The sequence below is a fragment of the Nocardia alni genome, from assembly GCF_019038435.1.
GTDB lineage: Bacteria > Actinomycetota > Actinomycetes > Mycobacteriales > Mycobacteriaceae > Nocardia > Nocardia alni.
On record NZ_JAGPOX010000062.1, the window covers coordinates 1 to 54,344 of the forward strand.

General features: G+C 67.1%; 41 protein-coding genes and 3 pseudogenes. 31 read left to right on the forward strand and 13 right to left on the reverse strand.

The features are described 5' to 3' along the window. Positions 1-970, forward strand: a 970-nt coding sequence (locus JZ791_RS22920) for an FAD-dependent monooxygenase (RefSeq protein WP_216897255.1), incomplete at its 5' end; no start/stop codon positions are given. Positions 971-978: 8 nt separating this feature from the next. Here JZ791_RS22920 and JZ791_RS22925 read toward each other — a convergent pair. From JZ791_RS22925 to JZ791_RS22935, 3 genes are all read right to left on the reverse strand, one after another. Further along, the gene (locus JZ791_RS22925; protein ID WP_216897256.1) at positions 979-1,263 is read right to left on the reverse strand and encodes a hypothetical protein; all 285 of its coding nucleotides are present in this window, start codon (positions 1,261-1,263) and stop codon (positions 979-981) included. Positions 1,264-1,350: 87 nt separating this feature from the next. Continuing rightward, positions 1,351-2,490, reverse strand: coding sequence for a 3-ketosteroid-9-alpha-monooxygenase, oxygenase component (locus tag JZ791_RS22930; RefSeq protein WP_216897257.1), 1,140 nt, complete (start codon positions 2,488-2,490; stop codon positions 1,351-1,353). Between the two features lie 197 nt (positions 2,491-2,687). Continuing rightward, positions 2,688-3,926 (reverse strand): MFS transporter, encoded by a 1,239-nt coding sequence (locus JZ791_RS22935; RefSeq protein WP_216897258.1) that lies wholly within the window; start codon positions 3,924-3,926, stop codon positions 2,688-2,690. A gap of 243 nt (positions 3,927-4,169) precedes the next feature. Between JZ791_RS22935 and JZ791_RS22940 the strand changes: the two genes are divergently transcribed. Then, a complete protein-coding gene (locus JZ791_RS22940) occupies positions 4,170-5,177 on the forward strand; it encodes a LysR family transcriptional regulator (protein WP_216897259.1) in 1,008 nt (335 codons plus the stop codon). Positions 5,178-5,669: 492 nt separating this feature from the next. On the opposite strand, the gene JZ791_RS22945 is transcribed toward JZ791_RS22940, so the two are convergent. Further along, positions 5,670-6,332, reverse strand: coding sequence for a TetR/AcrR family transcriptional regulator (locus tag JZ791_RS22945; RefSeq protein WP_216897260.1), 663 nt, complete (start codon positions 6,330-6,332; stop codon positions 5,670-5,672). Between the two features lie 103 nt (positions 6,333-6,435). On the opposite strand from JZ791_RS22945, the gene JZ791_RS22950 reads away from it, so the two are divergent. Further along, a complete protein-coding gene (locus tag JZ791_RS22950; protein WP_308163046.1) occupies positions 6,436-8,016 on the forward strand; it encodes an MFS transporter in 1,581 nt (526 codons plus the stop codon). A gap of 230 nt (positions 8,017-8,246) precedes the next feature. On the opposite strand, the gene JZ791_RS22955 is transcribed toward JZ791_RS22950, so the two are convergent. From JZ791_RS22955 to JZ791_RS22970, 4 genes are all read right to left on the reverse strand, one after another. Then, on the reverse strand, positions 8,247-8,969 hold the full coding sequence (locus tag JZ791_RS22955; RefSeq protein WP_216897261.1) for a maleylpyruvate isomerase family mycothiol-dependent enzyme: 723 nt from the start codon (positions 8,967-8,969) through the stop codon (positions 8,247-8,249). Further along, the gene (locus tag JZ791_RS22960; RefSeq protein WP_216897262.1) at positions 8,966-9,793 is read right to left on the reverse strand and encodes a fumarylacetoacetate hydrolase family protein; all 828 of its coding nucleotides are present in this window, start codon (positions 9,791-9,793) and stop codon (positions 8,966-8,968) included. Before JZ791_RS22960 ends, JZ791_RS22955 begins: the two co-directional genes overlap by 4 nt. Positions 9,794-9,797: 4 nt before the next feature. Then, entirely contained in the window at positions 9,798-10,859 is a 1,062-nt protein-coding gene (locus JZ791_RS22965) for a cupin domain-containing protein (protein WP_216897263.1), read from the reverse strand. A 119-nt stretch (positions 10,860-10,978) separates the two neighbouring features. Beyond that, positions 10,979-11,791, reverse strand: a complete 813-nt coding sequence (locus JZ791_RS22970) for an IclR family transcriptional regulator (RefSeq protein WP_216897264.1) — start codon at positions 11,789-11,791, stop codon at positions 10,979-10,981. A 48-nt stretch (positions 11,792-11,839) separates the two neighbouring features. Here JZ791_RS22970 and JZ791_RS22975 point away from each other — a divergent pair, with 48 nt between their 5' ends. Next, a complete protein-coding gene (locus JZ791_RS22975) occupies positions 11,840-13,030 on the forward strand; it encodes an FAD-dependent oxidoreductase (RefSeq protein ID WP_216897265.1) in 1,191 nt (396 codons plus the stop codon). 611 nt (positions 13,031-13,641) lie between these two features. Here JZ791_RS22975 and JZ791_RS22980 read toward each other — a convergent pair. Further along, positions 13,642-13,956, reverse strand: a pseudogene (locus JZ791_RS22980) (CocE/NonD family hydrolase); the annotation flags it as partial. Between the two features lie 345 nt (positions 13,957-14,301). Here JZ791_RS22980 and JZ791_RS22985 point away from each other — a divergent pair. The 13 genes from JZ791_RS22985 (at position 14,302) to JZ791_RS23045 (ending at position 28,005) form a co-directional block, all read left to right on the forward strand. Beyond that, positions 14,302-14,895: an SRPBCC family protein gene (locus JZ791_RS22985; protein ID WP_216897267.1), complete on the forward strand. Its 594-nt coding sequence runs from the start codon at positions 14,302-14,304 to the stop codon at positions 14,893-14,895. Then, entirely contained in the window at positions 14,873-15,733 is an 861-nt protein-coding gene (locus JZ791_RS22990) for an HpcH/HpaI aldolase family protein (RefSeq protein ID WP_216897268.1), read from the forward strand. Before JZ791_RS22985 ends, JZ791_RS22990 begins: the two co-directional genes overlap by 23 nt. Before the next feature lie 32 nt (positions 15,734-15,765). Next, positions 15,766-16,815, forward strand: a complete 1,050-nt coding sequence (locus tag JZ791_RS22995; RefSeq protein ID WP_216897269.1) for an amidohydrolase family protein — start codon at positions 15,766-15,768, stop codon at positions 16,813-16,815. A 28-nt stretch (positions 16,816-16,843) separates the two neighbouring features. Next, positions 16,844-18,493, forward strand: coding sequence for a thiamine pyrophosphate-binding protein (locus tag JZ791_RS46570; RefSeq protein ID WP_216897270.1), 1,650 nt, complete (start codon positions 16,844-16,846; stop codon positions 18,491-18,493). A gap of 43 nt (positions 18,494-18,536) precedes the next feature. Then, the gene (locus JZ791_RS23005; protein WP_216897271.1) at positions 18,537-19,418 is read left to right on the forward strand and encodes a hypothetical protein; all 882 of its coding nucleotides are present in this window, start codon (positions 18,537-18,539) and stop codon (positions 19,416-19,418) included. Positions 19,419-19,462: 44 nt separating this feature from the next. Beyond that, positions 19,463-20,446, forward strand: a complete 984-nt coding sequence (locus JZ791_RS23010) for a substrate-binding domain-containing protein (RefSeq protein ID WP_216897272.1) — start codon at positions 19,463-19,465, stop codon at positions 20,444-20,446. A gap of 35 nt (positions 20,447-20,481) precedes the next feature. Beyond that, entirely contained in the window at positions 20,482-21,336 is an 855-nt protein-coding gene (locus tag JZ791_RS23015; RefSeq protein WP_216897273.1) for an amidohydrolase family protein, read from the forward strand. Between the two features lie 18 nt (positions 21,337-21,354). Further along, entirely contained in the window at positions 21,355-22,068 is a 714-nt protein-coding gene (locus JZ791_RS23020; RefSeq protein ID WP_308163047.1) for a GntR family transcriptional regulator, read from the forward strand. Positions 22,069-22,165: 97 nt separating this feature from the next. Beyond that, positions 22,166-23,071 (forward strand): substrate-binding domain-containing protein, encoded by a 906-nt coding sequence (locus tag JZ791_RS23025; RefSeq protein ID WP_216897274.1) that lies wholly within the window; start codon positions 22,166-22,168, stop codon positions 23,069-23,071. Positions 23,072-23,101: 30 nt separating this feature from the next. Further along, positions 23,102-23,959, forward strand: coding sequence for an amidohydrolase family protein (locus tag JZ791_RS23030; RefSeq protein ID WP_216897275.1), 858 nt, complete (start codon positions 23,102-23,104; stop codon positions 23,957-23,959). Between the two features lie 5 nt (positions 23,960-23,964). Next, positions 23,965-25,023 (forward strand): ABC transporter substrate-binding protein, encoded by a 1,059-nt coding sequence (locus tag JZ791_RS23035; RefSeq protein ID WP_254206163.1) that lies wholly within the window; start codon positions 23,965-23,967, stop codon positions 25,021-25,023. A 69-nt stretch (positions 25,024-25,092) separates the two neighbouring features. Beyond that, complete coding sequence (locus JZ791_RS23040) at positions 25,093-26,847, forward strand: ABC transporter permease (RefSeq protein ID WP_216897276.1); 1,755 nt, start codon at positions 25,093-25,095, stop codon at positions 26,845-26,847. Between the two features lie 12 nt (positions 26,848-26,859). Further along, the gene (locus tag JZ791_RS23045; protein ID WP_308163048.1) at positions 26,860-28,005 is read left to right on the forward strand and encodes an ABC transporter ATP-binding protein; all 1,146 of its coding nucleotides are present in this window, start codon (positions 26,860-26,862) and stop codon (positions 28,003-28,005) included. A gap of 10 nt (positions 28,006-28,015) precedes the next feature. Here the strand turns inward: JZ791_RS23045 and JZ791_RS23050 are convergent, their stop codons facing one another. Next, on the reverse strand, positions 28,016-28,717 hold the full coding sequence (locus JZ791_RS23050; RefSeq protein ID WP_308163049.1) for a GntR family transcriptional regulator: 702 nt from the start codon (positions 28,715-28,717) through the stop codon (positions 28,016-28,018). Between the two features lie 586 nt (positions 28,718-29,303). Between JZ791_RS23050 and car the strand changes: the two genes are divergently transcribed. The 6 genes from car (at position 29,304) to JZ791_RS23080 (ending at position 40,656) form a co-directional block, all read left to right on the forward strand. After that, positions 29,304-32,777 carry a carboxylic acid reductase gene (gene car / locus JZ791_RS23055; protein WP_216897278.1) on the forward strand — a complete coding sequence of 1,158 codons (3,474 nt, stop codon included), beginning with the start codon at positions 29,304-29,306 and terminating at the stop codon, positions 32,775-32,777. A gap of 131 nt (positions 32,778-32,908) precedes the next feature. Further along, positions 32,909-34,624 carry a DUF3556 domain-containing protein gene (locus tag JZ791_RS23060; RefSeq protein ID WP_216897279.1) on the forward strand — a complete coding sequence of 572 codons (1,716 nt, stop codon included), beginning with the start codon at positions 32,909-32,911 and terminating at the stop codon, positions 34,622-34,624. 151 nt (positions 34,625-34,775) lie between these two features. Then, positions 34,776-35,981 carry a M20 metallopeptidase family protein gene (locus tag JZ791_RS23065; RefSeq protein ID WP_216897280.1) on the forward strand — a complete coding sequence of 402 codons (1,206 nt, stop codon included), beginning with the start codon at positions 34,776-34,778 and terminating at the stop codon, positions 35,979-35,981. A gap of 246 nt (positions 35,982-36,227) precedes the next feature. Further along, complete coding sequence (locus JZ791_RS23070; protein ID WP_254206164.1) at positions 36,228-36,416, forward strand: hypothetical protein; 189 nt, start codon at positions 36,228-36,230, stop codon at positions 36,414-36,416. Continuing rightward, positions 36,413-37,870, forward strand: coding sequence for a sodium:solute symporter family protein (locus JZ791_RS23075; RefSeq protein ID WP_216897282.1), 1,458 nt, complete (start codon positions 36,413-36,415; stop codon positions 37,868-37,870). The genes JZ791_RS23070 and JZ791_RS23075 overlap by 4 nt, the downstream gene beginning before the upstream one ends. Positions 37,871-38,157: 287 nt before the next feature. Then, positions 38,158-40,656, forward strand: coding sequence for a SulP family inorganic anion transporter (locus tag JZ791_RS23080; RefSeq protein ID WP_216897283.1), 2,499 nt, complete (start codon positions 38,158-38,160; stop codon positions 40,654-40,656). 119 nt (positions 40,657-40,775) lie between these two features. Here JZ791_RS23080 and JZ791_RS47220 read toward each other — a convergent pair. Next, a pseudogene (locus tag JZ791_RS47220) lies at positions 40,776-40,835 on the reverse strand (Hsp70 family protein); the annotation flags it as partial. An 80-nt stretch (positions 40,836-40,915) separates the two neighbouring features. On the opposite strand from JZ791_RS47220, the gene JZ791_RS23090 reads away from it, so the two are divergent. The 8 genes and pseudogenes from JZ791_RS23090 to JZ791_RS23125 all read left to right on the forward strand — a co-directional run bounded on the left by JZ791_RS23090 (position 40,916) and on the right by JZ791_RS23125 (position 51,738). Further along, positions 40,916-42,097: a CopD family protein gene (locus JZ791_RS23090; RefSeq protein ID WP_216897285.1), complete on the forward strand. Its 1,182-nt coding sequence runs from the start codon at positions 40,916-40,918 to the stop codon at positions 42,095-42,097. Between the two features lie 324 nt (positions 42,098-42,421). Further along, positions 42,422-43,060: a (2Fe-2S)-binding protein gene (locus JZ791_RS23095; RefSeq protein WP_216897286.1), complete on the forward strand. Its 639-nt coding sequence runs from the start codon at positions 42,422-42,424 to the stop codon at positions 43,058-43,060. Positions 43,061-43,262: 202 nt separating this feature from the next. Continuing rightward, entirely contained in the window at positions 43,263-45,320 is a 2,058-nt protein-coding gene (thrS, locus tag JZ791_RS23100; protein WP_216897287.1) for a threonine--tRNA ligase, read from the forward strand. After that, the gene (locus tag JZ791_RS23105) at positions 45,317-45,898 is read left to right on the forward strand and encodes an ATP adenylyltransferase (RefSeq protein WP_216897288.1); all 582 of its coding nucleotides are present in this window, start codon (positions 45,317-45,319) and stop codon (positions 45,896-45,898) included. Before thrS ends, JZ791_RS23105 begins: the two co-directional genes overlap by 4 nt. A 1-nt stretch (position 45,899) precedes the next feature. Beyond that, positions 45,900-46,595: a phosphatidylinositol phosphate synthase gene (gene pgsA, locus JZ791_RS23110; protein WP_216897289.1), complete on the forward strand. Its 696-nt coding sequence runs from the start codon at positions 45,900-45,902 to the stop codon at positions 46,593-46,595. An 892-nt stretch (positions 46,596-47,487) separates the two neighbouring features. After that, positions 47,488-48,426, forward strand: a pseudogene (locus tag JZ791_RS23115) (phosphatidylinositol mannoside acyltransferase); the annotation flags it as partial. Positions 48,427-49,570: 1,144 nt separating this feature from the next. Next, on the forward strand, positions 49,571-50,695 hold the full coding sequence (locus tag JZ791_RS23120) for a glycosyltransferase family 4 protein (RefSeq protein WP_216897290.1): 1,125 nt from the start codon (positions 49,571-49,573) through the stop codon (positions 50,693-50,695). Continuing rightward, the gene (locus JZ791_RS23125) at positions 50,695-51,738 is read left to right on the forward strand and encodes an NUDIX hydrolase (protein WP_216897297.1); all 1,044 of its coding nucleotides are present in this window, start codon (positions 50,695-50,697) and stop codon (positions 51,736-51,738) included. Before JZ791_RS23120 ends, JZ791_RS23125 begins: the two co-directional genes overlap by 1 nt. A gap of 256 nt (positions 51,739-51,994) precedes the next feature. Here the strand turns inward: JZ791_RS23125 and JZ791_RS23130 are convergent, their stop codons facing one another. Together JZ791_RS23130 and JZ791_RS46840 are read right to left on the reverse strand one after the other, a co-directional pair. Beyond that, complete coding sequence (locus JZ791_RS23130; RefSeq protein ID WP_216897291.1) at positions 51,995-52,825, reverse strand: DUF559 domain-containing protein; 831 nt, start codon at positions 52,823-52,825, stop codon at positions 51,995-51,997. 450 nt (positions 52,826-53,275) lie between these two features. Beyond that, entirely contained in the window at positions 53,276-53,752 is a 477-nt protein-coding gene (locus tag JZ791_RS46840; protein ID WP_254206166.1) for an MspA family porin, read from the reverse strand. Positions 53,753-54,344: the final 592 nt, after the last annotated feature.

Here is a 54,344-nt window from a genome sequence, read left to right on the forward strand (position 1 = left end):
GTGGGAGAACGCGCTTCGCGTATTCGACCGGATCGGCGCCGGGGCGCGGGTGCGGGGGATCGGGCACGAGATCGACACGTGGTTCTTCGATGCGGCGGGCCGTCCGGTGCGGGCGGCGGGATACGGGGACTACGAACACCGATTCCTGCTCGTGCCGCGACCGGAACTCAACACCATCCTCGCGAATACCATTGGGCAGCAGAATATTCGACTCGGATCGCGGGTGATCGGATATGAGGAGTCCGACAGCGGGGTGAGTGTGCGGCTGGAGTCGGGCCGCGCGATCGAGGCCGATCTGCTGATCGGTGCGGACGGGGTGTACTCGAAGGTGCGGGCACAACTGCTGCCCGGCAGCGATGCCGCTGTGCACGCCGGGCATTACGCCTGGCGGGCGGTGGTTCCCGCCGGTGACGAACGCACCGAGGGCACGGTGCTGACCATCGGCCGAGACCGCACGCGCGGCGGATACTCTCGGCTGTCGGGGGATCGGACGATGTGGATGATCAACCAGTTCGATGCGGGCGAGCTCACCGGGACTCCTCGCGAGCGGGCCTGGCAGCGGGCGCACAAACTGGCCGAGGCGGGCTGGCACGACGAGCTGCTGACGATGATCGAGGCCACCCCGCAGGAGGCCATCCTGGAGAACGCGATCATGATCGTCCCGGCCCTGCCGCGCTGGACGAGCGAGCGCGTGGCACTGATCGGCGATGCGGCGCACGGACTTTCACCGCACATCGCGGCCGGTGGCACGCTCGGCATCGAGGACGTCGGCGTGCTGTGCGACAACCTCGAGCGGACGGGCGAGCTGTCCGGGGCGCTGACCGGCTACCAGCGCCCGCGCATGGAGCGCTTCGATGAGGTGCGCGAGCTGTCCCGGAAGGTCGAGAATGCCGCCGACGCAGACGAATTCGCCGAGCAGTACGCCGCATTCAGCCACTGGATGCTGACCACCGCGCCGGGGCGCGACTGAACCAGCCCTCAGCTGTCGGGCATGCGGCCGCTGGGTGATCTCACGAAGACGGGGCCCGGGCCGGATTCGGCCGGAAGTTCATCGGCCAGTTGGTCGAATCGGGCGCGGACGTCGTCGTCGAGAACCATTGTCAGTGCGCCGCAGTCGCGGCAGGCGCGGCCGAATTCGACCTTGAAATCCGAGCGGTTGCGGCGACCGCTCCGGAGAGAGAAACGCAGCCACAGATCGCCCTCACTGAACAGCAGCCTGCCCCGCGGCCCGAGCCGCTCGGAGCCGCACATCCCGCATCGCATGCGGTGATCGTACTGCGGCTCGGGCCGCGGGGAATGCCGAAACGGGCGCGGGGCAACGGTATCCGCCCCCCGGCCCGGTCGTATCGGTCAGGAGACCGGCTGTGCCTGCCGGGCGGCGATATTCGCCTGCACCTGCTTGTTCCAGGCTTCCAGCGGACGGGTGGTGTCGATCTCGAATTCGAAGCGGTCCACCATCTCCGGCCGCACGTCGGCCGCGTCCACATAGAACTGCTGATACCAGCGGCGCAGCTGATATACCGGTCCGTCCTCCTCGCATAGCAGCGGATTGTCGATGCGCGCCTTGCGTTTCCAGATCGCGACATCCTGTTCGAAGCCGACCTTGACCCAGTCGCCGAGCGCGATCGCGGTGGCCATCGCGACATCGCCGGGCAGCTTCTCGGATTTCTGCACCATGATCCCGTACATCAGCACGAAGGAATTCGCGTCGATCGGGTAGTGGCAGTTGATCAGTATCGTCTTGTAGTCACTGCCGTCCTCGTAGTGGTACGTCAGATCGTCGATCATGAACGAGGGGCCGTAGTACGAGGCGATCGAGGTGCTGCCGGTCATCTTCGCACTGCCCTCGGGCTCGGGCATGTCCGCGCGCGAGCCGCCGTCGAAGTACTGGGTGGCGACGTGGCCCTCGAAGACGTTCTTGAAGTAGGTCGGCAGCGACCCGTGGATGTAGAAGAAGTGCGCCATATCCACGACGTTGTCGATGATTTCGCGGCAGTTGGTGTCGACCACGGTGGTGTACCAGTGCCAGTCGGTCCACTGCTCGGTGCCCGCGCCCTCGATGCGGGGGACGGTGATGTCCTGCGGCGGCTGCTTGCCCTCGGGATCGTTCCAGATGAACAGCATCCCGTCCTGTTCGAGGGTGGTCCACGCCCGGGTGCGGGCCAGCGGCGGCACGCGGCGGCCGTACGGGATCTGCTTGCACCGTCCGTCGCCGCCCCAGCGCCAGTCGTGGAACGGGCACGCGATCTCGTTGCCCTTGAGCTCGCCGTCGGACAGGTCTCCGCCCATGTGGCGGCAGAACGCGTCCAGGACGTTGAGCGAGCCGTCGGCGCCGCGGAACACCACGAGCTTGGTGCCGAACGCCTGGATCGAATGCGGTTCGCCGTCGGAGTAGTCCCGGACCAACCCGAGGCAGTGCCATCCGCGCGCGAACCTGGTTGGCGCCGCTTCGGCCTCGATCTGGCGAACCTCGTCGTGCACGGCTGTCATATCCACCCTCCTCGGAGCGAGCATGCGGAAGTACGCTTATCGCGGCCCGTGAGCTGGGCCTGATCCGCATCAAATCGGTTATAACACCGGGAAATACGGGTCCGAGTGGGCAAGCTCACTCAGCGGACAGGCCGCGTCGGTGACCGAAACTTCGAGCACCGCAGCGCTGAGCAGACGCTCGGTTCGCTTGGGCGCGCTCAGTCCCGGCTGGGCTCGAGATCGGGTGCGGGAGTGGCGCTCAACTGACGGGGCAGCAGCAGGGACGTGCCGAGGACGGCGACCCCGGCCACCGCAAGTACGGCGCGGGGACCGATGAAGTCGGCGAGTACGCCGCACAGCAGAGTCAGGGTGGCGATGCCGAGGCTGGTGGACACCGACCACGACGACAGCATCCGCGCCACGCGTTCGGTGGGTGTCTGCTCCAGCCGGAACGTGGACAGTACCGGCCCGTAGATGCCGCAGCAGGTGACCAGGCCGAACTGGGCGACCAGGACGATCGCCAGGCCCGCCACGCCCGGCCGCACGAACGCCAGTCCCAGGATCCAGAACGTGCGCACCACGCCCGAGACCAGCAGCACCCGGTCGCGCCCGAACCGTTCGACCAGCCGCGGGGCCGAGCGCGCTCCGATCAGCCCGCCGACGCAGGGCAGACCGAAGGCCAGGCCGTACTGCCACGGCCGGAATCCCAGATGCCCGAGCATGAGGATGGCGATCAGCGGTTCACCGGCCATGATCAGACCGTTGACCAGGATCGAGTTGGACAGCAGCCGCCGTAGCGCCGGATGCGCCAGGATGTGCCGCCAGCCGTCGAGCAGATCCGTCGCGCGCAGTCCCGGTCGCGCGCTCGCCGGACGGGTTTCGGGCGTGCGGATCGCGAACAGGTTCAGCGCCGACAGCAGATAGCTCATCCCATCGGCGGTCACCGTCGTGACCGGGCCGAGGATGCCGATCGCCGCACCGCCCAGCGGCGGGCCGACCACCACCGAGGTCCACATGGTCGCCTCGAACTTGCCGTTCGCGATGAGCAGATCCTCTTGCCGCACAATCGTTTTCAGAAATGCCCCGCTGGCCGCGTTGAACGCGATCTTGGCCGCGGCGGTCAGAATAGCCACCACCAACAGTTGGGCAAATGTCAGTAAACCCAGCGCATAGGCGATCGGAATGGTCAGCAGCGCGCCGAACCGCACGATATCCATCGACATCATCACCGGACGTTTGCGACGGCCGTCGATCCACGGCCCCAGCGGCACCGCCAGCACCGCACCCACCGCCGCACCCGCCGAGGACAACGCCGCCACCGCGGTCGGCCCAGCGTGCAGAATAATGACCGCTATCAGCGGAAATGCCCCCAGCCCGAAACCTGATCCGTACGCGCTCACCATGTAGGCCCGCCAGAGCCAATCGAATTCCCGGCCCAATGATCGCCGCGACGCCATACCCGTGCATCCCCTCGCCCGTCCTCGCACACCGGGGTGGTGTGCGGTGCGATCCAATCCGACCCCGGGCGGTGAAGCAAACAGCCGACCGATGCGGATTCACAACTCACAGTTGTGTTCCAGGTGGTCGTGCGCCCGGATGGTCGGGTGTACGTCGAGGGATACGGCCGGCATGGTTGTGCGCGGGGGATGTCGGACCCACTCGTTAGGCTTCGCATCGTCACGGGATCGAGCGGAGGTGAAGTGTCGGATCTGGACCTGGCGGCCGTGCGGGCGTTCATGGCCGCGGTGGAAGAGGGGCAGTTCGGTCATGCCGCGGATGTGCTGGGCATCACCCAGCAGGGGGTGTCCAAGCGAATCGCGAAGCTGGAGAGTCAACTCGGGGTGCGCCTGTTCGACCGTGTGCCCACGGGTATCGCGGTGACAGCAGCGGGGATGCGAGTGCTTCCGCGCGCTCGCTCACTGCTGTCGGCGGCCGACGACATGGTGGCCGCCGCGCGCCCGGAACCGCGACCGCTGCGTGTGGCGATCATGGGCGAACGGCATGCCACCTGGCAATCCATGCGCTACTATCTCGACCGGCACCCGGAGGCCGATATCGACATCGTGCCGACCACGGCGTTCCGCAGTTGTCGCGACGCCATAATAGACGCGCGCGCCGATGCCGCCTTCGCGCGACCGACCGGCGGTCCGCGCGCCCTGTCGTCGGAGATCGCCCGTACCCCAGCCTATGTGGAACCGCTGCACCTGCTGGTCGGTAAGGACCATCCCCTGGCCGCTCGGCAGGCGGTCACGCCGGAGCAGATCGTGCCGTATCCCATGTGGGTGCCGGGCGCGTCGGTGCCATCGGAGTGGGCCGATTTCTACCGGGAGTGGAGCGAGTTCAGTGGCATCACGGTCCTCACCGGCCGTACCCCCGGCGGCCTGCCCGAACGTGAGGACGACCGCATCACCCACCGCCGCCCCTACGGGCTCGAGGCCGCGTTCGACCGTGTCGTCGCGTCCGACACCCTGGTCACATGCTGCGGAGACGGCATCCGCGCGCCCTGGCACCCGCACATTCGCAGGCTTCCGATAGTCGACCCGACGCCGGCCTATCCGCACGCCCTGCTGTGGGCGACCGCGAACATCCACCCGGCCCTGCCCCACCTGATCGCCTATACGCAGGAGAACTACAACAGCGATATCGCCCGGGACTGCTGGCTCCCGGACGCGGACCGCTCGATGTTCGTCGCGATGCCAGGGACTTGACCTCACCGTCCGCTGGAGCGAATTTCTGTCGCTTCGTAGACCGAGAAGGCGATCGGAGCGAGTAATCAGGAGGGACAGCTCGATTGGAACGGGAAGCACGGTGTGGTGAGGGGAGGTGGGGACGGCTTCGCTGTGAGGATCGGGTATGCGGGTGGGGAGGTGGGCGGGGCGTCGTGTTGGTGCAGGACCAGGCCGACGACCACCACGAGGAAGATCACGGCTACGAAACCCGCTGCCATCAGCAGTGGGCCGAATCCCAGCCCGGGGAGCGGAATGTTCGTCGCGTAGAGGCGTGGAGCTTTCGGGCGGCGAAAGGAAGCGTATGGCGCTGTGCCGTAGGGGCGCATGACGCGCTGTGGCAGGGTTGCTCGGCGGCCGAGCCGCGAGCCGCTCCCGCTGGGAGCGCGTCTCCCGTACGACCAGACGGGCGAGGTGCCGCGTCCGGGATATCCCCTCACTCCAGGCATGGGCACAAGTGTGACATCGGGTGGGTCAGGGGTCGACGGTCTCGGCTTGAATGGGTTGTGAACTGTCCGTCGCCGCGTGGGTGGCCAGGAAGTCGTCCACGATCTTTTCGCAGTCGGTCCGGGTGAGAGTGCGTGATCCGATCAGCCGCAGGATCATGACGGGGCCGAGCAACTGCGCGCCGGCGAATATCCGGTCCGGGACGTGGAGTTGGGCACTGGCCTCGGGGCTGTCGAAGAATTGGTCGAAGGGCTCGCGATAGCGCTCGACGGCACGGGCGCGCAGCGACTGTACGGCCGGCGGGACGACATCGGAATACGCGTCCGGCGGGGCCGTGGGGTTCAGGCCCAGCCACGCGAATATCGCCCACTGCATCGGCGCCTGCTCGATGACCGCGGCCTGCCGAATCACCAACGCGATCAGCCGCTCTCGCAGCGATCCGGTCTGCGGCGCCGGCTCGACGGGCGGAATCATCCGCTCGAACGCCGCGGAGAGCAACTCCGTACTACTGCCGAAATTGCGGTAGAGGGTCGTGCGCGCGACACCCGAACGCCGCGTCACCGCCTCGACGGTGACCGCTTCGACCCCGCCGGTGGCCAGCAGTTCGGTGACGGCGTCCAGCAACCGGTCGCGCGAGCGCGCACGCCGTGGGTCGAGCGTTTCCGGATCCGTGGGTCGCGGGTGAGCCATACCACTCATCTTGCCGACCCGGACTTCTCGCGGATAATTCCGCCTCCGTTACGCTACCGGGAGTAGCGTAACGATACCAACGGTAGCGAAAGTAGGAGATACGGTGGTCGACATCGGAATCCGAACCACATCCGCGTCGCTGCCCGCCACCCGGCAGCGCTGGACGCTGGTGGTCTCGTGTCTGGCGGTGGCGCTGGTGGTCGCATCGATGGCGGCCCTGTATACGGCACTGCCGCAGCTCGCCACGTCCATCGGCGCCACGCAGCAGCAACTGACCTGGGTGGTCAACGGCTATACGCTCGCGCTGGCCGCGCTGGTGCTGGCCGGGGGCGCGCTCGGCGACCGTTACGGGCGGCGCAAGGCGTTGATCGTGGGCCTGGTCATCTTCTGCCTGGGGACCGCGGTTCCGCTGATCGTGCACGATCCGGCCTGGCTGATCGCGGGGCGGGTGGTGTCCGGAATCGGTGCGGCGCTGGTGATGCCCTCGACGTTGTCGCTGTTGACGCCGGTCTTTCCGGTCGAGCGCTGGGGTTTCGCGGTCGGTATCTGGGCGGGGGTCGCCGGTTCCGGGGCCGTGGTCGGGCTGCTCGGGTCCGGCCTGATACTGCGAGTGTGGTCGTGGTCGGCGATCTTCGCCGGTATGACGGCTGCCGGCGTCGTCCTGGTAGTTGTGGCGCTGCTGGTGCCGGAGTCACGCGAATCCGATCGTCCGCGTGTGGACATCCCGGGCGCGATCGGTTCGGCGCTGACCGTGAGTCTGCTGGTCGTCGGTGTCACCGAGGCGCCCCAGCGCGGCTGGTCGTCACCGCTGACACTGATCCTGGTGCTCGGCGCGTTGCTCGCCGGAGCGGGTTTCATCCTCATCGAGTCGCGCAGCGCCCATCCACTGCTGCCCATCCGGCTCTTCGCGAGCCGGGAGTTCTCGTGCGGCGCGGTCTCGGTCGGGCTCCAGTTCCTGGTCAACTTCGGAGTATTCCTGTTGCTGGTGCAGTATCTGCAGCTCATTCTCGGTTATTCGCCGCTGCGTTCCTCGGTGGCCATGGCGCCGATGGCGATACCGCTGGTACTCCTGTCGGTGGTCTCCTCGGCGCTGACGCAGCGACTGGGGCTGCGCGTGATGACGGTGACGGGCCTGGCGGCCGTATCGTGTGGGCTGTTCCTGCTGACCAGAATCGGTGTGCACACCAGCTACCTCGGTGTGTTGGGGCCGCTCATGGTCGCCAGCATCGGTCTCGGCCTGTGCATGGCCCCGGCCACCTCGGCCATCATCTCCAGCACTCCCGCCGAAAAGCACGGCGTCGCATCGGCGGTCAACGACGCCGCCCGGGAGGTCGGTGCGGCGATCGGCATCGCCATCGCCGGAAGCCTGCTGGCCGCCGGATACCGCGATCGCGTCCAGCCCGTCCTGTCGCGGTTGCCCGAACCGGCTCGTCAACCGGTGCACGACTCGCTGGCCGCGGCCTTGGCAGTGACCGATCGCGCCGGTCCGGCCGCACGCCCGGTCGCCGAATTCGCCCGCGTCGCTTTCGTTCACGGCATTCACGAGGCTGCGCTGATTCTCGGAGTGATCATGGCCTGTAGCGCGGTGCTGGCCCTGGCCGCCCCGGGTCCGAGGCGCCCGAACCGTCTCCTCGCGCGAATCGGTCGGCGAGGTCGCTCCCGGGTTACCGAGACGGTCGACTAGACCTGCGATGTTACTCCCGTCATTCGGGCACGCTTTCGGCCGGAATCCACATATATCGGCGCAGTTGGATCCGGCCAAAAGCCTGCGTCCCGCTGCGCGAGCCTGTTGACGGCTGGAAATGTCTCACCCGCACCACCCGTCCAGGTGGCACCTATTTCCGGATCAGCATGCCAGGATGACGAAAGATGGCGAGGGCGTTGCGGTACCGGGGCACATCGGCAGGGCGGCTTTCAAAGCCACAGCGGTGGGCTGGTCTGCGGGCCGTCGATGTGAATGTCGCCTGCCCCGCGACCGGCCGCCCAGCGTACGACGGTCGCCAGCGGGCCGGAAACGGTTGTGGTGACAGCAGTTTCGGGCTGAACCGGGATCGCCGCACGCCCATCGGCGGCCAGCAGTACGCCCGCGCCGTCACCGCGTCGATGCCACACGTCGGTGATATCGGTGAGCAGCGAATCCAGCACGGTGTCGGGAAAGTCCTCGAAGCGAGCGCCGTCGGCGAGATCCACCGCATGGATCCACACCTCGCGCGAACGCATCCACAGGACTTCGTCGGCCCGCACGAGCCTGCCCTGGGCGGTGCGCACCTGCGCACTCCATACGGATTCCGTTGCAGCGCTCAATCGCTCGTCGAATATGCGCGCTGTACGCCGGAACTCATGGCGTAGCGTCTCGGGCTCCAGCGTCGCACCCTCGGCGATTTCGGTCGCCCGCCCCTCGGCGGAAGAGTACATCGGCGTCTCGACACCGGTTTCGGCCCAGTCCAGCAGTCGGCCCAGCGCGGTGGCGTTGTAGCCGAGATGGGCGATGAGATGTGCGCGGGTCCAGTCCGGTAGCGCGCTGGGCTCGCGAAAGTCGTCGTCGGCGATGCCGTCGAGCCGCTGCGCAAGGTAGGCGGTTCCGCTCCGAACGATCGATAGGCGTTGTGCGAGCGGAAGTTCAGCGAATCGAGTCATGACGCGGCGATCAGGGTCTTGTTGCGCACGGTCCCCAGCCCGTCGATGCTGACCTCCACGGTCTGGCCGTCACCGATGTAGCGCGGTGGCTTGCGCGCGTGCCCGACGCCGCCGGTGGTGCCGGTGATGATGACGTCACCGGGGTGCAGCGTGAGGATGTGCGAGATGTAGCCGACGAGTGCGGCCGGGGTGAACACCAGGTCGTCGGTGGTAGCCGATTGCATCAGCTCATTATCCAGTCGCGCTTCGATGCGGGAACCGAGGGTGTACCCGGTGGTCAGGAACGGGCCGAAGCCGCTGGTCTTCTCGAAGTTCTTGCCCTGGTCCCACTGCATCGTGCGGTATTGGTAGTCGCGCATGGTGTAGTCGTTGATCACCGAATATCCGGCGATATAGCCTGCTGCGTCGGCCTCGGTGACCTGATACGCCGCGGCGCCGATCACCACGGCGAGTTCGGCCTCCCAGTCCAATTGCGCGGCGGCGTAGGCGGGTACGGTCACATCGTCGTAGGGGCCGGTGAGCGCATCGGCGAATTTCGTGAACAGTGTCGGGTATTCGGGCAGATCGCGGCCCATCTCCTTGATGTGGCTCGCGTAATTGAGGCCGACGCAGACGATTTTTCCGGGACGCGGCACGACCGGCGCGTAATCGGCGCTCGCCAGGTCCACTGCCCGGCCGGCGGCGTGCTCGGCGACAGTTTGCCAGTCCGGCGAGGCCAGCAGCGAGGACAAGTCGGCGTAGCCGTCGATGACGGTCGCGGTGCTGTCGGTGTCGATACGGACGGCGGCGGTGCCGCCGTCCAGACGCAGCGTGGCAAGGCGCATGCGGTCAGGCTCCTTCGTGGGTGCGGTCGAGGTGCAGGCGCTCCATGATCGGCGCGTCGGAGAACGCGAAAAGATCTACGCCCGAATCGGTTTCGACCGACCACGGCACCCACGAAGGCGCCACGATCAGATCGCCGGTCTCGACGGTGTGCGATCGGTCGCCGAGGTGGTAGGTCGCCGCGCCGTCGAAGACCTGGAAGACGCTCGAACCGACGTCCCGCCGTGTCGCGGTGCGCGTGCCGGGGCGCAGCCGGTGGAACTCCGCGCGGATGGTCGGCATGACATCGCCGCCGGTGGTGGGATTGGTGTAGCGGATCGCCGCGTGCCCGGGTTCGGTTGTGGCGGAATATCCTTCGTCCTCCAGCGCGAGTTGCTCGCGCAGCGCCGCATCGGTGTGCGCCCAGCGGTAGCACGCGATCGGCGAACTGATCGTGGCGGACGCGCCGACGAGCGGGCGCAGGCCGGGATGGGCCCAGAGTCGTTCGGAGCGTGAGACATCCGGCATCGAGTCGTCGGTGACGCCGTCGGCGCCGAACTCGAAGAAACCCGTGTCGGCGTAGTGCGCGAACGGGATGTCCAGACCGTCGATCCAGGCCATCGGATGGTCGGTCTCGTTGTGATGGCCGTGGAAGTGCCATCCCGGGGTGAGCAGGAAATCGCCGCGTCGCATCGCCACCGGGTCGCCGTTCACCACCGTCCACACGCCCTCGCCCTCGACGACGAAACGAAAGGCGTTCTGCGAGTGGCGATGTTCGGGCGCCGTCTCACGCGGGCCCAGGTATTGGATGGCCGCCCACAGGGTGGGGGAAGCGTACGGTACGCCGCCGAGACCCGGATTGGCCAGGGCGATCGCGCGGCGCTCGCCGCCGCGGCCGACCGGCACCAGTTCGCCCGCACGCTGGGCCAGCGGGTACAGCGTCGACCACTTCCAGACGAACGGCACGGCCTTGGGGCTGGGTGTCATCGGCATGAGGTCGCCGCGCTGGGTCCACAGCGGGTTCAGATGTTCGGCCGCGAAGTCGCGGTACAGCAGCTTCAGGGCGGGGTCCGTGTCGGTGGACGTCATGATGCTCGCGTCTCCTCGGTCGGTGCTGACAGCGGCGGGTCGAGGTGCTCGCCACCTGATTCGACGCTAGGAGTGCCGGCCCGCGGTCGTGCAGAGTTTTCTTGTATATGGAAATCGGCTCAGGGCTCGATCGCCGCGGCGTCCACCTCGATGCCGCGGACGGCGTCGCGCAGGTGGGTCAGCAGCGGGCCGCGCAGATGCTGTCGATAACGGGTGGCCGGCACGGCGACCGTGACCGCGGCGATGGCAACGCCGTGACCATTGCGGATCGCCATGCCGAAGGCGGCGACGCCCGCCTCGGTCTGCTCCAGGTTCACCCCGAATCCGGCGGATCGCACGCCCTCGAGTTCGTGTGCGAACCGATCGAAGTCCGCTGCGGCCATCCGCCGGTCGAACGGGGCCGGTTCGGCCGCGTCCTGTTCGGCGGGGCGCAGGTAGAGCTGTTCGAGGACGCGGCGGGGCAGTTCGGCCAGCAGTACCCGACCGCCGGCGGTGGATTCGGCGGGCAGTACCTGGCCCTGCCGATCGCCCACCCGCAGCATGTTCGACGCCTCGGCCGACAGCAGGAATCTGCACTGGGCGCCGACGCGGATCACCAGATTGGTCGTCTCGCCGGTGAGCGCGGTCAGGGCCTCCAGGTGCGGGCGACAGCGTTCGCCCAGTTCACGCGTCCAGCCGCGCTGTGCGGGCCCGGCGCCCAGCGCGGGCCCCGGGTGATAACGGCGGTTCTCGTCGTGCATCGCGAAGCCGCGATACACGAGCATGGCCAGCAGCCGGTGCGCGGTCGACGGTGCGGTGCCCAGCGCGGCCGCGGCGTCGGTCAGGCGCAGTTCACCCTCGTCGCGCAGCAGTTGGAGCAGCCGCAATGCGTTGTCGACCGATTCCAGGGCGTACGCGGGGCGCTCGATCGTCTTCTGAGATTTTTTCCGCATGACAGAACTCGATTGTTCCATGTGCCCGATCGGAACCACGCTGGTGGTATGTCCGAACTCAGCACACATGTGGTCATCGCGGGCGGCGGCATCGGCGGTGCGGCCACCGCCCTGGCCCTCGCCCGCGCCGGAGCGAGGGTCACGCTGTTCGAGCGCGCCCCCGAATTCGGCGAGGTGGGCGCGGGATTGCAGATCGGCCCGCACGGCTCGCGCATCCTCGAGTCCTGGGGCCTGCTCGACGAGGTGCTGGCCAGCGGCGTGCAGCCGGACAATCTCGTATTCCGCGACGCGATCACCGCCGAGACACTGACCACCGTCGACCTCGGTCCGCGCTTCCGCGAGCATTACGGCGGCCCGTACTTCGTCACCCACCGCAGCGACCTGCACGCCGCACTCGTCGGCGCGGCTCGGCAGGCGGGCGTCGAATTGTTCACCGGCCGTACCGTTGTCGACATCGTCACCGACGGTCCGCGGGCGATCGTCACCACCGACGACGGCGCCACCTGCGAGGCCGATGTGGCGGTGGCCATGGACGGGCTCAAGTCGCGACTGCGCGCGAAGGTGAGCCCCGACGACCCGGTCGCCTCCGGATACGTCGCCTACCGGGGCGCCTTCCCCCGTGACGAGGTCGGCCTCGACGTCGACCTGCACGATGTGGTCGGATATATCGGGCCGCGTTGTCATTTCATCCAGTATCCGTTGCGCGGCGGCACGATGCTGAATCAGGTGGCGGTCTTCGAGTCGCCGGGTTATCGTGCCGGAGAGCAGGATTGGGGTCACCCGGAGGAGCTGGACGCGGCGTTCGCGCACTGTCACGAGCGGGTGCGCGAGGGCGTGCGGCACCTGTGGCGCGACCGGTGGTGGCCGATGTACGACCGCGAACCCGTCGAGAACTGGATCGACGGCCGGATGATCCTGCTGGGCGACGCCGCGCACCCGCCGCTGCAATATCTCGCCTCCGGCGCCGTGATGGCGTTGGAGGACGCCACCTGCCTGGCCGGCTACGCGCGGGCCGGTGCGTCCGGCGGCATACCGGACTGGTCGCAGATCTTGAAGCAGGTCAACGCCGAACGCGCCCCCCGCTGCAACCGCGTGATCACCACCGGCCGAATGTGGGGCGAACTGTGGCATCTCGACGGCACCGCCCGCCTGGCCCGCAACGAACTGTTCCGCGTCCGCGACACCGAAAGCTGGAAGTACACCGACTGGCTCTGGGGCTACTCCTGCGCCGGATCCTGACGGCTAATTTGTGTAATACGCGATCGGTTGCCGGGTCGGCAGGGAAGAACATCTCGATCGTCAATTCGACGAGGGTGACGTCGAGCGGGGGCCGAGCATGCCCATGACGGTGAACAGCACCAGATCGGGATCCGTTCTCCCGACCGATCGGTTCGGGGGTGGTGCCGCGCGCTCCGGGGCGTGAGAACCGGCCTCCCGCTGCATTCTTCGGCTGTGATCGTCGGAAACCGGAGTTTCGCGGCAGGAAAATGCAGCGGGAGGCCGGTTCTCCGGTGCCGGTCATGGCACTTCCTGAATCCCGTTATGCCAGAACAGGATCAGATGCTCTCGGTCGCGCTGCGGTGACGCCTGCTCTGTTCGCGGCACGATCGAGGGCCAGGTTCCGACCTCGTCGGCGAGCCGGACCACGGGACCGTCGACCAGAGCAACCCGTCGAGGTGACCGGTCGCCTGCGGATCCGATTCCGCAGGCGACCTCGGTCGTTGACGAAGGCGCGGGTCACGGCATCTACCGCGACGAGGCAGCGGGACACGCTGAGCGGATCGCAGCGTTCGCTCGCACTGCGCCGCGATCCGCCCGAGCGTCCGCGGCGGTCCGGTGATCTTTCGGTGCTACGCGTTCTCGACCGCGGTACGCGTCGTGAACGGGAGAACGAGCCGGGAGGGGTGGGTGGCGTCGCGGTAGATCTTGTGGGTGACCGGGCGGCCTACCGGGAGGTGGAAGGCGTCCGGTGGGAGCAGGGCGTTGTGGTCGTCGGCCAGCGGCTCGTCGTTCGACAGTTCCGCCATCAGGCGGTGGCCGGGCTGGAAGGTCGCGGCGAACGGGTACAGGCGCAGCACGTACTCCTCGATCTTGCCCGGCTCCACGGGCACGGACCGGGTGTGCGGATGGTAGGGGTTGCCCTCGGTGGTGCGGTCGTCGAGTTCGGATGGTCGCCCCCGGACCCGGGGAGTGTCACGTCGGATCCGTGGCTGTCCGCGCCGGGCGAAATAGCCGTTCCGGTGTGCTGACGGGAGCTGCCCGACGCGGTGTTCCGCCGCAGGTCGTCCAGATTCCTCTATGCCGCGCCTCACATATGGATTGTCATACAAGATTGAGTTTCGCGATGAATTCCTGAGACTGTTCTGTGAACATGATGCGGAACTACCAGGTGGACGTTGTGGTCACACCCGGGGCCGTGCTAGCTTCTAGCCATCGATTGTTAGACAATCTGCGAGGGTAGTCGAGGGCATCGGATGAGTCGGCCCGAGAGGTAAGTGAGGTGTGCAGCGGTGATAACCATCAGCGAAGAGATTCCCGTACCAAGTCCCCCCGAGCGCGTGTGGGAGGTGATCTCCGACCCCGAACAGGTCGTATCCTGCATCCATGGCGCCGAGCTCGGGCAGGCTCATGAGGACGGATCCTTCGACGGGTTCGTGGGCGTCAAGTTCGGCGCCATACGGGTGAAGTTCGCCGCGAAGGTGACGCTGGAGCTGGCCGAAGCCGAACAGGAGGGCCACCTCACCGCACGCGGGCGCGACGGGCAGGGAGCCACGCGCTTCAGCGCCGACGCCACTTTCCGCGTAGTCGAGGACGCACCGGCCGGCGGTTCGCGGGTGATCGTGAAGGCCGAGGTGAACCTCTCCGGCAAACTCGCCTCGTTGATCGAATCCGGTGCGGGCGTTGTGATTTCGAAGATGACGCAGGATTTCGCGGCGCAACTGGTCCAGCGCTGCACCGGCGACGCGGAGATCGCCGTGGCGGTGATTTCGGCGCGACCGAGCCTGATGGACCGCGTGCGGTCCTGGTGGCTGCGGATCCTGCGCAAAGAACAGAAGAACCCAGCGCACAAGGAGGTCGCAGGTGTCAGCCGCACGACTCAATAGAGTGATCGGGGCGCTCGAGGCGGGGCAGCACGTCTTCGCCTCCTTCGTCACGGCCGATCCCGCGACGGCCCTCGAATTCAGCACCGCCGGCTACGACGGACTGATATTCGAGATGGAGCACAAGCCGTGGGATATCGCGGCGCTGCGGGACAGCCTGCAATATCTGTTGAACCGGCGGCAGATCTTCGAGGCGGACACCCTGGCGCCCGCGATCACCCCGCTGGTCCGGATCCCGGCCAACGGCGGCGAGAAATCGCAGTGGCATGCCAAGCAGGCTCTGGATCTGGGCGCCTTCGGAGTCGTGTGGCCGCATATCGTCCGGGTCGAGGAGGCGCGTAACGCGGTGGCGGCCTGCCGCTACCCCCGGCTGCCCGAGCGCGACCGATTCGAGCCCGCCGGCGTGCGCGGCGACAGCCCCGCCGCGGCCGCTCGCTACTGGGGCGTCTCGGCCGCGGATTACTACGCCAAGGCCGACGTCTGGCCGCTGGACCCGGACGGGGAAATCCTCGTCGCCATCATGATCGAGAGTCAGCTCGCGATACAGAACCTGCCGGACATTCTCGACCAGGTGCCCGGAATCGGTCTCGTCATCGTCGGCGAGGGCGATATGAGCCAGGAACTGGGCGTGCCTCGCCAATTCGAGCATCCGAAAATGGTCGAGAGCAAACGCCGGGTCATCGAAATCTGCACGGCGCGCGGGGTACCCGTCGGACATCCCCATGTCACGGCCGCCAATGTCGAGCAGGTGCTCGCCGACGGCTATCGGTTCCTGATGACCGCACCCGTGCGGACCTTTCCGGGCCTGGAGAAAGGCCGCGGGCTCACCGGCCGGGCCTGATTCCTCCCTCATACGAATTTCGGAGATCATTCATGCTGATCGACTGTCATGGACATTTCACGACGGCCCCGCCCGCACTGGGGAAATGGCGGGAACAACAGATTCGGGCGTTCGAGGAATCGGGTGCGCGACACTCACCCGACGAACTCCGGATCAGCGACGACGAGATCAGGTCCGCGATCGAGAACGGGCAGCTGAAGCTGCAGCAGGAACGTGGTGTCGATCTGGCGCTGTTCTCTCCGGGCGCGGGCAAAATGGCCCACCACTACGGTGACGAGCAGACCAGCCTGACCTGGTCGCAGGTCAGCAACGACCTGATCAGCCGGGTGAGCGGCCTGTTCCCGGACCGGTTCGTGGGCGTATGCCAGCTCCCGCAGTCCCCGGGGGACGCGCTGGCGGCCTCGGTGCGCAACTCGGTAGCCGAATTGGAGCGGTGCGTCACGGAATTGGATTTCGTGGGCTGCCTGCTCAACCCGGACCCGTCGGACGGATACTGGCAGGCCCCGCCGATCACCGACCGGGTCTACTACCCGCTGTACGAGAAAATGGTGGAACTCGACGTCCCCGCGATGGTTCACGTCGCGATGTCGAGAAACCCCGCGCTCCAAGGCACCTGCGCCCATTACCTGAACGGTGACACGGCGGCGTTCATGCAGTTGTGCATGTCGGATCTGTTCATCGATTTCCCGACGCTGAAACTGATTCTGCCGCACGGCGGCGGCGCGGTGCCGTTCCACTGGGGACGTTACCGGGGAGCGATGCAGGACCAGGGCAAGCCGCCGCTGGAGGAGTTGGTGCTGCGCAACGTCTTCTTCGACACCTGTGTGTACCACCAGCGCGGCATGCAATTGCTGACGGACATCCTTCCCGCGCAGAACATCCTGTTCGCCTCGGAGATGATCGGCGCCGTGCGCGGTGTGGACCCGGAGACCGGGCACCGATTCGACGATACGAAATATCTCCTCGATTCCGTCCCGACGATCGATGAGCAGGACCGGCGGGCCATCTACGGCGGGAACGCATTACGGGTGTTCGCGCGACTGGACGGGGTGTTGAAGTCCAGAAATATCCCGGTCGCGTGAGCCCGTCTCGAAAAGAGGAGTCAGACAAGTGAAGGTCTATGAAGCACTCGCCGCGGCATTCGTCGAGGAGGGGACGACCGACGTATTCGGCATGATGGGCGATGCCAATATGTTCTGGATGAACGCGCTGGCCCAGCGCGGTGTGCGCCAGTACGAGGTGCGGCACGAGGGTTCCGGTCTGGGCATGGCGGACGGATGGGCGCGTGCGGCCGGACGTCCCGGCGTCGTCACCACGACCAGCGGCCCCGGCGTTTCGCAGCTGGCCACCTCGATGCTCGTCGCGAGCCGGGCGCGCACCCCGCTGGTCGCCTTCTGCGGGGAGACGGCCTGGGGCGACCAGACAGCCGCGCAGTATCTCGACCAGGGGCGCTTCGCCGCGGCGATCGAATGCGGCTTCGTCCACCTCTCGCGCGGCGACCTCGCGGAAGAGGTTGTGCAGAAGGCGTTCTACCTCGCGCGGACCGAATCCCGCCCGATCATGCTCAGCGCACCGATGGATATCCAGCAGCACGAGTACGAGGACAACGGGCCGTACGTCCCCTCGACCCAGCTGATCGATCGCCCACGGCTGCTGCCGGATCCGTCGCGGATCGAGCGGGCGCGCGACATCGTCGCGGCGAGTAAGCATGTCGTCATCATCGCCGGCCGTGGTGCGCGCGGTTCCGATGCGGGAGAACAGATCCTGCGCCTGCAGAAGCGGACCGGCGCCATGCTGGCCACCACGCTGCAGGCGAAGAACTGGCTGTACGGCGACACCGATTATCACGTGGGAATCTCGGGCTTGTTCGGCAGCAGGGTGGCGATGGAGCTGCTGCAGGAGGCCGACTGCGTGATCGCGGTGGGTGCGAGCCTGAACAGCTACACCACCGAGCACGGCTATCTGTTCCCGGAGGCGAAGTACATCCAGATCGACACCGCGCCCAACCTGGTCATGGGCAACGGCGCGGTGGCCGACTGCTACATCCAGGCCGACGCGAATACCGGGCTCGCGGAACTGACCGCGTCGCTGGAGCGCGAGTCCGTCACGATCGAGGGCTTCCACACCCAGGAGGTCCGGCGCCGGCTCACCGCCCCGCTGATCGATCCGAGCGAATTCCGCAGTCAGCCGGATCTTCTCGACCCGCGCGAGGCGATCGTCGTGCTGGACGCCGAACTCCCGCCGGAGCTGGATCTCGTGCTCGGCAGCGGTCACCAGACCGACTTCGGCACAATGCTTTTCCAGCGTTCGCGGGAGATCACGTCGAACTACGGGATGTTCGGCGCGATCGGCCAGGCGCCGCTGATCACCATCGGATCCATCGTGGCCAGCGGCCGGCCCGCGTTCGTGGTGGAGGGTGACGCCAGTTTCCTGATGCACCTGTCCGAATTCGAAACCGCCGTCCGGTACGGGATTCCGATCCTGGTCGTGGTGATGAACGATCAGGCGCTGGGCGCCGAGTACCACAAGTCGCGGGCCAAGGGCCTGGACGTGGATCTCGCGGTGATACCGACGCCGGAACTGGGCCGTGTCGCGCAGTCGCTGGGCGGCGACGGGGCGACCGTACGCACCACCGACGAGCTGCGCGCAGCACTGGCGGAGTACGTGCGTCAACCCCGGCCCACCGTGATCGACGTGCGAATCACCCGGGACGTGCTGAGCGTCCCGTACCGGCGCCTGTGGTTCGGCGAGGACGTGTGAGTCCGCACCGGATCCCGATGCTCACGAACGTAAAGGAACGAAAATGAAGATCGTAGTGGGTCGTGACGACCTCGCGGCGGCGGCGGAGGCGGCGGCCGGTGAGTCGGGAACGCCGCTGGAGCGGCTCGATATCAGCCCGGTGCACAAGGCCTCGCGCGGTTTCCTGAACGACCGGCAGCCGGACGTCTGCGAAATCGCCGTGGTGACGTTGCTGCAGGCGGCCGCCTACGGGAAACCGGTTGTGCTGCTGCCGATCACCACGCTGGCCCGGTTCCAGCACCAGACGCTGGTGACGTGCGCGGACCTCTCGGTCGGCGACGTCGAGGGCCGCAGCGTGGGCGTGCGGTCCTGGAGTCAGACCACCGGCGTCTGGATGCGGGGATTCCTCACCGAGCAGTACGGGGTCGACCTGCGCAAGGTGAACTGGATCGTGTACGAGGGCGGGCACGTCGACGAGTACACCGATCCGGAGTGGGTCAGCCGCGCGCCGGAGGGGGAGAAGCTGCAGAAGGACTTCCTCGGCGGCAAGCTCGATTACGGGATCATGGGCAACGAACTGCCCTCCGACGACCGGATCCGCACCGCCGTCCCGAACGCGTACGACGTCGCCGCGCAGTGGTCGGCAGACAAGGGCTTCGTCCCGATCAACCACATCGTCGCCGTGAGTACCGCTGCCGCACAGGAGCATTCCGCGGCGATCTGCGCCATGTACGACGCGATGAAACAGGTCACCGAGTCCGCGGGCGCGGCATCCAGTGTCGGAGAGCTGAAGTCGGTCGGCTTCGCGGGTCTGCGCGGTCCGGTCTCCCAGGCCGCCACCTACGCGCTCGAACAGCAGGTGCTGCCCCGCGCCGTCGATTTCGACGATCTGGTGGCGCAGTCCTGTGACGCCCTGGGCGTGCCGCCGTCGCGTCTCGGTGGCTGAGGGGCAACGGGGACAACGGAATTCGATCGAAAGGCAGTACATTCATGAGTAAGCTCTCCGTGGTCCTCGGCGACTATCGACACGGGCAGTCGCTGCTGGACGGCAGCGTCCAGGTGGCGGGTTACGAGGTCGAGCCCGTCAAGGTCGAGCCGGTCATCGGCGCGTACCGGCGGATGATCCGGGACCTCGAATTCGACGTGTGCGAGCTGGCGCCGACGTCGTATCTGATGGCCCGTCAGACCGGCGTGGCCCTGACCGCCATTCCGGTCTTTCTCAATCGGCGTTTCCATCACGGTGACGTCCAGTGCGGGACCGCGTCGGGGATCCGGTTCCCGAAGGATCTCGAGGGGCGGCGGGTCGGGGTCCGCGCCTACACGGTGACGACCGGCGTGTGGATGCGCGGCATCCTGCGTGAGGAGTACGGCGTCGACATCGACGCGGTGAAGTGGGTCGTCGATGACGACGACCACATCGAGGGGCGCACTCCGGACACCGTCGAGCGGGTCACGGACGGTCGTTCGCTCGGCGAACTGCTGCGCTCCGGGGACCTGGACGCCGCGTTCACCGGCAACGCCGGCACCGGCCGGGCGGGTGCGCCGCGGGCCGGTTGGGCGGCCACGCAGTCACCGGAGCAAACCGGTGACGAAGGCCCGTATCCGCTGTTCCCGGACGCCGAAGTGCTCTCCGCCGACTGGTACCTGCGCACCGGGATCTACCCGCTGCATTCGGTGATCGCGGTGCGCTCGGAGCTCGTGGACAAGGATCCGAACCTGGCGACGGCGCTGTACGCGGCGTTCGCCGAAAGCAAGCGTCGCCAGCTCGCCGCGGATCCGGAATGGTCCGCGGTGCCGCGCTTCGCCCGGCAGGCTCAGCAGATCGGCGGCGATCCGATTCCCTACGGCCTGCGGGCCAACGACGCGAGTCTGCGTGCGCTGGTGCGCTTTTCCCAGGATCAGGGCCTGCTCGACGCGGATTTCCCCGCAGACCCGAAGGACCTTTTCGCCGCCGGCGACTACCCCGACGCCTGAGTTCATACTCCTTCCAGCGCAAGGAATTCGACGCGATGGACATCATCGATACGCACTGCCACATCATCTCCCAGGACGAGAACAAATACCCGCGGGCGCCGATCGGCGGCAAGCAATCCGGTTGGGCCACAACCAGACCGGTCACCGCCGAGGGCATGGCCACCGCCATGGACGCCGCGGGCATCACCCGCTCGGTCCTGGTCCAGGCCACCACGGCCTACGGCTACGACAACTCGTACGTGCTGGACAGCTTCCGGCGTGAGCCGGACCGCTTCCTCGCGGTCGGCACATTCGACCCGTTGCAGCCGCAGGCACCCGCCCGCCTGACCGACGCCGTGGACAGCGGTTTGTCCGGAGTGCGCCTGTTCACCAGCGGCAGCACCGTACCGACCCAGGGCGAATGGTTCGCCGCCCCGGAAACGTACGAATTCTGGGAGCACGCGGGCGAACTGGGCGTCACCGTCTGCCTGCAGATGCGTCTGGGACCGGCGACGGCGCAGCTGGTGTCGCTGCTGGACCGGTTCCCCGGCGTCCGGGTGCTGCTGGACCACATCGGCTACCCCGACATCGCCGCCTCACCGGAAACGGCGGGGCAGGAGGTCGCGAAGCTGTCGCGGCATCCCGGCCTGCATCTCAAGCTCACGCACCGCAATCTGGAACCGCTGCACGCGGCCGGAGGGCGGGCGATCGAGTTCCTGCGGCCGGTGATCGACGCGTTCGGCGCCGAGCGGATCGCCTGGGGTTCGAACTGCCCGGCCGCCGAGCAGACGCTGCCCGAACTGGTCGAACTCGCGCAGACCGTCCTGGCGGTGGTGCCCGAGAAGGAGCGGGAGGAGATTTTCGCCGGGACCGCGAGGCGGCTGTACCCGGGCCTCGACGTGGCGCAATAAGCGGGCCCAGGGACCACGGTGGTCGACAGAGGCGTGGCGACCCGCCACAGCGAGATGTACGGCGAGTTGCGTGCGCAGTTGCTGGCGGGGAACTTCGAACCCGGCACGCGGCTGACCGAAGTCGACCTCACCAGGAGATTCAACGTCTCGCGGGCCACGGTGCGTTCGGTGCTGGTGCATCTGACACAGGACGGCTTCGTCACCAGCGAGGTCAATCGCGGGGTGCGGACGAGAAGTTTCTCGGTCGAGGAGGCGGCGGATATCCTCGAGGCCCGCGAGACGTTGGAATCGGCCCTGGCAGGGAAGGCCGCCGAGCGGGCGACCGACGAGGAGATTCGCGAACTGCGCGCGACGCTCGAGGCGATGAGGGACGCGCAGTCCCGCGGTGATCAGGGTGTGTACTCCAGGGGCAACCGGCGATTCCATCAGCAGATCAAGCATGCCGCCCACCAGCACACCCTGGCCCGCGCGTACGACACGCTGCTGTATCCGCTGGTCATGCGCCAGTACCGCAATATCTCCGTGCCGCACCCGCGGACCGGCTCGTTCGAGGAGCATCAGGCCATCTTCCTGGCCATTCTCACGCGCAATTCCGAGGCGGCCGCCGCCGGCATGCGTCATCACGTCGGTTCCGCCCGGCGGGCTCTGCTGCTCGGGCACGCCCTACCCGACCCTAAGATTGTTAGACAATCTGAAGGAAATACCCTTGATGCTGTGGAAGATCATGGGTAGATTGGGCTAAATCGTCAGACATTACTCTTTACCGTCATCCTGGAATGGGTGACCGGATCAGCTGCACATCGAATCCCGAGGCAACAGAGGAGTTGCTATGCCCAGAACGTTGTCCATCGCGGCGAAGTCGTATCCGCACACGGAATTCCTCGCCGAGCCGGGCCTCACGATCGAGGGTCACCCCTTCGAGTACGCGGCGGTGAATCCGATCTACAAGGCGTTCGCCCCCATGGTGCGCGAGCTCGCCTACGACGTCAGCGAAATGGCCATCGCCACGTACCTGCAGGCCCGGGAGGCCGGGGTCGCCCTGTCGCTGCTGCCCATCGTGCTCAGCGGCGACTTCCACCACCACTCGCTGACCCGCTGGCCCGGCTCGGCCGAGATCGGCCCGCGCGATCTGGTGGGCAAGCGTGTGGGTGTGCGGGCCTACAGCCAGACGACCGGCCTGTGGGTCCGCGGCATCCTGCACGAGGAGTTCGACGTCGACGCCAAGGACGTTACCTGGGTGACCGTCGAGGAGCCGCACGTCGGTGCGTATGTGGAGCCGCCGAACGTCGAGCGGACGACGGGCAAGGTGCTCGAGGTGCTCGAGCGGGGCGACGTCGTGGCGGCCGTGCTCGGTCCGCCCGCGCTGGACGGCGCGCAGGGGCCGCTGGTGCCGATCATCTCGAACTGGCGCGAGGCCGAGGAGGCGTGGGGCGAGCGGCATGGGACCGTTCCGATCAACCATATGCTGACCGTCCGGCGGGACGTCCTGGAGGCCGAGCCGCGCGCGATCGCCGCGCTCTACCGGGAACTCGGCGACCGGATCGAGGACCGCAAGGCCTCCGAGGCGCAGCCGGGGCCGCGGGTGCGCGCGCTGCGGTTCGGGGTGACCGGCGAACTGGTCGCGGGGTTGCAGGTCGCGATCTATTACGCGTTGCAGCAGAACGTTATTCGCACACCGGTGACCGTGGACGAACTGCTCGGGGACTTCACTCGCCATCTCGGCGAGCACGTCTGAGTCCTGTCGCCACTTTCACGAGGAGCCCGAATGTTCACCGTCGACACCCACACCCACATCATCTCGCCCGATACCGACACCTATCCGGCGGCCCCGCTCGGCGGTCACCGCTCCGAATGGTCCCAGGAGCGGCCGACCGACATCGACGGCCTGCTGCGCGCGGCCGACGCCGCCGAGATCGACCATCTCGTGGTCGTCCAGGCCTCCACGGTGTACGGATTCGACAACACCTACGTCGCCGACCAGCTCACCCGGTACCGTGACCGCCTCAGCGGGGTGTGCTCGGTGGACTTCCTGTCCCCGAAGGCCCTCGACGACCTGTCGCACTGGATCGACGAGCGGGGCTTCTCGGGGGTGCGCATCCGCGCCGCCGACGGCACGACGGCCGTCCCGACACCGGGCCGCGGCCTCGACGACGAACGCATGACGCCGGTCTGGCAGTTCTTGTCCGCCCGCCGGGTGCCGGTCTGCATCCAGATGCACGCCAAGCACGCGCCCATCCTCGCCGGTCTGTTGCAGCAGTACCCGGGCCTGACCGTCATCCTGGACCACGCGGGCAGGCCGGAGCTGGCGCCGGACGCCGCGCCGTACCCGAGCGCCGCCGGAGCTCCCGACCTCGAGCAGACCGGCCGGGTGTTCATCAAACTCACACCGCCGGCCCTGCTGCGCGCGCAGCGCGAGGCCGGATCGGCCGAGCCGCTGTTCGCGAAGCTGATCGAGAAGTTCGGCGCGGACCACGTGCTGTGGGGCTCGAACTTTCCGGCGTCGGCCGGGTCGCTGGCCGAGCTGGCCGAACTCGTCCGGGCGCAGCTGCCCTCGACCCTGGACGACACCGAGCGGGAGCTGATCGCCGGCGGCACCGCGCGCAAGCTCTATGGGAAAAGCTGACTGCCATGAAGCGAATCCGGCGCCGGGGCCTGCTGGCCGTCACGCTCATGGTGGTTACCGTCATCCTGGCCGCGTGCGGTGGCCCTCCGCCGGTGCCGAAGGCCGCCAACCTGGCTCAGCTGTACCAGGCGGCCAAGGCCGAAGGTGAGGTCGTCTGGTACGCGCCCAAGCCCGAGGCGCAGATGAAACCGGCCATCACTGCCTTCGAGAAGAAGTATCCCGGGATCAAGGTCGTCTACACCGACAAGAAGGCCCCCGACCTGCTCACCCAGCTCAACGTCGAACAGGCCGCGAATCGCGTCACCTTCGACGTCTCCAACGCGGGCGGGCTGACCGTCGTGCCGTCGCTGCCCATGGCCGCGAAGGTGAACTGGTCGGAGTACAAAGTGCCGGCCGATCAGATCTTCGCGGACAATCTCGTCTACGTCTGGGCCGTGCCGAAGGTGTGGGCGTACAACACCGCCGTCGCCAGCACCCCACCCACCAGCTGGAACAGCCTGCTGGATCCGCGATGGCACGGCGGAAAGCTCGGCGTCGAATCGCGCGGCTCGTTCATGACGGTGTGGGAGCTGGACCGCGCGCTGGGCGAGAAGGCCGGTTTACGCTTCAGCTCCCAACTGACGCGCCAGCAACCGCATTACACCGACAATACGACCGAGGCCCACGCTCTCATCGTGTCCGGCCAGACGCCGGTCGGCACGGATCTGATCAACCTCGTGCTGGAGGATCAGGCGAAGGGCGCGCCGGTCGCGGTGGCGCCGGTGGGCCCGACGAACGCCAACGAGTCCTATCTGTTCGTGGCCCAGGGCGCACCGCATCCGGCGGCCGGTCGGCTGCTCACCGCCTTCCTCGCCTCGGCGCAGGGGCAGGCCGCGCTCGCCCCGAGCTACAACTCGATCATCCCCACCAACACCGACTGCACGAAGGCCGCCACGAACCGGGTCGTCGGCGCATTGTGCAAGGCCGGCGTCCAATGGGTCAGCGAGACCGATATCAATCAGTACAAAGAGTTCTCGAAGTTCTTCCCGAAGGTCGAACACGCCTTGGGCACCACGGTCAATTGACGGCCGTGACCGTTGCACCGCGTATTGCTGCGGCCGGCCGATATTCATTCACCCTTGGAGACCTGAGCGATGCAGACGGACACGATGCGGATCGACACAGTGCAACCCCCCGCGCCGACTCCAGACATACCCCCGCACCGCCGTGACCGCCTCCTGGTCGCGGTGAACATCGCCATCGGCGCGATCATCGCCTATCTGGTGATCGTCCCCCTGGCCATGCTGTTGTTCAGCAGCTTCAAGAACAGCAAGATGAAGCTGCCGTTCCAGGTTCCCGGCTTCACGCTGGACAATTTCGCCAAGATCTTCACCTCGCAGCGGTTCGGCGAGGTGACGGTCAACTCGCTGATATTCGTGGTCGGCGCCGTCGTGCTGGCGCTGATCATCAGCGTCAGCCTGGCCTATCTGTTCGAGCGGACCGACCTTCCGGGGCGTCGCGTTCTGGCCCCCAGCGCGCTGGCTCCCATGGCGGTTCCCGCCACCGTCATGGCGGTCGCGTGGATGCTCGCCGCCAACCCCACCAATGGCCCGATCGCCATTCTGATCCAGAAGATCTTCGGCGTCACCGTCGATATCTATTCGCTGCCGGGAATGATTCTGGTGGCGGGCATCTTCGGTGTGCCGAGTATGTATCTGATGCTGGCGCCGACCTTCGCCCGGCTGAATCTGGAATTCGAGGAGGCCGCGGCCAGTTCGGGCGCGGGATGGCTGACCCGGACCCGCAAGATCGTCCTGCCGCTCACCATGCCCGGCATCACGGCCGCGAGCATGCTGCTCATTGTCATTGCGCTGGAAGAGTTCTCGATTCCGGCCATCCTGGGGATGCCGCATCAGATCTTCGTGTTCAGCAGTCTGGTCCAGGACGCCCTGCAGCCACCGTCGGGCATTCCCGACTACGGCCGGGCCAGCGCCTACGGCATCCTGCTGGTCCTGGTGTCGCTGGTGATGATCTCGGTCTACCGTCGGCAGACCCGGGAATCGCACCGGTTCCGCGTGGTCGGCGGCAAAGGGTATCGCTCCACGCCGATACGGTTGGGGCGCTGGCGGTTTCCGTTGTGCGCCATGGTGTCGCTGTACGTCCTCGTGGCGATCGTGCTGCCGATCCTGGCATTGGTGTGGACGAGCCTGACCCCGTTCCTGCAACCGATCAGCCTGCACAACTTCCGCTCGCTGACGTGGTCGAATTACACCGCGATTTTCACCAATTCCAGTTCGAGCCAGGCGGTCGTCAACACCCTGGCGGTCAGCCTGATCACCGCGACGGCGACCGCCGCGCTTGCCCTCTGGCTGGCGATAGCCTCGACCCGGGGTAATCGCTTCGGCCGGTGGCTGTTCGATCTGTCGTTCCTGGTCTTCGGAATTCCCGGTGTCGTGCTGGGTATGGCGGTGCTGTTCCTGTACGTCTATGTACCCATCCGGGTGTACGGGACGATCTGGATCATCATCATCGCGCTGACGACCCGGTACATTCCGCGCGGCTCGCGGATGATTCAAACGGCACTGCTACAGCTCGATCCGGGACTCGAGGAAGTGGGCCGCGTCAGCGGTGCGTCCAATGCCGTGGTGCTGCGGCGGGTGGTATTCCCGCTCGTGGCTCCCGCGGTGTCGCGTGCCTGGCTGTCGGTGTTCACCAACGCCCTCGGCGAACTGCCCATCGCGCTGCTGCTGTCCAGCGACGGCAATCGCACGATCGCCGTACAGCTCTGGGACCTGATCGGTGAGAACGCGAATTATCCCGAGGCCAGCGCCCTCTCGGTCCTTCTCCTCGTGGTTTCCGCCGTGGCCATCGGGTGGATCAACCGTCGTGGCGGCCAACAACACATCTGAGGTGTATTCGAAGTGCAGCACAATGTAGGAAGCCATTCGGTCGAGGTCATCGACCTGAAAAAGCAATTCACCAACAAGCAGACCGGTGCGGTCAATCGGGTCATCGACAATGTCAGCTTCACCGTCTCCGAGAACAGCTTTTTCACGCTGCTGGGACCGAGTGGATGCGGGAAGACGACCACGTTGCGGTGCCTGGCGGGACTGGAGACCGCCGACGGCGGGGAGATCCGGATGAACGGCCGGAGCGTCTTCTCGGGCGAGCCGCGTCGCGACATTCCGCCCGAGGCCCGGCCGATCGCGATGGTGCCGCAGTCCTACGGGATCTGGCCGCATATGAAGGTGTTCGACAACGCCGCGTTCCCGCTGCGCCACGGCCGCAAGACCTACCCCCGCGACGAGCGCCGCCGTCGCGTCCTGGCGATGCTGGAGCAGGTGGGGCTCGCGGATTACGCGGATCGATGGTCCTCGCAGCTCAGCGGCGGCCAGCAGCAGCGGCTCGCGCTGGCTCGCGCCCTGCTGTGCGAGCCGGAGGTGCTGCTGCTGGACGAACCGCTGTCGAACCTGGACGCGAAGCTGCGGACCCAGCTGCGCGCGGAGTTGCGCTCGTTCCAGCAGGACGCCGGGGTCACCGCCGTCTACGTCACGCACGACCAGGCCGAGGCCCTGGCCATGTCCGACACGATCGTCGTGCTCAACCGCGGCCGCATCGAACAGATCGGGCCGCCCGGCACGATCTACGATTCGCCGGCGTCGCGGTTCGTGGCCGACTTCGTCGGAAGCGCCAATCTCGTTGCCGGAGTGGTCGATGCGCGTGCCGGCCTCGGTGATCGGGTGGTCGAGGTCAAGACCGCGGTCGGAGTGCTGCGGTGTGCGCGTTTCGCGACGCCGCCCGCACCGCCGAGCGCGGGCCAAGAGGTGTCGGTGTGCATCCGGCCGGAGAACCTGCGCATCTTCACCTCCGACGACCCTGCCGCGGGCCACAACCGGTTCCCGGCGCGGGTGACGAGCGTCGAATACCTGGGCGATCGCAAGGAAGTGCACGTCGCGGCGGGTGATCTCACACTTCGCGCACAGGCCGACGCGCACCTGGACGCACGCCCGGGTGATGAGGTCACCGTCGCCTCGGACCCGGCGTGGACGGTCGCCCTGTGGTCGTGACGACGACCGCCTAGCAGGACAGAGGCCCCGAGGGCGCGTCGTCGGGGGCGGTGATGTTCAGTTGCAGCGCCCGTCTCACCGCCGACAGGTGATGCCGCATCGCCGCTCCGGCGGCCTCGGGGTTGTGGGTGACGATCGCGGCGAGGATCGCCTCGTGCTCCTGCACCGACTCGGGGCGCGGCGCGACACTGGCCTCGTCCCGGTACTGCCGGAAAACGAGGGGGTAGAGCAGGCTGTCGACGAACCGGGTCAGCGTGGCCTGGCGAGCGGACCGTTTGACCTGTTCGTGGAATGTGCGATTGAGATTCCAGTACTCCTCGCGCCCACCGGGAACCTGCCAGTCCCACATGCGCTCACACGTTTGTTTCATCTCGGCGATTTCCGCGTCGGTTGCCCGTTCGGCGGCCTTGGCCGCGAGCGCCGATTCCAGCACGGCCCGGCTCTCCAGAATCTCCACCGCCTCGTCCACCGAGAACGAGCGGGTTCGTACGCCGCGATTCGCCTCCGCGGTCACGTAGCCCTCTTGTGTCAGGCGTGCGAGCACCGAACGAATGGTGGGGCGCGAGACCTGCAGCTGCGTGGTCAACTCCGACTCGGTCAGACGTGAATCCGGCTCGTAATGGCCGGACAGAATCAGCCCGCGCAGTTCCTGATACGCCTGCGAGGTTCTGTTGCCGCCTGAACCGGTCGTATCGCCTCGACCATTCTCCACGCCTGACAGCATGTCTTGTCACCTAGCCGGGATCTCGTAGAATTCGATGGGCGCCGCATCAGCTGCAGGCAGACGGCAATAATAACATCGAGGGCCGTCGTGGAGCCCAAGCCATCCCGGGCCAGCGGGGCGTATTCGTAGTTGCTCAATGATAGCCATGGGTGGCGCTCCGGAAGGCGTCACCGGAGATGGCATAGGTGCCGGAAGATGTCGAACCGGTCCCTGTCGGGTTTCTGCGCGGATTGGGATCAGTATGAGATTAATTCGGATGCAAAGGGTTTTCGGCCGGTTATGCATGGGTTTCCGTCATTCGGCGGGCGATCTGGTTGTCCCTCAATGAATGCTGTGTCCACTCGGAGGTGGGCGCGGGCCGACTCTTCCGGATCTCTGTTGTGCTGCTGAATGTTTCGAGTCTGTCGAGGAGTCCGGCGCGTCGCGGATAGGGGCTGCTGTGAGAAGAGTCACGTCCGCCTTCCACGGTTCCGAGGGGGCCTGGGGCCGGGCGTACGGTGAGATAGCGGAACTTGTTGTTGTCCGCAACTAAAGGTTTTGTCGCACTGTCCGCTCGTTGTGGTTGGAGGTTGTGATGGATGAACGAAAAGCAGGACGAATCGCCGATCTGGTGGCCCGGGATACCCAATTCGCCGCGGCTCGATCCGATCCGGCGATCACCGCTCGTGTCGAAGACCCGGATCTACCGCTGCCGGGTGTGCTCAGCCTCCTGCTGACCGAGTACGCGTCCCGGCCGGCGCTGGGGGCGCGGGCCGTCGAGATCGTGTCCGACCCGGAGTCCGGGCGCGCCGTGCCGCGGCTGCTACCGAGGTTCGAGACGATCACCTACGGGGAGCTGGGGGAGTGGGTCACCGCGGTGACCCGGGGGCTGGAACCGTTCGTGTCACAGGATGACCGGGTCGCCGTATTGGGTTTCACCAGTGTGGAATACACGGTCGTCGATCTCGCCCTGATGTATCTCGGGGCGATGGCGGTGCCCCTGCAGTCCAGCGCCGCCTCGGCGCAACTGGAGCCGATCGTGTCCGAGACCCGCCCGGGTGTCATCGCGTCGAGCATCGACAATCTTTCCGACGCTGTGGATCTCGCGCTGGCAGGGCACGGCGTCACCCGTGTGGTGGTGTTCGACTACCTGCCCGAGGCCGACGCCCACCGCGAGGCATTCGACGCGGCCGCGGAGCGTCTGGCTCGTGCGGGCGGTTCGATAATCCTGGAAACCCTTGCGGCCGTGCGGGAGCGGGGAGCCGCGGGGGCCGTCGCCAAGCGCGGGAGCGACGGCGAGCGCGTGGCATTGCTGGTCTACACCTCCGGCAGTACGGGCGCCCCGAAGGGCGCGATGTACACCGAGCGTCTGGTCGCCGGCCTGTGGCGAGGTGGCTTCGGCTTCGACGACGAGGATCACTCGCCTGGTCCCTGGATCACCCTGAACTTCATGCCGATGAGCCATCTCATGGGCCGGGTGACGCTCTATGGAACCCTGCGGCACGGCGGAATCGCGTATTTCGGCGCCAGCAGCGATATGTCGACCTTGCTGGAGGACCTGGCGCTGGTCCGCCCGACCCAACTGCACTTCGTGCCGCGGGTGTGGGAGCTGCTCTACCAGGAGTACCAGCGCGTGCTGGACCGATCGGACACGTCCGAGACGGCGTTGTCGGAGATACGGCAGAACGTGGTGGGTGGTCGCGCGATCTCGGGATTGACCGGTTCCGCGCCGATCTCGGACGACGTGCGCGGCTTCGTCGAGCAGATGCTGGATATGGAGCTGACCGAGGGGTACGGGTCGACGGAGATCGGTGGCGTCATCATCGACGGCCGGATCAACCGGCCGCCGGTGCTGGACTACAAACTGGCCGACGTTCCCGAACTCGGATATTTCAGTACGGATCGGCCCTATCCACGCGGTGAACTGCTGCTCAAATCGGCGGGCGTATTCGCCGGGTACTACGAGCGGCCCGAGACGACCGCCTCGGTATTCGATTCGGACGGCTTCTACCGTACCGGGGACATCTTCGCCGAGGTCGGCCACGAGGAACTGCGGTATCTCGATCGCCGTAACAACGTGCTGAAGCTGTCGCAGGGCGAGTTCGTGACGGTCTCGAAGCTGGAGGCCGCGTTCTCCGCCAGCCCGGCGATCGATCAGATCTACGTGTACGGCAACAGCACTCGCGCCTATCTGCTCGCGGTGGTCGTGCCCGCCGCCGAGACGCTGACTGCCGCCGGCGGCGACACCGCGGCGGTGAAATCGTCGGTGACCGAGGCGTTTCGGGCGGTGGCGGCCGAAGCCGGGCTGCAATCGTTCGAAGTGCCGCGTGAATTCCTCATCGAGACAACGCCCTTCACGCTGGAGAACGGCCTGCTGACCGGTATTCGCAAACTCGCGCGGCCGAAGTTGAAGCAGCGCTACGCCGATCGGCTCGAACAGCTGTACAGGGAGCAGGACGAGGGACAGGCCGCCGAACTGCGGGCGCTGAAGCAGGATGCCGCCGGACGACCGACGCTGGAAACGGTCACGCGGGTGGCCGCGGCGCTGCTCGGGATCGCCGCCGCCGATGTCGCGCCGGATGCGCACTTCACCGATCTCGGCGGGGATTCACTGTCCGGCTTGACATTCGGCAGCACCCTGGGCGAGATATTCGGCGTCGAGGTGCCGGTCGGGGTGATCGTCGGTCCCGCCGCGGATCTGCGCTTCCTGGCCGGTTACATCGAGCAGGAAGCCGCGGGCGGTGGCACCCGGCCTACTTTCACCCGCGTGCACGGTTCGGGCGCGACCGAGATCCAGGCCGCGGAGCTGACGCTGGACAAGTTCATCGACCGATCCCTGCTCGACGCGGCGCCGGCGCTGCCCCGCGCGACAGGACCGGTGAAGACGGTCCTGCTGACCGGTTCGACCGGCTTCCTCGGACGTTTCCTCGCGCTGGAGTGGCTCGAACGCGTATCCGCCGTCGACGGAACCCTCGTCTGCGTGGTCCGCGCGTCGGACGACAAGGCGGCGCAGGAACGCCTGGATTCGGTGTTCGACACCGGCGATCCCGAGTTGTGGGTACGCTACCGGCAGTTGGCGGACAAGCATCTGCGGGTCGTCGCCGGTGACAAGGGCGAGACGAACCTCGGCCTGTCGCAGGAGACCTGGCAGCGACTCGCGGACACCGTCGATCTGATCGTCGACCCCGCGGCGCTGGTCAACCACGTACTGCCCTACAGCGAGCTGTTCGGGCCCAATGTCGTCGGTACCGCCGAGCTGATCCGGCTGGCGTTGACCAGCAAGATCAAGACGTTCGACTATGTGTCGACGCTCGGCGTCGGCGGCCAAGTGGATCCGTCGGCATTCGTCGAGGACGCCGACATCCGGAAGATCAGCGGCACTCGCGTGCTCGACGACAGTTACGCCAACGGCTACTCCAACAGTAAATGGGCCGGGGAGGTGCTGCTGCGGGAGGCGCACGAGCTGTACGACCTGCCGGTGAGCGTGTTCCGGTGCGACATGATCCTGGTCGACGGCTCCTACGTCGGCCAGCTCAACGTCCCGGACATGTTCACCCGGTTGATGCTCAGCCTGGTGGCCACGGGAATAGCGCCTGGGTCGTTCTACGAACTCGACGCCTCCGGTGGCCGGCAGCGGGCCCACTACGACGGCCTGCCGGTCGATTTCATCGCCACGGCGGTCGCCGAGTTGGGTGTGCGAGAAGGGTTCTCGACCTATCATGTGATGAACCCGCACGACGACGGAATCGGCCTGGACGAATACATCGACTGGCTCGTCGAGGCCGGGTACTCGATTCAGCGGATCGACGACTATGCCGAATGGGTCCGGCAATTCGAGACCAAACTGCGCGCGCTGCCCGAGCGGCAGCGCAAGCACTCGTTGCTGCCGCTGCTGCACAACTACCAGAAGCCCGAGCGGCCGGGGAACGGTGGCATGGCCGCCACCGCCGATCGGTTCCGTTCGGCGGTCCAGGAGGCCGAGATCGGCGCGGACAAGGACATACCGCACGTCGGCCGGGCGACGATCGTCAAATACATCACCAACCTGGAGCATCTGAAGCTGCTCTGAGGCGCCCCCCGTCCCGGCAGGCCGAGGTCGCTCCCACTGACCGGGAGCGACCTCGGCCGATGTGATTGACAGCACATCGCGGGCGTGTCACCGTGGCGAGGCTCGGATCGTGGGTGGATGGGAGTCGCGTCATGGGGTTTCTCGAGCCGGAATTGCCGGTGGTGGATATGGGGGAGTGGAGCAAGGGCACGCGGGGGCAGAAGATCGCGCCGATGGCCCGGCACTGGGCGGATGTCGGGTTCGGGACGCCGATGGTGCTGCATCTGTTCTATGTCGTGAAGATCCTGGCGTACATTGTGGTCGGCTGGCTGATCATGCTGTCCACCAAGGGAATCGGGTTCCTGGATGTCGGCCGGTGGTGGTCGGAGCCGATCGTTTTCCAGAAGGTGGTGCTGTACACGCTGCTGTTCGAGGTGATCGGGCTCGGCTGCGGATTCGGGCCGCTCAACAACCGGTACCTCCCGCCCATGGGGTCGATCCTGTACTGGTTGCGGCCCAAGACCATTCGGCTGCCACCGTGGCCGCGGTGGGTGCCGCTGACCGCCGGGACCGCGCGCACGCCGGTCGATGTCGTGCTGTACGCCGCGCTGTTGCTGGCCACGGTGGTGGCGCTGGGCTCCGACGGGACCGGGCCGATGCCCGCGCTGCACACCACCATCGGACTGTTGCCGACGTGGAAGGTCGTGCTGATCCTGGTGCTGCTCGCGCTGATCGGGTTGCGCGACAAGACGGTCTTCCTGGCCGCGCGCGGTGAGGTGTACGCCCCGATGACCCTCGCCTTCCTGTTCGGCGCGGACTGTCTGGTCGCGGCGAAGCTGGTGTTCATGGTGATCTGGATGGGCGCGGCGGTCTCCAAGCTGAACGTGCACTTCCCGTTCGTCATCTCGACCATGATGTCCAATAATCCGCTGATCCGGCGAAAAGCGTTGAAGCGCATGTTCTTCGAGAAATTCCCGGAGGATCTGCGGCCGGGCCGCGCGTCCCGGATCGTCGCGCACGTGGCCACCGCGGTGGAGCTGTGCGTGCCGCTCGTGCTGTTCTTCACGCACGGCGGCGTGCCTACGGCGATCGCGGCCACGGTGATGGTGCTCTTCCACCTGGGCATCCTGACCGCGATTCCGATGGGCGTGCCGCTGGAGTGGAACGTCTTCATGATCTTCGGGGTGCTGAGCCTGTTCGTGGCGCATGCCGAGCGCGGGCTGTCCGGGCTCGCGCATCCGGTGCCGGTGGCGTTGCTGTTCGTGGTGGTCGCGGGTGTCGTCGTCGCGGGAAACCTTTTCCCCCGGGCGATTTCGTTCCTGCCGGGTATGCGGTATTACGCGGGGAACTGGGATACCACGCTGTGGTGTGTGAAACCCTCGGCGGCGGCGAAGATCGACGCGAACGTCGTCGCGATCGCGAGCATGCCCCAGGCGCAGATCGAGCGAATCTACGGCGCGGACCGCGTGCCGCTGCTGATATACCTCGGCTACGCCTTCCGCGCCATGAACACGCACGGTCGCGCCCTGTTCACCCTCGCGCACCGCGCGATGGCAGATGGCAACGAGGAGGACTATACGATCACCGACGGCGAGCGCATCTGCAGCACCGCGATCGGCTGGAACTTCGGCGACGGCCACATGCACAACGAGCAACTGATCGCCGCCCTGCAGGAGCGCTGCGGCTTCGAGCCGGGCGAGGTGCGTGTGGTGCTCCTGGACGCCCAGCCCATCCAGCATCAGACCCAGCGCTATCGCCTGGTCGACGCCGCGACCGGTGAATTCGAGAGCGGCTACCTCCGCGTCGCCGATATGGCGACCAGTCAGCCCTGGGCCGACGATCTACCGGTGCACGTAACGCCTGCCTGAGAGGCGTCATCACGGCCTCGGCACACCCTGGGTTACACCGATGTGAGGAGTGCGTTGCGGGTTTCGTCATTTCCTTGCGGGGTTTGACGATTCGGGCAATCATCCAAGACCTACCCGGTGCTTCCTGCCGGGGGTCGTTCAGGAGGCCGTGATGGCACTGCATGAGGATGCTTCCTCGCTCACCTCCGATCTCGTTGCGCTCCGGCATGATCTGCATCGGAGACCCGAGGTCGGCCTGACCCTCCCGCACACCCAGGAGCGGGTGCTGACCGAACTGGATTCGCTGCCGCTGGAGGTCGGTACGGGCACGGCGCTCAGTTCGGTGATCGCGGTGCTGCGCGGCCGTCCGGGTGGCCCGGCGGTGCTGCTGCGCGGCGATATGGACGGGCTGCCGGTCAGCGAGCGCACGGGACTCGACTACGCGTCCCGGACCGGCGACACCATGCATGCCTGCGGTCACGATATGCACGTCACGATGCTGGTCGGCGCCGCTCGACTGCTCTGCGGGCAGCGCGAAAAGCTTTCCGGGGACGTCGTTTTCATGTTTCAGCCGGGCGAGGAGGGTTACGACGGCGCGGGCAAGATGATCGCCGAGGGCGTCCTGGACGCCGCCGGGCAGCGCGTCGTGGGAGCCTACGGACTGCACGTGTCGTCGTCGAATGTGCCCCATGGCGTGTTCACCTCCCGGCCCGGTCCGATGCTGGCCGCCTCGGACCGGCTGATCGTCACCGTGCGCGGTGCGGGCGGGCACGGTTCCGCGCCGTTTCGCGCCAAGGATCCGGTCCCGGCCATGGCCGAGATGATCACCGCCCTGCAGACCACGATCACCCGCACCTTCAACGTCTTCGATCCGGTGGTGCTGACCGTCGGCGTGGTGCACGCGGGCACCCGGCACAACATCATTCCCGACGACGCGCATTTCGAGGGGACCATCCGCACCTTCTCCGAGGCGAACCGGGAAAAGGCCGAGGAGGTGGTGGTGCGGTTGATCCGGAATGTGGCCCTCGCGCACGGGCTGGAGGTGGACGTGGAGTATGAACGGGAATATCCGGTAACCGAAACCGACGCCGCCGAAACCGAATTCCTGGCCGCGACCGTCGCCGACGTCTTCGGTGGCGAACGTTTCGAGCCGATGATCAACCCGATCACCGGGGCCGAGGACTTCTCCCGCGTATTGGCCGCGGTGCCGGGCAGTTTCGCCATGCTCGGCGCGGTACCGCCCGGCCTCGACCCGGCCACCGCCGCGTACAACCATTCCCCGAACGCGCAATTCGACGACGCCGTGCTGCCCTCGGGAGCCGAGCTGCTGGCCGAACTCGCCATCCGCCGGTTGGAACGCGAGGTCGCGCATGTCTAGGCATGGCCTGCGTCCGTATGCACTCGCGATCTCCTGTGCGGCATTTGTTGTCCATCGGCGCTGCGCTGCTGCCCACCTGCGCTCTGGGGCGGTTGCGTGTGTCCGGGCGTGATCAATTTCCGCTGGCGTGGTCCAGCGGCGCCGTGGTGTGGTCGGACCGTGTGTCGGCCGGGAGGCGTTCGAGCTGGGAGGTCGTTACGCGTGTCCAAGCGTGATCTGTTTCTTGTTGCCCCTGTGATTCCTTGTGTGGCACTGGTTCTCACGCCGTGGCTGCCGTTCGTGAATGGTCCGCATTTGTGGTTGGGGCTGCCCTCGATGCTGGTGTGGCCGATGGTGTGGTTGCTGCTGCTCACGCCCGCGCTGGCCGCTATCGAATGGGGGCGCACCCGGTACGTGGTGGACGATCGTGAGCTGGAAGGTGGTGAGGCACAATGAGTGTCACACTTGTCGTTGCGATCGTCGGCATGATCGCGATCGCGGTGGTCGGCTTCCTCGGCCGCCGTCGCCCGGCTGCCAATCTGGCCGAATGGTCGGTCGCCGGAAGGAATTTCGGTGCTTACACCATGTGGTTCCTGCAAGCGGGTGAGATCTTCACCACCTTCACCTTTCTCGGCATGGCGGGATTGGCGTTCAGTGGTGGTGCGGCCGCGAGCTATTCGCTGCCCTACATTCCGATCGCCTGCGTGGCCATGTACTTCATCGGGCCCCGGCTGTGGAAGCTGGGTCGCGAGCACGGATACCTGACTCAGGCCGATTACTACGAACAGCGATACGACAGTAAGAGTTTGGGCGCGGTCATCGCCGTGTTCGCCGTGGTGTTCATGCTGCCGTACCTGCAACTGCAGATCGCCGGGCTGGGTTTGATCATCAAGCTCGTCACCCACGACACCACCTCGAGTATCTGGGGCGAGGTACTGGGCACGGTGCTGACCGCGGCGTTCGTGCTGTGGGCCGGGATTCGCGGGACGGCGGCCACCTCGTATCTGAAGGATGTGCTGATGCTGGCGGCCGTCGCGGTGGTCGTGGTCGCGGTGCCGATTCACTACACCGGCGGGCTCGGCCACGCGATGCACACCGTGCAGACCCTGCATCCGAGCATGCTGACCGTGCACGCGGGCCCGAACGACAAGGTGTGGTGGACCACCAGCATGCTGGCGAGCATGCTCGGCGCGGGATTCTTCACCTTCCCGCACACCTGGCCGGCCGTGCTGTCCGCGCGCAGCGCCCGTGCCCTGCGCCGCAACTGGGTGATGCTGCCGCTCTATCAGATCACCCTGCTGCTGCCGATCATCGTCGGCTTCGTCGGCATCGTGGCGCTGCCGAAGAAGACCTCGGCGAACGGGGTGCTGCTCACCCTGACCAACGGCGCGCTGCCCGGCTGGCTGGTCGGAATCATCGCGGTCGGCGGCGCGGCCGCGGCCATGGTCCCGGCATCGGTGATGGTGCTGGGCATGTCGACGATGATCGCGCGCAACGTGGTGCGCCACGCTCGCCCGCGTATCCAGTTCTACATCAATCACGGTGCGGTGCTGGTTATTCTGGGCCTGGCCCTGGTGCTGGATCTGACCCGTCCGAACGCGCTGGCGAACCTGCTGCTGCTCACCTACAGCGGCCTGGTGCAGTTCATCCCTGGACTGGTGGCCGGGCTGGGCAAGCGCCCGTTCGTTGGCACGGCGGCGGTCACCGCCGGGATCATCTCGGGCGAGGCGTTCGTCATCTGGGTGACGTTCTGGAAGATCGGACTGGCGAACGTGAACGCGGGCATCCCGGCGCTCGGTGTGAACCTGGTCGTGCTCGCGCTGGTGGAGTTGGTGATGCGGATGCGTACACCGACCACGTCGGGCGGCCCCGAGACGGGGGTGCGGGAGCCTGTCCCCGCACCCCGATGAGCCCGGTGATCGTATGAGGTCGGCGGTCGTCGCACGCCGGCCGCCTTTTGGTGAGATAGATCACAATTGGGTAGCGGCGCGCTGCGACTCGCCGCAACAACTTTTCAATCTCTTTGCTAATTCTTTACGATTGTAGACGGCTCCCCTCTGAGGGGCCCATCGCGCGGCCGTTCGACGACACACCGAAGTGTCAGGGTTACCCAAAGGTCTCTCCGCTCTGCCCTCGATGCCAGCACATGTTCCACCGATGAACCGCTCCGGCTACCCCGGAGCGGCGAAGGAGAAATATGTCCGACACCGACCCGGCCCGCGCCACCGCGCCCCCGCGAATCAGCGCGCCGCCACCCCCGATCGCGACAGCACCTCCGGACACAGCATCTGGCCGAGATGCCTTGCGGGGGCGGGATTTCGACTCGGCTCGGGGTATCTCGTCGCTCCAGGATGTTTCGTCGGCTTCGGATACCGCCTCGCTGCTGGGCGGCGGTTCGGTCGGGGACGCCGCGCTGACGCGGGACGATTCATCAGGGCGCGGCGATGGACTCGGCTCGCGAGTGCGGGCCTTCGGCCTCTCGAGCGGTGCTGCGTCGACCAGAGGTGGCGGTGGGCTGCGGATCGCTGACATCATTCGTCACGATCTGCCCGCCTCGATCGTGGTGTTCCTGGTCGCGCTGCCACTGTCCATCGGTGTCGCCGTCGCGACCGGCGCGCCCGTGGCGGCGGGGCTGATCGCCGCTGTGATCGGTGGTCTGGTTGCCGGGCTGGCGGGCGGATCGGCGCTTCAGGTGAGCGGTCCTACGGCGAGCCTGACCGTGGTCATGGCGCAGAGTATTCATCAATTCGGCTGGGCTGGAACATGTTGCATCACGGCGGGAGCCGGTGTACTGCAGGTCCTGTTCGGGCTCGGGCGGATCGCCCGGGGAGCGCTGGCCATCGCGCCGGTCGTGGTGCACGCCCTGCTCGCCGGGATCGGCGTAGTGATCGCGCTACAGCAGCTGCACGTGCTGCTGGGCGGGCAGTCGCTGAGTTCGTCTTGGGACAGCGTCGTGCAACTGCCGCATCAGCTGCGTTCGGTGCACGGCGGGGACGCGTTCGTCGGCGTGCTGGTGATCGTCATTCTGCTGGGTTGGCGCTATCTGCCGCAGGTAATCAGGCGGGTGCCCGCGCCGCTGGTCGCTGTGGTCGCGGCAAGCCTCGTGGCGCAGATGGTGCCGACCAGTGTGGCGCGAATCGCTTTGCGGGGGCCGCTGTTCGACGATTTTTCGCTACCGCGTATGCCCGGCGGGAGCTGGGGGTCTGTGGCGTTGACGATGGTCACTATCGCGTTGATCGCCAGCGTCGAGACGCTGCTGTCGGCCGTGGCGGTGGAGCGGTTGCGGCCGGGGCGGCGCTGCGATCTGGATCGGGAACTCGTCGGGCAGGGCTTGGCGAACGTGACCTCGGGGCTGCTGGGCGGGCTGCCGGTCGCGGCGGTCATCGTGCGCAGCATCACGAATGTGAAAGCGGGTGCGCGCAGCCGGGCCTCGACCATGCTGAGCGGTCTGTGGGTGCTGGTCTTCGCGGTGGCTCTGGTCGATGTGGTGCAACGGATTCCGAAGGCAGCTCTGGCCGGGCTGCTGATCGTCATCGGCATCGGGTTGGTCAAACTGGCCCACATCCGCCTGGCCAGGCGCACGGGCGACCTGCTGGTCTATGCGGTGACGATCCTGGTTGTGGTGTTCGGAAACCTGTTGCTGGGCATGGTGACCGGGCTCGTGCTGGCCTTCGCGCTGCTGCTGTGGCGGGTGGTGCGGGCGTCCGTCACGGCCGAACCGGTCGCCGGGACCGAACGCTGGCTGGTCACCATCGAGGGCGCCTGCACCTTCCTGGCGCTGCCGCGCCTGACCGCCGCGCTGGCCACGGTGCCCGCGGGCGTCGCGGTATGGGTGGAGATGACGGTGGACTTCCTGGACCACGCCGCTGCCGATGCCCTGCGCGAATGGGCCGAAGTGCACGAAAGTACCGGCGGTAGCGTCGAATTCGTCGAGGTGGGCGCCGCCCGCATCGCCGACCTCGCCACCGGACCGCCCGCGCGCGGACAGGCCCGCCGCATGTTGAACGAGACGCTGGGCCCGTGGCGGCGTAGCGCGCTGGAGAATCCGATCCACGCGGGCATCGCCGCTTACCATCGCGGCGCGGCGCATCTCATGCGCCCGCACATGGGCGCGCTGCGTGACGGCCAGAACCCGGATTCACTCTTCCTGACCTGTGCGGATTCACGGCTGGTGCCGAACGTGTTCACCTCGAGCGGCCCCGGCGACCTGTTCACCATGCGCAATATCGGCAACCTGGTCCCCGCCGACGGCCGCGACAGTTCGGTGGAGGCCGCGATCGTCTACGCCCTGGATCGACTGCGCATCCGGTCGGTGGTGGTGTGCGGGCATTCGGGCTGCGGTGCGATGGACGCGCTGTACAACGAGCTGGTCACCGGGTCGGGCCTGGACGACTGGCTGGCACACGGGCGACCGAGCCTGGAGGAGTTCCGCCTCGGCCACCCGGTCGCCGCGGCAGCCGCGGCCGCGGGCTTCGGCGAGATCGACCAACTGGGCATGGTGAATGTCGCGGTCCAGCTGGACACGCTCGCGCGGCATCCGCTGGTCGCACGCGCCATGGCTGAACGGGGCCTGGTCCTGTGCGGCCTGTTCTTCGACATCCCGACCGCCCGAGTCATCGAGATCTCCGCAGACGGAATCGCCGAATTCGACGATCCCACACTGAATTCCGAGCCAGTCACGGCACTGCCGGTCTGAGGGGACACTCCGGCCGTGGGCGACGGCCGGGGGTCGGCAGGTCGGGCGACGCCCCGGGGTGAGCGCCCGGGGCGTCGCTATATTTCTTCGCGCCTCCGGGATGGGATTCCGGCGCACAGCTCTTTGTCGCCCTTGTCCAGGCCGTAGGCCAGGGCCGCGGCGGTGGGCTCGTTGACGATGGTGTCAGCACACACTGGGTGTGGGCGCGGCACGATTACTCTGATCGGCGGATACTTCGCAGCGGCCGCACAGCTGGCACATGAGTACGGCCGATAAGTTACCGAACGTGCTGAATGTGACGATTCTGGCCGCGTCCGCACCCCCGCGGCCCGCGGCGGCGATGGTGCTTGTCAGTAGTGTGCTCTATTACCTCGGGTTGTCCTTCGCAGCGGGGACCGGACTTGTCCTGGCGGTGTTGTCGCCCGTGCGACGCGGCGGTGCGGTTGCTGTGACGGTGCGGCGGATGGCTGTGCCGGTGGCCGGATTGGCCGCGGTCACCGGGGTGCTGAAGTTCGTGGCGCAGGCCGCGAAGGCGGCGAAGGTCGGGGTTGGCGACGGGTTCAGCGGGCGGGTGCTGAGCGAATTCGTCCATGCGGCGCCCGGGCACGGGGAAGTGCTCGGTGCGGGTGCGATCTCGTTGATCCGGCTCGGCGGGTATGTGCTGCTGGTGGCGGCGCTGGTCGGGCTCGCGGTATGGGGCGCGCGGACGGCGGCGTGGTTGGTGCTGGTGTTGAGTGTGGTGACGGCGTCGATCGATAATCTGCCGTTCGGGTCGGTCGGTCTGGCCGCTGGGGCGGAGGATGTGCTGACGATGGTGCACGTGCTCGGTGCGCTGCTGTGGGTCGGCGGGCTGGTTGTGCTCGCCACCGCGGGCCTGATTTCCCGGGCCTCGAGCGGCTCGGAGGTCTCCGGCGACGGGGCTCGCACGGCCTCCTGGCATCTGGCCTGGGCCCGGTTCAGCGTCGTGGCGATGTGTGCGGTGGGCATGCTGGTGGTGACAGGTTCCTGGCTGGCCTGGTCGCACGTCGGCACCCCGGCGCAGCTGCTGACCACCCCGTACGGCAGGTACCTCGGCATCAAGCTGCTCTTGGTCCTGGGGATGCTCGCCGGCGGCGTGTACAACGTGCGGGTGCTGCTGCCGGCGATCGCGGCCGCGCGAGCGCGCGAGGACAGCACCACGGCCATGCGTCTGGCGATCCGGCACTTCCCCGTCACGGTCGCGGTCGAGGCGCTGCTGGCCGTGGGCGTGCTGGCGGTTGTCCCATTCCTGGCCGGTTCGGCTCGCTCGGAGGCCGGATGGCCCGCCGCGCGCTCCTTCGACCTCACCGTCTTCGGCACCGGCGTCCTGCTGACCGCCCTGGTCGCCGTCGCATTGTGGCTGGGCAGCCGGACAACCCCGAAATCGATCGCCGCCGAACCAGAACCTGCCTCGGCGGGGTAGTCGTGCCGCACTGAGCAGGGTTTCAACAACCGCTCGCCCGCCGCGCGCGTCGCTCGGCCCGCGTTTGATTCCGGCCAGCGCCTTCACCCGCAGCTCGGCGACGGTGTGGTAGACCATCCGGCGCGAACCCCCGACGAGCACCCGACCCGGGATGGAGATCGCACTGGCATGCCTGCCTGGGCGAGCGCGCCGCGAAGCCCTAGGCTGGGCGCGGTCGTTGCGGACCCGCCCTTGCCGCGGGTATCCGGTGCCGGTCGGATAACTGGTCGACCCGGGCGCCCCGGCCGTGCCAGTCTGGTAGCAGGAGCATTCGGACGGAGTCGGATGGATATGGTCGCGGTATCGGCGGGCACTCAGGTCTCGGGCGTGGCGTTGACGCGCACGGAATGGCTGGCCGAGCGAATCGCCGATATGGGGATCTCGTGGGGCACCGGCAATTCCCGGGTGTCGGGCACCCTGTGGTGGTGCATGGCCGCGTCCTCGCTGATCGATCCGATCGTCACCGCGTACGCCCAGGGGCGGCCCGCGCCGGATCCGGCGTTGGAGCAGGTGCTGTGCGAGATCCGCCCGGACGGCGGCGTGGAGCGGGTGCTGCCCGCCGCCGGTTCGCACGACGAGCCGAAATCCGCGTCGGTCCTTCGCACGAGCCTCGAACGGATCATCCCGCAGGTCGCAGAGGTGTCCGGCGCGGGCGAACCGTCGCTGTGGGCGATCGTCGCCGATGCCATCGGCAATCGCGCCATCGATGCCGGCGCCGCCGATGCCGGTGAGCGCCTGGCCCGCGAGGTCGCCGGCCGCCTGCCGGTTCCGCGCTTCACCGACCTCGCCGGGCGAACGTTCGTCCGGCGCATTTCGTGCTGCCTGGTCTACGAGGCGCCCGGCTGCCAGATGTGCACGAGCTGCCCGAAACGCCCCGCCGCCGAGCGTGACGAGGCCCTGACGCGGTTGGCGGCCGGTAGCTGACCCACCCCCTCGGCCGTAACCCGAACGCCCATCCCGATCACGATCGGGACGAGTAGGCCGGTCCATCGGCACGTGAGCGCCGGGCTCCCGATAGCATGGTCGCGCCGGACCCCATCGCGACCGGCCAGAACCACCACGCGGAAATTCCGCACCCGATAAAGCGGGCACCCCGCCCGAAGACACTGCCAAGGAGAGCGCAGCCGTGACCACCTCAGCCCGCATAACCCCAGCCGCCCTAATTCGGGTCGCGGCCGGGACGACGGCGGGCGCCGCGGTGCGCGAGGCGGGCCTGCCGACCAAGGGCTCCGACGCTGTCGTCGTCGTGCGCGACGCCGAGGGCACCCTGCGGGATCTGTCCTGGACCCCGGACGAGGACGTCGAGGTCACCCCGGTCGCCGCCGATACCGAAGCCGGCCGCAGTGTGATCCGGCATTCGGCCGCGCACGTGCTGGCCCAGGCCGTCCAGCAGGAGTTCCCGGAAGCCAAGCTCGGCATCGGCCCGCCGATCAAGGACGGCTTCTACTACGACTTCCAGGTCGATCGCCCCTTCACCCCCGAGGATCTGGCCAAGCTGGAATCCCGGATGAAGAAGATCGTCAAAGGCGCGCAGCGGTTTTCGCGCCGGGTGGTCGAGGTCGAGGACGCCCGCGTCGAACTGGCCAAGGAGCCGTTCAAGCTGGAGTTGATCTCCGACAAGTCGGGCATCGACGATCCGGAGGTCATGGAGGTCGGCGGCAAAGAGCTGACCATCTACGACAACCTCGATCCGCGCACCGGCGAGAAGGTGTGGGGCGACCTGTGCCGGGGCCCGCACATCCCGACCACCAAGTTCATTCCGGCCTTCAAACTGACCCGCAGCTCCGCGGCGTACTGGCGAGGCGACCAGAGCCGGGAAGATCTGCAGCGTGTCTACGGCACCGCGTGGGAATCGCAGGAGGCCCTGGACGCGCACCTGGCCCTGCTCGCCGAGGCGGAGAAGCGCGATCACCGCAAGCTCGGCCTGGAACTGGACCTGTTCTCCTTCCCGGACGAGCTGGGTTCGGGCCTGCCGGTGTTCCACCCCAAGGGTGGCATCATCCGCAAGGAGCTCGAGGAGTACTCGCGCCAGCGGCACATCGACGCGGGCTACGAGTTCGTCAACACCCCGCACGTCACCAAGGGCCAGCTGTACGAGATCTCCGGCCACCTGGACTGGTACCGGGACGGCATGTTCCCGCCCATGCACCTGGACGCGGAGTACAACGACGACGGCAGCATCCGCAAGCCCGGCCAGGACTACTACGTCAAGCCGATGAACTGCCCGATGCACAACCTGATCTTCCGGGCGCGCGGCCGGTCCTACCGTGAACTGCCGCTGCGGCTGTTCGAATTCGGTTCGGTGTACCGGTACGAGAAGTCCGGCGTCATCCATGGCCTGACCCGGGTGCGCGGTATGACCCAGGACGACGCGCACATCTACTGCACCAAGGAGCAGATGCACGCGGAGCTGACCAGCACGCTGAAATTCGTGCTGTCGCTGCTCAAGGACTACGGCCTCGACGACTTCTACCTCGAGCTGTCGACCAAGGATCCGGTCAAGTTCGTCGGCTCCGACGAGATCTGGGAGGAGGCCACCGAGACCCTCGAAAAGGTCGCGGGGGCCTCGGGTCTGGAGCTGGTGCCGGATCCGGGCGGCGCGGCGTTCTACGGTCCGAAGATCTCCGTGCAGGCCAAGGACGCGCTGGGCCGCACCTGGCAGATGTCGACCATCCAGCTCGACTTCAACCTGCCCGAGCGGTTCGAACTGGAATACACCGGTCCGGACGGTAGTAAGCACCGCCCGGTGATGATCCACCGCGCGCTGTTCGGTTCGATCGAACGGTTCTTCGGCGTGCTCACCGAGCATTACGCGGGAGCGTTCCCGGCCTGGTTGTCGCCGGTGCAGGCCGTGGGCATCCCGGTAGCGGAAACCTTTGTCCCGCACCTGGATCGGGTGATCGAGCTGCTGCACGACGCGGGAGTCCGCGCCGAGGTCGACCGCAGCGACGACCGCATGCAGAAGAAGATCTTCAACCACACCGCGCAGAAGGTCCCGTTCATGCTGCTCGCGGGCGCGAAGGATGTGGAGGCGGACGCGGTGAGCTTCCGGTTCCGCGACGGCACCCAGGTCAACGGCGTGCCCATCGCCGCCGCGGTCGCCACCGTCGTGGACTGGATTCATCGGCGCGAGAACGCATCTCCCACCGCCGAGGGCTTTACCATCGTGAACGGCGGAGTATGACCGTGGTGCAGGAGGATTCGGTGCCGGGCGAGATCCGTGACGTGGGTGCGGGGGTGCCGGATCGGCTCCAGCGATTGTGGACGCCGTACCGCATGTCGTACATCGTCGGCGCGGTGGACGAGCGCAGCGAGGGTGACGAGCCGAAGGCCGCCGGACATCCGTTCATCGAGATCCCCAAGATGAGCGATGAGGACGGCCTGGTCATCGCGCGCGGCGAATGGGTGTACGCGGTGCTGAACCTGTACCCCTACAACCCCGGTCACATGATGGTCGTGCCGTATCGGCGCGTGGCCAACCTCGAGGATCTGACGGTGCAGGAGAGCACCGAACTGATGGCGTTCACCCAGCAGGCGATTCGGGTGATGAAGCGGGTGTCTCGACCTGAAGGTTTCAACGTCGGGTTGAATCTCGGTGGCGTGGCGGGCGGTTCGCTCGCCGACCACCTGCACCAGCACATCGTGCCGCGCTGGGGTGGGGACGCGAACTTCATCACCGTGGTGGGCGGGGTGAAGGTGATGCCGCAGCTGTTGCGGGACACTCGGGCTCTGCTCGCGGGCGCATGGAAGGAAGACACGTAGCGTGCTCAGCTTCTTCGGACGTGAGACATTCGCCAAAGCGACTGCGCCCCTGGGCAAAGCGCTGGTGAGTACCGGGCTCACGCCCGATGCGATGACGCTGATCGGCACCGCGGCCAGCATCCTGGCCGCGGTGACGCTGTTTCCGTCCGATCACCTGTTCTGGGGAACGATGGTGATCTGGCTGTTCGTCATGTTCGACATGCTCGACGGCGCGATGGCCCGCGCGCGCGGCGGGGGCACGAAATACGGTGCCGTGCTGGACGCGTCGTGCGACCGCGTGGCCGACGGCGCGATCTTCGGCGCGCTCGCGTGGTGGGCGGTATACAACCAGCACAGCAGTCACCTGTTCGCAGCGACGCTGGTGGTACTGGTGACCTCGCAGGTGATCTCGTACGTGAAGGCGCGAGCCGAGGCCAGCGGCCTGAGCGCCGACGGCGGCCTGATCGAGCGTCCGGACAGGCTCATCATCGTGCTGGTCGGTGCGGGATTCACCGGTATCGGCCAGTATTGGGGTATCGGCTGGCTGGTCTACGCGGTCTACGTCGCCATGTACATCCTGGCGGTGCTGAGCATCATCACCGTCCTGCAGCGCGTCCTGGCCGTCCGCAACTCACCGGGTGCCCGGGATCTTTTGCCCCCCAAGGGAACAGATACCGAGACGTCGGAGAACACCCCCAACTCCGGCTCGGCGTCGTAGGCGCGGGCGTGATGTGCTCACCGACGCCGTCATCCCCCCGCGCATCACAGAGCCCGCCACTGTCGTACGCGCCGTACGCCCGGCCGATCCAGGAGTGCCGAACGACTGTCAGACCCAACTCCGGCCTATCGCTGCATTCTTCGGGCTCGAAACTCTGGTTCCAGACAAATCTATCGGGAAAATGCAGCGGGAGGCCGGTTCTCGGAAACCGGAGCGAGGTTTGCGCAACGTGCGCGCACATCCGGCCCTTCCCAGGCACCTCGGTACGTAATCGGCGGGGCGTAGTTCCCCGACAGCACCCACGGCAGTTCGGCGTTGTTTCGGCCGGAATCTCGTTGCGCTGCATGCACGGTGTGCTGAGCGGCGTCATGGACTACAGCGTGACGGATGTGGGATCCGCTCTCACCGACAAGATATATGCGCAGGAGTGGCCGGCGCTGCCCAGGCGTACCGTGCGCCGACCCCTCGACGCGGGTGAGGATCGGGCGGACCACGGGAAGAATCGGACTGCGACGGCCGGGGTGAGCGCTGTGCCAGGGGCGGGGGTTCCAAGCGTGACGGATGTGGGGTTCGCGCTCACTGACAAGGTGTCTGTCGATAGGGTGGCGGGCGTTGCCCGAGCGGATCGCGCGCAGGGCGTTGGGACCTGTGGCCATTGGGGTGTTCGATGCCGTTGGCGATTGGGCTGCCCGGCGAATGAATCGGGTAGGGAGCACAGCGTGACGGATGTGAGATCTGCGCTTACCGACAATGCGTGTGCGGCGAAGTGCCGAGTGGTGTCCGAGCGCATCGTGCGCAGGCTGTTCGGTGTGGGCGAGGATCGGGCTGCCCTGCGGTTGAATCGGGCCGCGCCGGTCGGGGCGAGTGGTGTCGTAGGAGTAGGGGGCACAGCGTGACCGACGTGAAATCCGCGTTTACCGACAGGGCGTATGCGGCGGGGTGGCGGGTGGTGCGGGCGTTGCCCGAGCGGACCGCGCGCAGGCTGTTCGACGCGGGTGGGGATTGGGCGGCCCGGCGGATGAATCGGGCAGCGCGGCGTACGGGGGAGCCGAACCAGCTGCGCCGCAACCTGGCTCGGGTGTTGGGCGTCCCGCCGATGGCGGTGCCCGACGAGGTGATCCGGGCGAGTGTGCGCTCGTACGCGCGGTATTGGCGCGAGGCGTTCCGGCTGCCGACGATGGACCATGTGGCGCTGGGGAGTTCGCCGCTGCTTCCGGTGGGCGGGCTCGAACATCTCGACGCCGGGCTGGCCGCGGGTCGTGGCGTGCTGCTGGTTCTGCCGCATTCGGGGAACTGGGATATGGCCGGGGTGTGGCTGGTACAGAACTACTCTCGGTTCGCCACCGTCGCCGAGCGGTTGAAGCCGGAGTCACTGTTCGAGCGCTTCGTCGCCTACCGCGAGAGCCTGGGCTTCGAGGTGTTCCCGCTCACCGGCGGCGAGGAACCGCCGTTCCCCCAACTGGCCGACCGCCTGCGGCACAATGGAATCGTGTGCCTGATGGGGGAACGCGACCTGACCGGTAAAGGCGTCCCCGTAACTTTCTTCGACGAACGCACCTGGATGCCCGCCGGCGCCGCGAAACTCGCGGTCGAGACCGGTGCGGCCCTGCTCCCGGTACACGGCTGGTACACCGTCACCGAGACGGGCGAGGAAGCATGGGGCCTGAAAGTCGATCCGCCGATCGACGTTTCGGGCGGCATAGCCCCCGCCACCCAGGCCCTGGCCGACCAGTTCGCCGCCAATATCGCCGAACACCCCGCGGACTGGCATATGCTGCAACCCCTCTGGGAGGGCGACCTGTCGCCGGAACGTCTGGCCCGAATCGCCGCGGCCCAGCAGACCCGCCGAGTGCCCGACGCTGCATCGGGTGGTGACGCCGCATCGGACAGTAATGCCGTGTCGAGGGACGACACCGCGCAGGGCGGCACCATTTCCGGCCGCTCTGCCCCGGGTACTGAGCCTGTCGTGTCGGACAGTGACGCCGTGCCGAGGGATCACACTGCACAGAGCGCGGCCATTTCCGGGAGCACTGCATCGGGTGGCGGCGCTACGCCGGACGGCACCGAGTCGCAGGACAATGGTGCCCCTTCGCGTGGTGGTGCTGTCTCGGGGACCAGCAGTGCGCTGGGTGGGCCAGGTGAAGACGGCCCTATGCCGGGCGATGTTGTTGTGCCTGGGAGCGATACCGCGCGGGGCGGCCATGCTGTGTCTGGCGGCAGTGTTCTGAACGGTAGCAGTGAGTCGGGTCGCTCTTCTGTTTCGGGCAGTGCTGCTGTGAGCGGCGATGTCACGTCGAATGACAACACTGGGCTGGGTGGTTTTGCAGCGCCTGGCGATGGCCCGGCGCGGGGTAGCAATGCTGTGTCTGGCGGCTCCAGTCTGGATGGCGGTGCCTTGTCGGGCGGTGCTGCTGGGGTGGGTGGCGATGTCACGTCGAATGACGACACTGGGCTGGGTGGTTTTGCAGCGCCTGGCGATGGCCCGGCGCGGGGTGGCGATGCTGTGTCTGGCGGCTCCAGTCTGGATGGCGGTGCCTTGTCGGGTCGCCGTGCTGTGTCGGACGGTGTTGCTGGGGTGAGCGCCGATGTCACGTCGAATGACGACACTGCGCCGGACAGTGTCGCGGCGCTTGGCGATGGCCCGGCATTGGGCGGTGGCGCCGTGTCGGGCGAAAGCGCCGTTTCGCGGGAGGTTGGTCGTTCCGTGTCGGAGAACGACAGTGCACCGGGCGGTGAGGTTCTGGGGGGAGGTATCGCGCGGGGTGCTGGCACGGTGCTGGGTGAGAGTCTCGCCCAGGGTGATGCCACCGAGTTGGGTGATGCTGTACCGGGCGGTGATGCCGCGCGAGGGGATGCCATCGTGCAGGGCGGCGGTGCGGCGCTGGGTGATGCCGCGCTCGGTCGCGGCACAGCGGGTAGTACTTATCCGACTCGAGGCATCACGTCGCGGGATGGTGCCGCATGAGGGGTGGGGCATGAGAATTGGCATGGTGTGCCCGTACTCGTTCGATGTGCCGGGTGGGGTGCAGGCGCATGTCGTGGAATTGGCGCAGGTGATGATCGAGCGGGGGCATCGGGTCAGCGTGCTGGCGCCGGCGTCCGAGGAGACTCGGCTGCCGGATTTCGTGGTATCGGCGGGGAAGGCGGTGGCGATCCCGTACAACGGGTCCGTGGCGCGACTGTCGTTCGGGCCGACCGCGTATTCCCGGCTGCGGCGGTGGATCGCCGAGGGCAATTTCGATGTGCTGCACATTCACGAGCCGAACGCGCCGAGTCTGTCCATGCTGGCGCTGAAGGTCGCCGAGGGGCCGATCGTGGCCACCTTTCACACCTCGACCACGAAATCGTTGGTGCTCAGTACTTTTCAGGGTGTGCTGCGGCCGTTTCACGAGAAGATCAGCGGCCGGATCGCGGTCTCGGAGCTGGCGCGCCGCTGGCAGGTCGAGGCGCTGGGCGGGGACGCGGTGGAGATTCCGAACGGGGTCGACGTGCCCGCGTTCGCGCACGCGCCACTGCTCGAAGGATACCCGCGTGCCGGCGGTACGGTGCTGTTCCTCGGGCGCTACGACGAACCACGCAAGGGGATGGCGGTGCTGCTGGGCGCACTTCCGGAACTGGTGCGCACGCATCCGGACGTGCAGATCCTGATCGTCGGCGGTGGGGAACAGGAACGGCTACGGCGCAGTGCCGGTGTGCACGCCCGGCATCTGCGATTCCTCGGTCAGGTCTCCGACGCCGACAAGGCATCGGCGATGCGCAGCGCGGACGTGTACTGCGCGCCCAATATCGGCGGCGAGAGTTTCGGCATCGTGCTGGTGGAGGCGATGGCCGCCGGAACCCCGGTGGTGGCCAGCGAATTGGATGCTTTCCGCCGGGTACTACGCGACGGCGCGGCGGGACGTCTGGTGCCGGTGGACGATTCGGCGGCGCTGGCCGTGGCCCTGTCCGAGCTGCTCAGCACTCCGGCCCTGCGTGATGAACTGGTTCGGGCGGCGAATCAGGTGGTGGGCGAATATGATTGGCCGGTCGTGGCCGAACAGATTCTGCGGGTGTACGAGACGGTCACGGTCGGAGACGCCCGAGTGAGGACCGTCGGATGATCACCTTCTCCGCGACCACGATCCTGATTCTGGCGTTCATCGTGGCGCTGATCGTCGCCGCGGGCGTCTGGGCGTACTCCACGGCGAACCGCCTGGACCGCCTGCACGTGCGCGGCGATCAGGCCCGTCACGCCCTGGAGGCGGCGCTGGCTCGGCGTGCGGTGGTGGCCCGCACGGTGGCGATCTCCATGTCCGGACCGACCGCCGCTCCCGCCTCACTCGAACAGGCCAAACAGCTTATCGCCCTGGCGGACCGCGCCGAACGCGCCGAGTGGTCGACCAAGGAGACCACGGAGAACCAGCTCGCCGCGGCGCTGTCCGCCCTGGACATCACCCAGCTGCGCCCGCAGCTGGTCGCCGAACTCGCCGACGCCGAGGCACGGGTGCTGATCGCCCGCCGCTTCCACAACGACGCCGTGCGCGACACCCTCGCTCTGCGCACACGCCGCCCGGTCCAACTGCTGCACCTGGGCGGAACCGCCCCGCTGCCAACATATTTCGAGATCGCCGAACGCGTCACCCCCGCCGCCACCACCGGCCTCGAGGTCGACACCGTCCGCACCTCGGCTCGCGTGGTCCTACTCGACGAGCAGGACCGAATCCTGCTGCTGCGCGGTCATGACCCGAAAACCCCCGAATCCCCCTTCTGGTTCACCGTCGGCGGCGGCGTCGAACCCGGTGAAACCCTGCGCACCGCCGCGGTCCGCGAACTCTGGGAGGAAACCGGCTTCGCCCTGGACTCCTCTCACCTGCGCGGCCCCCTCTGGCGTCGCGTCGCCGTCTTCCCCTTCAACGGCGAACTCATCCGCTCCGAGGAACTCTTCTTCGTAGCCCGCACAAAGACTTTCACCCCCACCGCAGCCAAACCCACCGCCTGGGAAAGCCACTGCGTCACCGCCAACAAGTGGTGCACCCCGACCGACATCGCCACCCTCGACGCCCAAGGTGAACAGGTCTATCCCTACCACCTGGACCAACTCCTATCCGAGGCGGTTACCGCCGCATCAGCGTCGACCGACCCCGAGGTCCGCTCCATCCGCTGACCGGCCGCGCTCCTCCGCGCCGTTTCAGCCTGTCTCCGGCGCACGTCCGAGTCGGAATGGCTCACGCGAATTTGGAGAACCGGCCTCCCGCTACATTTTGCCGATGGATTTGTCGGAAACCGGAGTTTTGAGCCCGCAAAATGTAGCAGGAGGCCGGATCGGATCCGCTGCCCGTTCTCTGGGCGCCCCGGACCGCCGTTCCAGGGCGTCACACGCTACGTCTATCGACGGTGATGACAGGTGTCGCGGTGGGACCTCATCGATGGTGGCGGCGTCGGCGGATTACGGCGACGGCCTCGTCCGCACAGGCGTCGAGATATTCGAGAATGTCGGCGGCGGCGTAGCGCAGCACCAGCCAGCCGTCCAGTACGAGGCGATTCTGCCTGCGACGGTCGTTGCGGAATACCTTTGCCTCACTGTGAAATTCGCGGCCGTCGATCTCGATGATCGTTTTGGAGCGCTCGTCGACGAAATCGCAGAAGTACGGTCCGATCGAGTAATTGGCGGACAGTGGCAGGTTGCGCTGCGCCAAGGCCCGGGCGAACAGACGTTCCGGCTCCGAAAGCGCGCGGGTGGAGGCGAACCGTGCCTGGCGTCGCAGTGCGGCGGTGCCGGACCGATGGGATCGGCACAACTCCTGTATCTCTGCCCGCTCGACGGTCTTGCCGAGTGAATCGTCGACCATGCGTCCGACCTCCCGTTCGGGGAGTACCCGGGTGCACCCGAGCAGGGTGATGGCGGGAGTCGTGACTGGCAGCCCTTGGACCTCGCAGACCACCTCGGGCGGTAAGTCGGACCGGTAGAGGGCGAGCCAGTCGGGTGTCCTGCGGTTCACGGATCGAGGCACGGTTGCCTCGAAAAGCGTAGGAGCGTTGGGAGTCATGCCCTGAAGCCACGCTGCGGTGCGATGACTCAGCACCGCCGACGGGCACCAGGCGGCGATGGCTCGACATCGGTCCATATCGTCAGGCACGCCGGTGCTGACGACGCCGGGCAGGAGTCGCGTGTAATCGCCTCGACGGCAGCGATCATCGATGGTGCTCGCACCGATGCCCTGCGCTCGGAGTTCGTCGCGAGTTCGAATCATGCTGACACTGTGCCGGATCCGCGCCGACGCTCCGATTGTCTGACCTGCGGTGATATAAATTCTGTGGACAACCCCGGGACTGTGGAAAACTTACCTTCGCGCGCTTGCCGCCCGAGTGCCGTCTGGTAGTGCTCGGCCTCCGCCCGGCCTATCGCTACATTCTGGGTGATCGTCTGCCGGTTTCCGGAGTCTTCGACCGCCAGAATGTAGCGCTAGGCCGGGCGACGACTCACAGCCCGGGTCCATCGACGTGTTGTTGTCGTGGCTCAGCAGGAATCCGGCGATGGTCTGACCGGAGTTGATCCGGTTGCCGGTGACCGAATGGTTGGCTGTGTCGACGTCGATGTCAGTGCAGCCGCTGAGGGCGGCCAACGGCAGTCCGACTGGGTGAAGGCGGTGTCGCCGGAGCCGAAGACGATCTCGCCGCCGACGTTGGTGGCGCGCGCCTGGTCAGAAGGTGAATTGGTCTCCGTAGGCGGTGGTCTGGACCATGCCGTGCGGGGTGGACACCGTGGTGGTGACGAACGGGACCGCGCCCACCGGCGAGGCGCATTGGGCGATGTTGAGCGCGGCGTTGCCGACGGTCAGCTGAAACGGGTACTGGGTCTTGTCGGTGAGCGCTGCCACGGCGGTCGTCGCGGTAGTGACCTGACCGGGTTCCAGTGTGGTGGCCAGGGATTCGGACGTACCCAGTGAGCCGCCGACACTCGGCGACACGCTCACCCCCGGCGGCGTGTTGAGGGTGACGGTCGGTGATACCCCGGCGTTGAGCTCCTGGTTCGGGTTGATGCCTGCCGTGACGCCACCGGCCACGCTGACGCCGCAGCCCAGCAGAAATCCGGCAACGGCCTGACCGGAGCTGATCGGGCCGCCGGTAACGGTGACCGAATAGTCCCCGGACACCTGGGCCGCATGCAAGAACGTCATCAGAGAACTTGGAGCCCGGTTTCCGGCCGGCCTGACGCCCACATGGTCGACCGAAGCCGCCACCGTAATCCCAGATCCGGAGACAACGCTGGCCGCACGGTCGGAACCTAGTCGGGCCGCGGCGACTTGTGCAGTGCCCAGCCGACCGGCACCCGGCTGTACAGGAGGGCGTTGGACCGTGATCGACCCACCGGAGCTCAGCTGCGCGGGCTCGGGTTGTCTCCTGCTCGCTCGACTGAGTCGGGGGGTAGCCGGGCCGGGCTGTTGCGTGATCGGCTTACGGGCACCCCGATGTATGGGGTCGGGTTGTGCCTTGGCCGGTCGAGCGGGATTGGAATGCAGAGGACCGGGTTGCGTCGTGATCGGCCGAACGGCAGTGGGTTGTGCTGGGCCGGGTTGCGCCCTGCCTGGTCGGGCAAAACCGGGGTGAGCAGGGGCGGGGTGAGTCGTGATCGGTTGAGCGGCGCCGGGTTGGGTTGTGGTGGGGTGAGTGGTGATCGGTTGAGCGGGGCCGGGGCGCACAGGGATGGGTTGTGCTGTGGCTGGCCGAGCTGAACCGGGTTGGTCAGGACCGGGTCGTGCAGGGCTGGGC

What these genes read in the sequence shown, in the direction of transcription:
- JZ791_RS22935 (WP_216897258.1), bottom strand. Translation starts at nt 3,926, where the DNA reads ATGGCGTCGCGGCGATCATTGGGCCGGGAATTCGATTGGCTCTGGCGG.
- JZ791_RS23065 (WP_216897280.1), top strand. Translation starts at nt 34,776, where the DNA reads ATGGCACTGCATGAGGATGCTTCCTCGCTCACCTCCGATCTCGTTGCG.
- JZ791_RS22995 (WP_216897269.1), top strand. Translation starts at nt 15,766, where the DNA reads ATGCTGATCGACTGTCATGGACATTTCACGACGGCCCCGCCCGCACTG.
- JZ791_RS23090 (WP_216897285.1), top strand. Translation starts at nt 40,916, where the DNA reads ATGAGTACGGCCGATAAGTTACCGAACGTGCTGAATGTGACGATTCTG.
- JZ791_RS23075 (WP_216897282.1), top strand. Translation starts at nt 36,413, where the DNA reads ATGAGTGTCACACTTGTCGTTGCGATCGTCGGCATGATCGCGATCGCG.
- JZ791_RS23095 (WP_216897286.1), top strand. Translation starts at nt 42,422, where the DNA reads ATGGATATGGTCGCGGTATCGGCGGGCACTCAGGTCTCGGGCGTGGCG.
- JZ791_RS23010 (WP_216897272.1), top strand. Translation starts at nt 19,463, where the DNA reads ATGAGTAAGCTCTCCGTGGTCCTCGGCGACTATCGACACGGGCAGTCG.
- JZ791_RS22955 (WP_216897261.1), bottom strand. Translation starts at nt 8,969, where the DNA reads ATGACTCGATTCGCTGAACTTCCGCTCGCACAACGCCTATCGATCGTT.
- JZ791_RS22925 (WP_216897256.1), bottom strand. Translation starts at nt 1,263, where the DNA reads ATGCGATGCGGGATGTGCGGCTCCGAGCGGCTCGGGCCGCGGGGCAGG.
- JZ791_RS23080 (WP_216897283.1), top strand. Translation starts at nt 38,158, where the DNA reads ATGTCCGACACCGACCCGGCCCGCGCCACCGCGCCCCCGCGAATCAGC.
- JZ791_RS23105 (WP_216897288.1), top strand. Translation starts at nt 45,317, where the DNA reads ATGACCGTGGTGCAGGAGGATTCGGTGCCGGGCGAGATCCGTGACGTG.
- JZ791_RS22945 (WP_216897260.1), bottom strand. Translation starts at nt 6,332, where the DNA reads ATGGCTCACCCGCGACCCACGGATCCGGAAACGCTCGACCCACGGCGT.
- JZ791_RS23030 (WP_216897275.1), top strand. Translation starts at nt 23,102, where the DNA reads ATGTTCACCGTCGACACCCACACCCACATCATCTCGCCCGATACCGAC.
- JZ791_RS22930 (WP_216897257.1), bottom strand. Translation starts at nt 2,490, where the DNA reads ATGACAGCCGTGCACGACGAGGTTCGCCAGATCGAGGCCGAAGCGGCG.
- car (WP_216897278.1), top strand. Translation starts at nt 29,304, where the DNA reads ATGGATGAACGAAAAGCAGGACGAATCGCCGATCTGGTGGCCCGGGAT.
- JZ791_RS22960 (WP_216897262.1), bottom strand. Translation starts at nt 9,793, where the DNA reads ATGCGCCTTGCCACGCTGCGTCTGGACGGCGGCACCGCCGCCGTCCGT.
- JZ791_RS23120 (WP_216897290.1), top strand. Translation starts at nt 49,571, where the DNA reads ATGAGAATTGGCATGGTGTGCCCGTACTCGTTCGATGTGCCGGGTGGG.
- JZ791_RS23130 (WP_216897291.1), bottom strand. Translation starts at nt 52,825, where the DNA reads ATGATTCGAACTCGCGACGAACTCCGAGCGCAGGGCATCGGTGCGAGC.
- JZ791_RS23060 (WP_216897279.1), top strand. Translation starts at nt 32,909, where the DNA reads ATGGGGTTTCTCGAGCCGGAATTGCCGGTGGTGGATATGGGGGAGTGG.
- JZ791_RS22965 (WP_216897263.1), bottom strand. Translation starts at nt 10,859, where the DNA reads ATGACGTCCACCGACACGGACCCCGCCCTGAAGCTGCTGTACCGCGAC.
- JZ791_RS22970 (WP_216897264.1), bottom strand. Translation starts at nt 11,791, where the DNA reads ATGCGGAAAAAATCTCAGAAGACGATCGAGCGCCCCGCGTACGCCCTG.
- JZ791_RS22975 (WP_216897265.1), top strand. Translation starts at nt 11,840, where the DNA reads ATGTCCGAACTCAGCACACATGTGGTCATCGCGGGCGGCGGCATCGGC.
- JZ791_RS23035 (WP_254206163.1), top strand. Translation starts at nt 23,965, where the DNA reads ATGAAGCGAATCCGGCGCCGGGGCCTGCTGGCCGTCACGCTCATGGTG.
- JZ791_RS23005 (WP_216897271.1), top strand. Translation starts at nt 18,537, where the DNA reads ATGAAGATCGTAGTGGGTCGTGACGACCTCGCGGCGGCGGCGGAGGCG.
- JZ791_RS23025 (WP_216897274.1), top strand. Translation starts at nt 22,166, where the DNA reads ATGCCCAGAACGTTGTCCATCGCGGCGAAGTCGTATCCGCACACGGAA.
- JZ791_RS23040 (WP_216897276.1), top strand. Translation starts at nt 25,093, where the DNA reads ATGCAGACGGACACGATGCGGATCGACACAGTGCAACCCCCCGCGCCG.
- JZ791_RS46840 (WP_254206166.1), bottom strand. Translation starts at nt 53,752, where the DNA reads ATGACGTTCTTGCATGCGGCCCAGGTGTCCGGGGACTATTCGGTCACC.
- JZ791_RS23015 (WP_216897273.1), top strand. Translation starts at nt 20,482, where the DNA reads ATGGACATCATCGATACGCACTGCCACATCATCTCCCAGGACGAGAAC.